The organism is Pseudomonas sp. RIT-PI-AD (assembly GCF_025642785.1).
Classification (GTDB): Bacteria; Pseudomonadota; Gammaproteobacteria; order Pseudomonadales; family Pseudomonadaceae; genus Pseudomonas_T.
Window position 1 is genome coordinate 1 of sequence record NZ_JANZKU010000022.1, and the last position, 55559, is coordinate 55559.

52 protein-coding genes (1 of these 52 running past the window's edge) are annotated in these 55559 nt (G+C 68.2%); 24 read left to right on the top strand and 28 right to left on the bottom strand.

Going from position 1 to position 55559, the window contains the following annotated elements:
- Positions 1 to 193: DUF4124 domain-containing protein (locus tag OGL92_RS17180; protein WP_263145827.1), on the bottom strand; the 193-nt coding region annotated here is incomplete at its 3' end.
- Between the two features lie 379 nt (positions 194 to 572).
- Here OGL92_RS17180 and tauA point away from each other — a divergent pair.
- From tauA to OGL92_RS17205, 5 genes are all read left to right on the top strand, one after another.
- On the top strand, positions 573 to 1553 hold the full coding sequence (gene tauA, locus OGL92_RS17185; RefSeq protein WP_263145830.1) for a taurine ABC transporter substrate-binding protein: 981 nt from the start codon (positions 573 to 575) through the stop codon (positions 1551 to 1553).
- 18 nt (positions 1554 to 1571) lie between these two features.
- The gene (gene tauB, locus OGL92_RS17190; RefSeq protein WP_263145832.1) at positions 1572 to 2357 is read left to right on the top strand and encodes a taurine ABC transporter ATP-binding subunit; all 786 of its coding nucleotides are present in this window, start codon (positions 1572 to 1574) and stop codon (positions 2355 to 2357) included.
- The gene (gene tauC / locus OGL92_RS17195; RefSeq protein WP_263145834.1) at positions 2354 to 3193 is read left to right on the top strand and encodes a taurine ABC transporter permease TauC; all 840 of its coding nucleotides are present in this window, start codon (positions 2354 to 2356) and stop codon (positions 3191 to 3193) included. Before tauB ends, tauC begins: the two co-directional genes overlap by 4 nt.
- Before the next feature lie 74 nt (positions 3194 to 3267).
- Complete coding sequence (gene tauD / locus OGL92_RS17200; RefSeq protein WP_263145837.1) at positions 3268 to 4101, top strand: taurine dioxygenase; 834 nt, start codon at positions 3268 to 3270, stop codon at positions 4099 to 4101.
- Positions 4102 to 4374: 273 nt separating this feature from the next.
- Positions 4375 to 6399 carry an oligopeptide transporter, OPT family gene (locus OGL92_RS17205; protein ID WP_263145838.1) on the top strand — a complete coding sequence of 675 codons (2025 nt, stop codon included), beginning with the start codon at positions 4375 to 4377 and terminating at the stop codon, positions 6397 to 6399.
- 171 nt (positions 6400 to 6570) lie between these two features.
- Here the strand turns inward: OGL92_RS17205 and OGL92_RS17210 are convergent, their stop codons facing one another.
- Together OGL92_RS17210 and OGL92_RS17215 are read right to left on the bottom strand one after the other, a co-directional pair.
- On the bottom strand, positions 6571 to 7761 hold the full coding sequence (locus OGL92_RS17210; protein WP_263145841.1) for a PLP-dependent aspartate aminotransferase family protein: 1191 nt from the start codon (positions 7759 to 7761) through the stop codon (positions 6571 to 6573).
- A 312-nt stretch (positions 7762 to 8073) separates the two neighbouring features.
- On the bottom strand, positions 8074 to 8856 hold the full coding sequence (locus tag OGL92_RS17215) for a MetQ/NlpA family ABC transporter substrate-binding protein (RefSeq protein WP_263145844.1): 783 nt from the start codon (positions 8854 to 8856) through the stop codon (positions 8074 to 8076).
- Positions 8857 to 9284: 428 nt separating this feature from the next.
- Between OGL92_RS17215 and OGL92_RS17220 the strand changes: the two genes are divergently transcribed.
- Positions 9285 to 10472: an MFS transporter gene (locus OGL92_RS17220; RefSeq protein WP_263145847.1), complete on the top strand. Its 1188-nt coding sequence runs from the start codon at positions 9285 to 9287 to the stop codon at positions 10470 to 10472.
- Positions 10473 to 10671: 199 nt separating this feature from the next.
- Here the strand turns inward: OGL92_RS17220 and OGL92_RS17225 are convergent, their stop codons facing one another.
- The 3 genes from OGL92_RS17225 to OGL92_RS17235 form a co-directional block, all read right to left on the bottom strand.
- Positions 10672 to 11595 carry a sigma-54-dependent transcriptional regulator gene (locus OGL92_RS17225; RefSeq protein ID WP_263145851.1) on the bottom strand — a complete coding sequence of 308 codons (924 nt, stop codon included), beginning with the start codon at positions 11593 to 11595 and terminating at the stop codon, positions 10672 to 10674.
- A 104-nt stretch (positions 11596 to 11699) separates the two neighbouring features.
- Positions 11700 to 12281, bottom strand: a complete 582-nt coding sequence (locus OGL92_RS17230; protein WP_263145853.1) for an alpha/beta hydrolase — start codon at positions 12279 to 12281, stop codon at positions 11700 to 11702.
- Positions 12282 to 12422: 141 nt separating this feature from the next.
- Positions 12423 to 13844 carry a sodium:proton antiporter gene (locus OGL92_RS17235; protein WP_263145857.1) on the bottom strand — a complete coding sequence of 474 codons (1422 nt, stop codon included), beginning with the start codon at positions 13842 to 13844 and terminating at the stop codon, positions 12423 to 12425.
- 245 nt (positions 13845 to 14089) lie between these two features.
- Between OGL92_RS17235 and OGL92_RS17240 the strand changes: the two genes are divergently transcribed.
- Positions 14090 to 14920 carry an AraC family transcriptional regulator gene (locus OGL92_RS17240; protein ID WP_263145859.1) on the top strand — a complete coding sequence of 277 codons (831 nt, stop codon included), beginning with the start codon at positions 14090 to 14092 and terminating at the stop codon, positions 14918 to 14920.
- A 6-nt stretch (positions 14921 to 14926) separates the two neighbouring features.
- On the opposite strand, the gene OGL92_RS17245 is transcribed toward OGL92_RS17240, so the two are convergent.
- The 3 genes from OGL92_RS17245 to OGL92_RS17255 all read right to left on the bottom strand — a co-directional run bounded on the left by OGL92_RS17245 (position 14927) and on the right by OGL92_RS17255 (position 17496).
- A complete protein-coding gene (locus tag OGL92_RS17245; protein WP_263145861.1) occupies positions 14927 to 15577 on the bottom strand; it encodes a LysE family translocator in 651 nt (216 codons plus the stop codon).
- Positions 15574 to 16902: a hypothetical protein gene (locus OGL92_RS17250; RefSeq protein ID WP_263145864.1), complete on the bottom strand. Its 1329-nt coding sequence runs from the start codon at positions 16900 to 16902 to the stop codon at positions 15574 to 15576. Before OGL92_RS17250 ends, OGL92_RS17245 begins: the two co-directional genes overlap by 4 nt.
- Positions 16903 to 17034: 132 nt before the next feature.
- Complete coding sequence (locus tag OGL92_RS17255; RefSeq protein WP_263145866.1) at positions 17035 to 17496, bottom strand: hypothetical protein; 462 nt, start codon at positions 17494 to 17496, stop codon at positions 17035 to 17037.
- A gap of 352 nt (positions 17497 to 17848) precedes the next feature.
- Between OGL92_RS17255 and OGL92_RS17260 the strand changes: the two genes are divergently transcribed.
- Complete coding sequence (locus OGL92_RS17260; protein ID WP_263145868.1) at positions 17849 to 19621, top strand: M14 family metallopeptidase; 1773 nt, start codon at positions 17849 to 17851, stop codon at positions 19619 to 19621.
- Positions 19622 to 19771: 150 nt separating this feature from the next.
- On the opposite strand, the gene OGL92_RS17265 is transcribed toward OGL92_RS17260, so the two are convergent.
- From OGL92_RS17265 to OGL92_RS17275, 3 genes are all read right to left on the bottom strand, one after another.
- A complete protein-coding gene (locus tag OGL92_RS17265) occupies positions 19772 to 20740 on the bottom strand; it encodes a sensor domain-containing diguanylate cyclase (RefSeq protein WP_263145872.1) in 969 nt (322 codons plus the stop codon).
- A 63-nt stretch (positions 20741 to 20803) separates the two neighbouring features.
- Positions 20804 to 21835, bottom strand: coding sequence for a DUF2955 domain-containing protein (locus OGL92_RS17270; RefSeq protein WP_263145874.1), 1032 nt, complete (start codon positions 21833 to 21835; stop codon positions 20804 to 20806).
- Positions 21835 to 22896, bottom strand: a complete 1062-nt coding sequence (locus OGL92_RS17275; protein ID WP_263145877.1) for an HlyD family secretion protein — start codon at positions 22894 to 22896, stop codon at positions 21835 to 21837. Before OGL92_RS17275 ends, OGL92_RS17270 begins: the two co-directional genes overlap by 1 nt.
- Positions 22897 to 23054: 158 nt before the next feature.
- Between OGL92_RS17275 and OGL92_RS17280 the strand changes: the two genes are divergently transcribed.
- The gene (locus OGL92_RS17280; protein ID WP_263145879.1) at positions 23055 to 24011 is read left to right on the top strand and encodes a LysR family transcriptional regulator; all 957 of its coding nucleotides are present in this window, start codon (positions 23055 to 23057) and stop codon (positions 24009 to 24011) included.
- 90 nt (positions 24012 to 24101) lie between these two features.
- A complete protein-coding gene (locus OGL92_RS17285) occupies positions 24102 to 24293 on the top strand; it encodes a hypothetical protein (RefSeq protein WP_263145882.1) in 192 nt (63 codons plus the stop codon).
- 346 nt (positions 24294 to 24639) lie between these two features.
- Here OGL92_RS17285 and OGL92_RS17290 read toward each other — a convergent pair whose 3' ends face one another.
- Positions 24640 to 25020: a tautomerase family protein gene (locus OGL92_RS17290; protein WP_263145884.1), complete on the bottom strand. Its 381-nt coding sequence runs from the start codon at positions 25018 to 25020 to the stop codon at positions 24640 to 24642.
- A 253-nt stretch (positions 25021 to 25273) separates the two neighbouring features.
- Between OGL92_RS17290 and OGL92_RS17295 the strand changes: the two genes are divergently transcribed.
- Positions 25274 to 26131, top strand: a complete 858-nt coding sequence (locus OGL92_RS17295; RefSeq protein WP_263145887.1) for a LysR family transcriptional regulator — start codon at positions 25274 to 25276, stop codon at positions 26129 to 26131.
- Between the two features lie 175 nt (positions 26132 to 26306).
- Here OGL92_RS17295 and desA read toward each other — a convergent pair whose 3' ends face one another.
- Positions 26307 to 27494: a delta-9 fatty acid desaturase DesA gene (desA, locus tag OGL92_RS17300; protein ID WP_263145890.1), complete on the bottom strand. Its 1188-nt coding sequence runs from the start codon at positions 27492 to 27494 to the stop codon at positions 26307 to 26309.
- Positions 27495 to 27874: 380 nt separating this feature from the next.
- Here desA and oscA point away from each other — a divergent pair, with 380 nt between their 5' ends.
- From oscA to OGL92_RS17325, 5 genes are all read left to right on the top strand, one after another.
- Positions 27875 to 28057, top strand: a complete 183-nt coding sequence (gene oscA / locus OGL92_RS17305; RefSeq protein WP_263145893.1) for a sulfur starvation response protein OscA — start codon at positions 27875 to 27877, stop codon at positions 28055 to 28057.
- Between the two features lie 90 nt (positions 28058 to 28147).
- Positions 28148 to 29146: a sulfate ABC transporter substrate-binding protein gene (locus OGL92_RS17310; RefSeq protein ID WP_263145895.1), complete on the top strand. Its 999-nt coding sequence runs from the start codon at positions 28148 to 28150 to the stop codon at positions 29144 to 29146.
- 170 nt (positions 29147 to 29316) lie between these two features.
- The gene (gene cysT / locus OGL92_RS17315) at positions 29317 to 30135 is read left to right on the top strand and encodes a sulfate ABC transporter permease subunit CysT (RefSeq protein ID WP_263145898.1); all 819 of its coding nucleotides are present in this window, start codon (positions 29317 to 29319) and stop codon (positions 30133 to 30135) included.
- A gap of 10 nt (positions 30136 to 30145) precedes the next feature.
- On the top strand, positions 30146 to 31018 hold the full coding sequence (gene cysW, locus OGL92_RS17320) for a sulfate ABC transporter permease subunit CysW (RefSeq protein ID WP_263145900.1): 873 nt from the start codon (positions 30146 to 30148) through the stop codon (positions 31016 to 31018).
- Between the two features lie 2 nt (positions 31019 to 31020).
- On the top strand, positions 31021 to 32010 hold the full coding sequence (locus OGL92_RS17325) for a sulfate ABC transporter ATP-binding protein (protein ID WP_263145902.1): 990 nt from the start codon (positions 31021 to 31023) through the stop codon (positions 32008 to 32010).
- Between the two features lie 43 nt (positions 32011 to 32053).
- On the opposite strand, the gene OGL92_RS17330 is transcribed toward OGL92_RS17325, so the two are convergent.
- Positions 32054 to 33925, bottom strand: a complete 1872-nt coding sequence (locus OGL92_RS17330; RefSeq protein ID WP_263145904.1) for a hypothetical protein — start codon at positions 33923 to 33925, stop codon at positions 32054 to 32056.
- Between the two features lie 290 nt (positions 33926 to 34215).
- On the opposite strand from OGL92_RS17330, the gene OGL92_RS17335 reads away from it, so the two are divergent.
- A complete protein-coding gene (locus OGL92_RS17335; RefSeq protein ID WP_263145907.1) occupies positions 34216 to 34977 on the top strand; it encodes a hypothetical protein in 762 nt (253 codons plus the stop codon).
- Position 34978: 1 nt separating this feature from the next.
- On the opposite strand, the gene OGL92_RS17340 is transcribed toward OGL92_RS17335, so the two are convergent.
- From OGL92_RS17340 to OGL92_RS17350, 3 genes are all read right to left on the bottom strand, one after another.
- Complete coding sequence (locus OGL92_RS17340; RefSeq protein ID WP_263145909.1) at positions 34979 to 35500, bottom strand: Mpo1-like protein; 522 nt, start codon at positions 35498 to 35500, stop codon at positions 34979 to 34981.
- Positions 35501 to 35564: 64 nt separating this feature from the next.
- Entirely contained in the window at positions 35565 to 37142 is a 1578-nt protein-coding gene (locus tag OGL92_RS17345) for a methyl-accepting chemotaxis protein (RefSeq protein WP_263145912.1), read from the bottom strand.
- A 63-nt stretch (positions 37143 to 37205) separates the two neighbouring features.
- Positions 37206 to 38216, bottom strand: coding sequence for an AraC family transcriptional regulator (locus OGL92_RS17350; protein ID WP_263145915.1), 1011 nt, complete (start codon positions 38214 to 38216; stop codon positions 37206 to 37208).
- A 106-nt stretch (positions 38217 to 38322) separates the two neighbouring features.
- On the opposite strand from OGL92_RS17350, the gene OGL92_RS17355 reads away from it, so the two are divergent.
- The 4 genes from OGL92_RS17355 (at position 38323) to OGL92_RS17370 (ending at position 42038) form a co-directional block, all read left to right on the top strand.
- Positions 38323 to 39390 (top strand): fatty acid desaturase, encoded by a 1068-nt coding sequence (locus OGL92_RS17355; protein ID WP_263145916.1) that lies wholly within the window; start codon positions 38323 to 38325, stop codon positions 39388 to 39390.
- 121 nt (positions 39391 to 39511) lie between these two features.
- Positions 39512 to 40732: an MFS transporter gene (locus OGL92_RS17360; protein WP_263145919.1), complete on the top strand. Its 1221-nt coding sequence runs from the start codon at positions 39512 to 39514 to the stop codon at positions 40730 to 40732.
- Complete coding sequence (locus OGL92_RS17365; RefSeq protein ID WP_263145922.1) at positions 40726 to 41052, top strand: hypothetical protein; 327 nt, start codon at positions 40726 to 40728, stop codon at positions 41050 to 41052. Before OGL92_RS17360 ends, OGL92_RS17365 begins: the two co-directional genes overlap by 7 nt.
- A gap of 65 nt (positions 41053 to 41117) precedes the next feature.
- The gene (locus tag OGL92_RS17370) at positions 41118 to 42038 is read left to right on the top strand and encodes a LysR substrate-binding domain-containing protein (protein WP_263145924.1); all 921 of its coding nucleotides are present in this window, start codon (positions 41118 to 41120) and stop codon (positions 42036 to 42038) included.
- Between the two features lie 98 nt (positions 42039 to 42136).
- On the opposite strand, the gene OGL92_RS17375 is transcribed toward OGL92_RS17370, so the two are convergent.
- From OGL92_RS17375 to OGL92_RS17420, 10 genes are all read right to left on the bottom strand, one after another.
- Complete coding sequence (locus OGL92_RS17375) at positions 42137 to 43327, bottom strand: response regulator (protein WP_263145926.1); 1191 nt, start codon at positions 43325 to 43327, stop codon at positions 42137 to 42139.
- A 139-nt stretch (positions 43328 to 43466) separates the two neighbouring features.
- Positions 43467 to 45620, bottom strand: a complete 2154-nt coding sequence (locus OGL92_RS17380) for an acetyl-CoA hydrolase/transferase C-terminal domain-containing protein (RefSeq protein ID WP_263145929.1) — start codon at positions 45618 to 45620, stop codon at positions 43467 to 43469.
- A gap of 123 nt (positions 45621 to 45743) precedes the next feature.
- Positions 45744 to 46166, bottom strand: a complete 423-nt coding sequence (locus OGL92_RS17385; protein WP_263146019.1) for a c-type cytochrome — start codon at positions 46164 to 46166, stop codon at positions 45744 to 45746.
- Positions 46167 to 46333: 167 nt separating this feature from the next.
- Positions 46334 to 46882: a cupin domain-containing protein gene (locus OGL92_RS17390; protein ID WP_263145931.1), complete on the bottom strand. Its 549-nt coding sequence runs from the start codon at positions 46880 to 46882 to the stop codon at positions 46334 to 46336.
- A gap of 106 nt (positions 46883 to 46988) precedes the next feature.
- Positions 46989 to 48077, bottom strand: coding sequence for an alanine racemase (alr, locus tag OGL92_RS17395; RefSeq protein WP_263145933.1), 1089 nt, complete (start codon positions 48075 to 48077; stop codon positions 46989 to 46991).
- A 162-nt stretch (positions 48078 to 48239) separates the two neighbouring features.
- A complete protein-coding gene (locus OGL92_RS17400; protein ID WP_263145936.1) occupies positions 48240 to 48593 on the bottom strand; it encodes a RidA family protein in 354 nt (117 codons plus the stop codon).
- Positions 48568 to 49866 (bottom strand): D-amino acid dehydrogenase, encoded by a 1299-nt coding sequence (gene dadA / locus OGL92_RS17405; protein WP_263145938.1) that lies wholly within the window; start codon positions 49864 to 49866, stop codon positions 48568 to 48570. Before dadA ends, OGL92_RS17400 begins: the two co-directional genes overlap by 26 nt.
- Positions 49867 to 50096: 230 nt before the next feature.
- A complete protein-coding gene (locus OGL92_RS17410; protein ID WP_263145941.1) occupies positions 50097 to 50441 on the bottom strand; it encodes a DUF1318 domain-containing protein in 345 nt (114 codons plus the stop codon).
- 19 nt (positions 50442 to 50460) lie between these two features.
- Complete coding sequence (locus tag OGL92_RS17415) at positions 50461 to 50652, bottom strand: YnbE family lipoprotein (RefSeq protein ID WP_263145945.1); 192 nt, start codon at positions 50650 to 50652, stop codon at positions 50461 to 50463.
- Positions 50653 to 50677: 25 nt separating this feature from the next.
- The gene (locus OGL92_RS17420) at positions 50678 to 53272 is read right to left on the bottom strand and encodes a YdbH domain-containing protein (protein WP_263145948.1); all 2595 of its coding nucleotides are present in this window, start codon (positions 53270 to 53272) and stop codon (positions 50678 to 50680) included.
- A gap of 152 nt (positions 53273 to 53424) precedes the next feature.
- On the opposite strand from OGL92_RS17420, the gene dadR reads away from it, so the two are divergent.
- The 3 genes from dadR to OGL92_RS17435 form a co-directional block, all read left to right on the top strand.
- Entirely contained in the window at positions 53425 to 53913 is a 489-nt protein-coding gene (dadR, locus tag OGL92_RS17425) for a transcriptional regulator DadR (protein ID WP_263145951.1), read from the top strand.
- Between the two features lie 93 nt (positions 53914 to 54006).
- Positions 54007 to 55320, top strand: coding sequence for an FAD-binding oxidoreductase (locus OGL92_RS17430; RefSeq protein ID WP_263145952.1), 1314 nt, complete (start codon positions 54007 to 54009; stop codon positions 55318 to 55320).
- A gap of 98 nt (positions 55321 to 55418) precedes the next feature.
- A protein-coding gene (locus tag OGL92_RS17435) for a phospholipase D family protein (RefSeq protein WP_263146020.1) crosses the window boundary here: on the top strand, positions 55419 to 55559 show its 5' portion. It continues 1389 nt past the right edge of the window; the window shows 141 of its 1530 coding nt (coding positions 1–141); it begins with the start codon at positions 55419 to 55421; its stop codon lies beyond the right edge, outside the window.

A 55559-nucleotide genomic window follows, 5' to 3' on the forward strand; every position in this document is an offset into this window, starting at 1 on the left:
TGCGCACCGAGGCCCCGCTGCCGCGTGGCGCCTCGTTGCTGACTTCCAGCTCCCGCTCCAGGTGGAAGCCGTCCGGGCAGACCTTCTGGGTGAAGGTGATGCCACCCGACGCGTCGATGCACTTGAGCACGCTGGCGGCCTGGAGAGGCCCCGCCAGCAGCAGGCCGAGAGACAACAACCAACGGGCGTACATGGAATCGCTCCTGCGAAAAGGTCCGGAAAAGACGCCAGTCTCGACGCCCCGCTCACGCAACGCAATGGGCATAACCTCGACTGCCGCACAGGGATCTCATGCACCTCCGGAAACCCGCGGCCAACCGATGCACCTCCGCCTCACCGTTGCGCGCGCAAGCCGGTGAAACCCTCATGACGAGCGGGCAGGGCGCTTCCTAGACATGTCGGCAAAAGCCAAAGAGACGAGCCTAAGCTAATTCCAATTAAGTATTTATATTAAGTTTTTTAGATCGTTTAGCTTTCTCCCACCGGACCACCGGATTGTTGTCGATCGCTTTCTTTTCCGTGGTCCGGTTGCGCCCGCCGCCGGCACGTTCGTCCGGCGAGGAGCCTGTTCCATGATCCCATTCGCGTTCCCCCGCCGCCTGCTGGCGGCCCTGTCCCTCGGCGCCCTGGCGTTCGCCGCCCAGGCCGCGGACATCACCATCGGCTACCAGACCGGCATCGATCCCACCAAGGTTCCCCAGGCCGATGGCACCTATGAAAAAGTCATCGGCCAGCCTCTCGACTGGCGCCGTTTCAACAGCGGCCCGGAGGTGCTGACGGCAATCGCCTCGGGCGACGTGCAGATCGGCAACATCGGCTCCAGCCCCTTGGCCGCGGCCGCCTCCCGCGGCCTGCCGATCGTCGCCTTCATCGTCTCCGCGCAGATCCATTCCGCCGAGGCGCTGGTGGTACGCGACGGCAGCCATATCGACAAACCCGCGGACCTGGTCGGCAAGACCCTGGCCACGCCGTTCGTGTCGACCTCCCACTACAGCCTGCTCGGCGCCCTCAAGCACTGGGGCATCGCGCCCACCCAGGTGAAGGTGGTCAACCTCAACCCCGCGGAAATCGCCGCGGCCTGGAAACGCGGCGACATCGACGGCGCCTTCGTCTGGTCGCCGGCGCTGGGCGAGATCCAGAAAAGCGGCAAGGTACTGACCGACGCCGCCGAAGTCGGCCGCTGGGGCGCGCCGACCTTCGAGGTCTGGGTGGCGCGCAAGGATTTCGCCGAGAAACATCCCGACGTGGTCGAGCGTTTCGCCCAGGTCAGCCTGCGAGCCTTCGCCGACTACAACGCCCACAAGACCGCCTGGGGCGCCGACTCCCAGCAGGCGGCGAAGATCGCCCGGCTGACCGGTTCGGCGGTCGCCGACGTGCCGGAGCTGCTGGCCGGCTCGGCGTTTCCCGAGGCGGCCGAACAGGCCGCGCTGCTCGACGGCGAGACCGCCAAGGCGATCGCCGAGACGGCGCGTTTCCTCAAGGAGCAGGGCAAGGTCGATGCGGTGAAAGCCGATTACTCGCCCTACGTCAGCAGCCGCTTCATCCCCCACTGAGCGCAGGAAGCCCCGACCATGGCCGTTCTTCGATTGCAGCGCGTGAGCGCGGGCTATGCCGGCAACCCGCGGCCGGTGCTCGCCGACATTTCCTTCGACCTCGGGCCGCAGGAGTTGCTGGTGGCCCTGGGGCCGTCGGGGAGCGGCAAGACCACCCTGCTCAACCTGATTGCCGGGTTCGTCGCCCCCCAGGAAGGGCGCATCAGTCTCGATGGCGAGCCCGTCGACGGGCCGTCCGCCGAGCGCGGCGTGGTGTTCCAGGACGACGCCCTGCTGCCTTGGCAAGACGTGCTCGGCAACGTCGCCTTCGGCCTGCGCCTGGCCGGCGTGCCGCGGGCGGCGCGCGAGGACCGGGCGCGGGAACTGCTGGCCCTGGTGGACCTCGCCGACTTCGCCGAGCGCCAGGTCTGGCAACTCTCCGGCGGGCAGAAGCAGCGCGTCGGCATCGCCCGCGCGCTGGCCGCCGACCCGCGCCTGTTGTTGCTCGACGAGCCCTTCGGCGCGCTGGACGCCTTCACCCGCGAGCAGATGCAGGAGCTGCTCCTGCAAATCTGGCGGCGCACCGCCAAACCGGTGTTCCTGATCACCCACGACATCGAGGAAGCGGTGTTCCTCGCCACCGACCTGGTGCTGCTGGCACCCGATCCGGGGCGCATCGTCGAGCGCCTGTCCCTGGATTTCGGCCGGCGTTACGCGGCCGGCGAAAGCGCCCGGGCGATCAAATCCGACCCCCTCTTCATCGAAGCCCGCGAGCACGTGCTGGCGCGGGTCTTCGCCGAACGCCATCAACGGAGGCAGGCATGAGTGGCAGCGACGCGATCTTGACCCAGGACGACGGCGCCGCCGCATCCGTCCCGCCGCGCGCGCGACGCCCGGCCAGCCTTGGCCTGCTCGGCGGGCTGACCCTCGGCAGCCTGCTGCTGGCCTGGTGGGCGGTCACCGCCCTGGAACTGATCGAACCGCTGTTCCTGCCCTCGCCCGGCGCGGTGCTCGCCAAGTTCTGGCAATTGAGCCGCGAGGGCTACGTCGACGCGACCCTCTGGCAGCACCTCGGCGCCAGTCTCGGCCGGGTCGGCCTGGGTCTGGCCGCCGCGCTGCTGACGGCGATCCCGGTGGGCCTGGCGATCGGCCGCAACCGCATCGCCCAGGGCGTGCTCGACCCGCTGATCGAGTTCTACCGGCCGATCCCGCCGCTGGCCTATCTGCCGCTGATCGTCATCTGGTGCGGCATCGGCGAGTTGTCCAAGGTGCTGCTGATCTACCTGGCGATCTTCGCGCCCATCGCCATCGCCACCGCCAACGGCGTGCGCAACGTCGATCCGACCCGGGTGCGCGCGGCGCAGGCGCTCGGGGCGCGCCGCTGGCAACTGATTCGCCATGTGATCCTGCCCAGCGCCCTGCCGGACATTCTCACCGGCATCCGCATCGGCCTGGGCGTCGGCTGGTCGACCCTGGTGGCCGCCGAACTGGTGGCCGCCACCCGCGGCCTGGGCTTCATGGTGCAGTCCGCCGCGCAGTTCCTGGTCACCGACGTGGTGGTGCTGGGCATCCTGATCATCGCCCTGGTGGCCTTCGCCATGGAACTCGGCCTGCGCGCGCTGCAACGCCGGCTGGTGCCCTGGCACGGCCAGGCCCACTGAACCCCTTCCAAGCAGAGCCGCGTCCAGCGGCCATCGGCGCCTTGCTCGACGCCCACGCACCCGGAGCCCATCCCATGAGTCTGCACATCACCCCGCTGAACCCCGCCATCGGCGCCGTCGTCGAGGGCCTCGACCTGACCCGTCCGCTGGAAGACCGCCCGTACCGGGCCATCGAGCGGGCGCTGCTCGATCACCAAGTCCTGTTCTTCCGCGACCAGCCCGTCACCCCGGCCCAGCAGGCGAGCTTCGCCCAGCGCTTCGGCGACCTGCACATCCATCCGATCTTTCCCCAGGTCGAGGGCCAGCCGGAAATCCTGGTGCTCGACACGGCGGTCACCGACGTGCGCGACAACGCCATCTGGCACACCGACGTGACCTTCCTGGAAACCCCGGCATTGGGCGCCGTGCTCAGTGCGCGGCAGGTCCCGGACTATGGCGGCGACACCCTCTGGGCCAGCAGCAGCGCGGCCTTCGACGCGCTGTCGGAACCGCTGCAGTGCTTCCTCGAAGGTCTCACCGCCACCCACGACCTGACCCGCTCCTTTCCCCTGGAACGTTTCGGCAACACCCCCGAGGCCCTGGCCCGCTACGAGCAGGCCCGCCGCGACAACCCGCCGCGCTCGCACCCGGTGGTGCGCACCCATCCGGTCAGCGGGCGCAAGGGCCTGTTCGTCAACGAGGGCTTCACCACCCGCATCGACCAGTTGCAGCCGGCGGAGAGCGACGCCCTGCTCGGCTACCTGTTCAGCCACGCCAGCCGGCCGGAGTTCACCGTGCGCTGGCGCTGGAAGGCCAACGACCTGGCGTTCTGGGACAACCGCATCACCCAGCACTACGCGGTGGACGATTACCGGCCACAGCGGCGGGTGATGCACCGCGCCACCATCCTCGGCGACCGCCCGCGCTGAGCGCGCGTCCCGACCGTCGCGTCCGATCGCCGCATGACGGACGCGGAACCCCAGACAGGTCGTCGTTTTCGTCCATATCGCGGAAGATCAGGTCGCGTTCGTGGATAGCCACCGCCCCCGCGTCGGCCTATGCTCGCCGGGTCGAAACTCGCGGACCCAGGCCCTAGGCGCCGGATCCCCGCCGCAACCGATCACGCCGACTCCCATCGCCCCTGCCCCGAAAGGATGGCCGCAGCCGCCGAGCTGTGGGCGTTTCACTGCAAGGAGAGCTCCATGCTGCAAGCTGTTCCCGCCGAACGAAACCTGGCCGAACTCACCCTGCGCGGGTTGATCCTCGGCGCGCTGATCACCGTGGTGTTCACCGCATCCAACGTTTACCTGGGGCTCAAGGTCGGCCTGACCTTCGCCTCCTCGATCCCCGCCGCCGTGATCTCCATGGCGGTGCTGCGCTACTTCTCCGGTTCCAACATCCTCGAAAACAACATGGTGCAGACCCAGGCCTCGGCCGCCGGCACCCTGTCGTCGATCATCTTCATCCTGCCGGGCCTGCTGCTGATCGGTTACTGGGCCGGTTTCCCGTTCTGGCAGACCGCCGCGATCTGCGCCATCGGCGGCATCCTCGGGGTGCTCTACACCATTCCGCTGCGCCGGGTGATGGTGGTGCAGAGCGCCCTGCCCTACCCCGAAGGCGTGGCCGCGGCGGAAATCCTCCGCGTCGGCAGCGGCGACGACGGCGCGCCGGCCACCGCGGATACGGGTCCGGGCATGCGCGACATCCTCGCCGGCGGCCTGGTGGCCGCGGCGTTCAGCCTGCTCAGCAGCGGTTTCCGGGTCCTCGGCGAAAGCATCAGCCTGTGGGCCAACGCCGGCCAGGCGGCCTTTCGCTTCAGCACCGGCTTCTCCCTGGCCCTGGTGGGCGCCGGCTACATGATGGGCATCACCGCCGGGGTCGCGATCCTGGTCGGGGTGCTGATCTGCTGGGGCGTCGCGGTGCCGCTGCTGACGGTCAACAGCGTGCTGCAGGAAGGCCAGAGCCTGAGCGCGCTGGCCAGTTCGCTGTGGGGCTCGCAAGTGCGCTTCCTCGGCGCCGGGACCATCGGCGTGGCCGCGCTCTGGACCCTCGCCACCCTGTTCAAACCCATGGTGGAAGGCGTCTGGACCTCGCTGCGCGCGGTACGCGACGGCAATCCGGTGAGCGAACTGCGCACCGAGCGCGACCTGCCGGCGAAAGCGATCCTCGGCATCGCCGGCGTCCTGCTGCTGGCGCTGTTCGGCGTATTCGCCCAGTTCCTCCACAGCGCCGCGCCGGATCTGTCCGGCTTCGCCTTCTGGGGCCTGGTGGGCGGCTGCGTGGTGTTCGCTTTCATCTTCGGTTTCCTGATCGCCGCCGCCTGCGGCTACATGGCCGGCCTGGTGGGCTCGTCGAGTAGCCCGATCTCCGGCATCGGCATCATCGCGGTGATCCTCGTCTCCCTCTTGATCCTCGCCATGGGCAGCGTGGAGGGCGAGTTCCTGCAACGCGCCGAAGGCAAGCTGGCCATCGCCCTGGCGCTGTTCACCACCGCGGTGGTGCTGGCCATCGCGGCCATCTCCAACGACAACCTGCAGGACCTGAAGACCGGCTACCTGGTGGGCGCGACCCCCTGGCGGCAGCAGGTGGCGCTGATCGTCGGCTGCCTGGTGGGCGCCCTGGTGATCCCGCCGGTGCTCGACCTGCTGTACAACGCCTACGGCTTCGTCGGCGCCCTGCCGCGCGCCGGCATGGACCCGCAACAGGCCCTGGCCGCACCCCAGGCGACGCTGATGACCGCCATCGCCAGCGGGATTTTCCGCGACGCGCTGAACTGGAACATGATCCTCATCGGCGTCGTGCTGGGCATCGCGCTGATCCTGGTGGACGTGATGCTGCGTCGCACCGGCAAGGCCAGCCTGCCGGTGATCGCGGTGGGCCTGGGCATCTACCTGCCGCCCACCATAGGCATGACCCTGGTGATCGGCGCGCTGCTGTCCTGGCTGCTGGAGAACCGCCTGAAACGCCGTGCCGCCGCGGCGAGTGTCGAGCTGGACGCCTATGCCGAGGTGCCGCGCCGGCGTGGCGTGCTGCTGGCCTCCGGGTTGATCGTCGGCGAGAGCCTGATGGGCATCCTGCTCGCCGCGCTGATCGGCACCACCGGCAAGGATGCGCCCCTGGCCCTGGTGGGCAGCGACTTCTCGGCTACCGCCGAATGGCTGGGGCTCCTGGTCTTCGGGCTGGTCTGCCTGGCGTTCCACTTCTACGTGCGCGACCGCCGCGCCTGAGACTCGCCGGGGCCTTCGCGAGAAGCGCCCCGGCGACGGGGCGGGCCTGACCGGGTCAGGGGCCGCCCGCCCCCGGGCGGTCTTCCCCGCGCAGCCAGTGGCCGAAGGCGCGCCCTTCGAAGGCCGCGCGCCCACGCCGAATCCATTCCCCTCGCGCGTGGGCCGGGGCCGCTACAGGCCGTCCAGGGCCTGCCGGAATTCCGCCAGAATGTCCTCGGCATCCTCGATGCCCACCGAGACCCGGATGGTGCCGTCGTGGATATCCAGTTGGCTCAGGGTGTCCGCCGACAGGGCGCGATGGGAGGTCTTGCCCGGATGGGTGATGCTGCTGGCGACGCCGGCCAGGGACGGCGCGAAGGCGGTGTGCCGCAGGGCGCGGATCAGCCCGTCCACCTGTTTCAGGCCGCCGTGCAGGGTGAACGCGAGCATGCCCGAGCAGCCCTTGGGGAACAGCCGGCGGGCCAGGGCGTGGTCCGGGTGCGAGGGCAGGCCCGGGTAATGCACCTTGGCCACCCGCGGATGCGCCTCCAGCGCCTCGGCCAACGCCTGGGCGTTGGCCGAATGGGCGCGCATGCGCAGCCCCAGGGTCTTGGCGCCGCGGAAGGTCAGCCAGGCCTCGAAGGGGCTGGCGCTGCCGCCGGCATTGATCTGGAAGCGCCGGGCCTCGGCGATCCACTGGGCATCGCCCACCAGGATGCCGCCAGTAGCATCGCTGTGGCCGTTGAGGTACTTGGTGGTGCTGTGCAGCACCAGATCGGCGCCGTCCGCCAGCGGCTGGTAGAGCGCGGGCGACAGAAAGGTGTTGTCCACCAACAGTTTCACGCCGTGACGATGGGCCAGGTCGGCCAGCGCCGGGACATCGCTGACCCGCACCAGCGGGTTCGACGCGGTCTCGGTGTAGATCAGCCGGGTTCGCGGGGTGATCGCCGCCGCCACCGCGGCGAGATCGCCGATGTCCACCAGGGTCGCCTCGATGCCGAAGCGGCTCAGTTCCTTCTCGATCAGGCTCTGGGTCGTGCCGTACAGCTCGCGGCTCGCCACCAGGTGATCGCCCGCGCTCAGGCGCCCGAGCAGCGCCGCGCTCACCGAGGCCATCCCCGATGCCGAGAACAGCGCCGCTTCGCCGCCCTCGAGGTCGCGGATCAAGGCTTCCAATGCCGCCTGGTTGGGGTTGCCCAGGCGGGTATACATGTAATTGTCCGGATTGCCCGCCAGGAAATCGTCGACCTGCTCCAGGGAGTCGTAGACGAACACCGAGGTTTCGTAGATCGGCAGGCTCTTGGCCCGGGTGACCATGTGTCGGTCGACATCGTTGCCGCTGTGCACGGCACGGGTGGAAACACCGGGTTTGGAATCGGGCATTGGGGTACTCCAGGAAGGCCGTTTCGCCGGGAGGCGCCACTGTAGCAAAGGCAGGGCGCGAGGCCCGACGGACGCATGGGCAAAAAAACGCCGGCTCGGTGTGGCCGAGCCGGCGCAAGCAGAGGCGAGGAAGGTAACGGCTCCCTCACCGCCGTGGGCTTCTAGCGTTGTACGAAAAGTGCCTGCGCTCGGAGATGCCGTGTTGGAAACAGGCTCAGGATGCTCATTTACAGCCAGTAAACCGCGCGTCTTCGCCTGTTTTGCCTTGCCTGACCTTGGCTCGGTGACTTTTCGTACGAACCCTGGGGGCGATCAGAACGCCGGGACCACCGCGCCTTGGTATTTCTCCTCGATGAATTTCTTCACCTCGGGGCTGGTGAGGGCGGCGGCCAGCTTCTGGATGGCCTCGCTGTCCTTGTTGTCCGGGCGGGCGACCAGGTAGTTCACGTAGGGCGAATTACGGTCTTCCAGCACCAGGGCATCGCGGGTCGGGTTCAGCTTGGCTTCCAGGGCATAGTTGGTGTTGATCAGGTCCAGGTCGACCTGGTCCAGCACCCGCGGCAGCAGGGCCGATTCCAGCTCCTTGAACTTCAGGTGTTTCGGGTTCTCGGCGATGTCCTTCGGCGTGGCCAGGGCGTTATCCGGGTCCTTCAGCTTCAGCAGCCCGGCTTTCTGCAACAGGAGCAGCGCGCGGCCGCTGTTGCTGCCTTCGTTGGGAATGGCGACGGTGGCGCCGTCCGGCAATTCGTCGAGGGATTTGTACTTCTTCGAATAGCCGCCGAAGGGTTCGATGTGCACGCCCTTGACGATCACCAGGTGGGTGCCTTTGCCGGTATTGAAGTTGTCCAGGTAGGGCTTGGTCTGGAAGTAGTTGGCGTCGAGGTTCTTCTGGTCCACTTGCAGGTTGGGCTGCACGTAGTCGGTGAATACCTTGATCTCCAGGTCGACCCCTTCCTTGGCCAGTTCCGGCTTGATCAGCTCGAGGATCTCGGCATGGGGCACCGGGGTGGCGGCCACGGTGAGCTTCTCTCCGGCATGGGCAAGGGTGGCGCTCAGCGCGGCGGCCAGTGCGGTCAACAGCAACGTCTTTTTCATGAGGTTTCCTTATGGGCAACTGCCCGGGCCAAAACAACCAAAGAGGTACCAGTTGAGCTAACCGGTTGAGCGCGATAGTAGGGAAACCTTTTATTCCAATAAAATATTTTATTATTAGATTGTTATTCAAATATCGAATAAAAAGTAGCAATTACGCTCCTCTGCACCCTGACCGAGCGCGTCGACTTCGGCACGCCGCGGATCGAGGGGTTCGCCTGCCGCTGATACGCGTGGCTTTCGTCGCGCGGCCCTTGCCGGTGTGTGGCGAGGGCTCTAGAGTGCCGCCCACGCGCCCCGGCGCGTCGCCACAAGAAGCCGTCCGCTGCGTCGCGACGGCCCTCTCTCCAGCTTGATGCCCTCCGCCCGCGATGCCCTCCCTAGGGAGCCCGGCATCGTCGTTCCATTCCCGCTCACCGGAATTGCCGCGCATGCCTCAGCGTTCTTTGCTTTCCCTGCCGCTCCTGGCCCTGGCCCTCGGGGGCTTCGTGGTCGGCAGCAGCGAATTCATCATCATGGGCCTGCTGCCGGAAGTGGCCGCGGACCTGGGCGTCAGCCTGGCCGATGCCGGGCTGCTGGTCAGCGCCTACGCCCTCGGCGTGGTGATCGGCGCGCCGCTGCTGGGCCCGCTGCTCGGGCGCCTGCCGCGACGGCGGGCCCTGCTCGGCTTGATGGCCGTGTATGCCCTGGGGAACCTCGGCTGCGCGCTGGCGCCCAGCTATCACTGGCTGCTGGCGGCGCGGCTGTTCACCGCGATCAGCCACGCGGGCTTTTTCGGCTGCGCCACCCTGATGGCCTCGGAGCTGGCGCCGCCGCACCGGCGCGCCACGGCGATGGCCCTGGTGCTCAGCGGCCTGACCATCGCCAACGTGCTGGGCGTGCCGCTGGGCGCCTGGCTCGGTCAGGCCACCAGTTGGCGGATGACCTTCTTCGCCGTGACGGCCTTCGGGTTGCTGGCCCTCGCCGCGCAGTTCCTCTGGCTGCCGGCGACACCCGCCCAGCCCCGTTCGCAGGTCAGTGCCTGGGGCGGCATCCTGCGCCGCCCGGTGCTGCACGCGCTGCTGGTGTGCTGCCTGTCCTCGGTGGCCCTGTTCAGCGTCTTCACCTACATCAGCCCGCTGCTGCGCGGCGTCGGCGGTTTCAGCGCGGAACAGAACAACGGCGCCCTGCTGATCTTCGGCATCGGCCTGACCCTGGGCAATCTGCTCGGCGGACGCCTGGCCGACCGCGGTGTCCGGCTGGCCGTGCCGCTGGCGCTGGGCTGCGGTGGCCTGACGCTGCTGGGGCTGTTCGGGATGATACAGATGGCGCTGCCGACTCTCGCCCTGCTGCTGATCTGGGGCATCGCCAGCTTCGCCATCTCCACGCCGATGCAACTGCTGCTGGTGGAGCAGGCCGGCGAATCGGCGAGTCTGGCCGCGACCCTCAGCCACGCTGCGTTCAACCTCGGCAACGCCACCGGCGCCTGGTGCGGCGGGCTCTGGCTGGGCTCCCGGTTCGGCCTGCCGAGCCTGCCGCTGCTGGGCGTCGGCCTGCTGCTGCTGACCCTGCTGGTGGCCCTGCCGCTGCCGCGCCTGCGCGCCACCCGCGAACGCCTGGGCCTGGGCGCGCCGCACTGAGGCATTCACCCCCCGCGCACGGCGAGTCGGGAAAAGGCGATGCCGGCCTCGGCCAGCCGCGGAAGCCCGGGCGAATCCGGTCCGGCCCCCGGCTTCGCCGAACGACGTCCCCGGATCGCCTTCATGGGTCCCGGCAGCGGTCCCGAACCATGGGGATCAGGCGTTGAGTACGCCCGTTAGGCCGAGGCCGTGAATGCCATCAGCCGGCGAGCACCTCGTCGAACAGTTGCCGCAGATGGTCGCGCTGGCCGCGATCCGCGGCCAGGCGGCGGAGCTGGTCGGCCAACTGCGTATAGCTGGCGAAGGTCGGCAGGTTAAGGTGCTGCGGGAGGATCTCCTCGCCCTCGCTGACCAACAGGGCGAAGTGGATGCTGTTCTCCAGCTCGCGGGTATTGCCCGGCCAGGCGTAGGCCTCCAGCGCCGCCTGGGCGGCGACGCTGATCAGCGGCAGGGGCAGGTCGAGGCGCTGGGTATAGACGCCGAGGAAATACTCGGCCAACGGCAGGATGTCCGCCGGCCGCTCGCGCAACGGCGGCAGCTCCAGACGGCCTTCGTCCAGGTAGGCGTACAAGCGCTCGTCGAACTTGCCGGCGCGCACCGCCTGGGCCAGGTCGATGCTGGTGGCGGCGACCAGGCGCACGTCCACCGGGGTCGGCTGGGGCGCGCCGACCCGCACCACCTCGCGGCTTTCCAGTGCCGCCAGCAGCTTGGCCTGCAGCGGCAGGGGCAAGTCGCCGATCTCGTCCAAGTAAAGCGTGCCGCCGTTGGCCGAACCGAACCAGCCGGCGCGGCTGCTGGCGGAACCGTGATGGGCGCTGGCGGCGTAGCCGAACAGCTCGGCCTCGGCGTGGGCCTTGCTGATGGCGCTGCAACTCACCGCGACGAACAGCCCCGGCCGCTCGCTGCTGCGATGGATGTGCCGCGCCAGCAACTCCTTGCCGGTGCCGGTCTCGCCCTGGATCAGGATCGGCGCGCCATTGGGCGCCAGGTGTTCCACTTCCTCGCGCAGGCGCCGCGACCGGGTGTCGACGAAGACCAGGGCACGGGCGCGGATGCTCAGCGGGCTGCGATCGGAGTCGGCGAAGGTCAGCAACGGCTGCTGGTGGGGATCGATGGGCGGCATGGCGATTCTCACAAAAAGGTACGGACGAGGCGAAAGGGCCGTCAGGGCGGCTCGCGCTCGAAGTCGACCCGGGCGGGCCGGGTCACGAAAGCGATGCGGAACGGTCAGGCCCGGCGGCGGGCCTGCTGTTCGCTGCGGTTCTGCAGGCGGTAAAGGTAGGCGAAACCCTGTTCCCAGCGGTGGTGCCCGGACTTCACGTTGATGTGCCCGGCTCCGCTGAGGATCGCGGTGTCCGCGCCCCACTGGCGGGCCAGCTCGAGCGCGCGCGCGGCGCTGGCGGCATGGTCGTTGTCGGAGCCGACCAGTTGGCAGGGGAAGGGCAAGGTCTCGCCCGGGATCGGCGCGAAGCCGCGCAGGGCTTCCGGGCAGCCGGGGCGCTCGACGTCCGCCGGTGCCACCAGGAGGGCGGCGCGCACCCGCCGCAGGGAGGCGGGCGAGGCCTGGGCCGCCCAGCGGGCGACGGTGACGCAGCCGAGGCTGTGGGCGATGAGGATCACCGGGCCGGTTCCGGATACGACATGGCGCTCCAGTTCGCGGACCCAGGCCTGCGGATCGGGGTTCTCCCAATCCGCCTGTTCCACCCGGGTGGCGTTCGGCAGGCTGCGCTGCCAGTGGCTTTGCCAGTGGGTATCGGACGAGCCCTGCCAGCCCGGCAGAATCAAGTAGCGGATGGCTTGGCTGCCCATGGCGACCTCTCCGTTGGATGAGCACTGGAGAGAAGTCTAAGCGGGGTTTATATATCTGTTAAGGAATAAGAAATTATTTGTTTATTCCACATATTCTTATTTGCTTTGGTTTTAACCGGCCGCCAAGACGAGCGGCTCCGTTCAAAATCCAAGGTCGCCGATGAAGAACACCAGACTCAGCAGGGCGAACAACGGCATCAGGATGGCCCCGGACCAGAGCATGTAGCCGAAGAAGCTCGGCATCGGCACGCCCCGCTGTTCGGCGATGGCCTTGACCATGAAGTTCGGCGCGTTGCCGATGTAGGTCACCGCGCCCATGAACACCGAGCCCATGGAAATCGCCAGCAGGGTCTGCGGCAGGCGCTCCATCAGCACCTGGGCGTCGCCGGCGGCGAGGTTGAAGAACACCAGGTAGGTCGGCGCGTTGTCGAGGACGCTGGACAACAGACCGGACATCCAGAAATACAGGTTATTCACCGGCGCGCCGTCGGCCCCGGTGACCCAGCCCACCAGGGCGGCCAGATGACCCTCGTGGCCGGCGCGCAGGATGGCGATGGCCGGGGCGATGGTGATGAAGATCCCGGCGAACAACTTGCCCACCTCGAGGATCGGGTCCCAGGCGAACTCGTTGCCGGCCCGCACCTGCTTCGGCGTCAGCGCCAGGGACAGCAAGGCCAGCGCCAGCAGCAGCAGGTCGCGCAGCAGGTTTTGCAACTGGACCTGGGTGCCCAGCACGTCGAAACCGATCTGCGGTTTCCACAGGCCGGACATCAACACCGCGCCGATCACCCCACCGAGCAGCAGGAAATTGCCCTTGCCATACAGCCGCAGCGGCGAATCCGGGGAAGGATCGCGGAGCGTCCACTCGTCCTCGCGACGGTAGAAATAGCCGTCGACGACATAGAACAGCGCCAACAGCGCCAGGGCGAGCAGCGCCACCGGCAAGGCCATGTGTTCGAGGGTCCAGAGGAAATCCACGCCCTTGAGGAAACCGAGGAACAGCGGCGGGTCGCCGAGGGGCGTCAGCCCGCCGCCGACGTTGGCCACCAGGAAGATGAAGAACACCACCACGTGTACCCGGTGCTTGCGGTTGTCGTTGGCGCGCAGCAGCGGGCGGATCAGCAGCATCGCCGCGCCGGTGGTGCCCATCACCGAGGCCAGCAGGGTGCCGATGGCCAGCAGGCCGGTGTTGAGCTTCGCCGACCCGTGCAGGTTGCCCCATACCAGGATGCCGCCGGAAATGGTGTAGAGGGCGAACAGCAGGACGATGAAGGGGATGTATTCGCCCACCAGGGCGTGGACCACCAGGGCCGCGCTGGCCTGGCCCCCGAAAACGGCGGCGAACGGGACCAGGAACGCCAGTGTCCAGAGGCCGACGATCTTGCCGAAGTGGTGGTGCCAGAGGCTCGGTGCGAACAGCGGGAACAGCGCGATCGACAGCAGGATGCCGGCGAACGGCAGCGCCCAGCCGAGGCTCAGGGTCGCGCCGTCGACGTCCGCGGCGCAGGCGAGGCCGGGCAATAGCGCGAGGATCGGCAGCAGGCAAGGGCGAAGGGCGTTCATCGGTTCTCCTCATCGGACGGCCGAGGCCGCGGCGGCCGGATCCGGCCCAGGCGAAAAAGGGCACGATTTAACCAGACTCGGCCCCGCGACGACAGGAGGCATGGCCCGGACGGCGTCCGGCAAAGGTTTCCGCGCGTGTCGCGCGGCGCCGGCGGATCGATGGCGGCCACCGGGCGCCCCTTGGCCGCGGGAATCTGGCACACTGGCCGCCGTTCGTATTCCTCCTATTCGCAGGGAGAGGCGCCATGCCGAAGCTGATAGGGCTGTATCGCGGTTCGGAGCTCGAGATCGTGCGCATCCGCGCCGGCGACTCGGACGCCTTCCCCAAGCACACCCACGACGAATACGTGATCAGCGCCAACCTGTCCGGGTGCGAGTCGGTCTGGCTGGATGGCCGGCAATTCGAGGTGCGTCCCGGCGAGGTGACCGCCTACAACCCGCATGCCTTGCAGGCGTCCTCCTACACCTGCGCGCGGGCGCCGGTGGAATTCATCTCCCTCTACCTGAGCGAGGCCCTGGTGCGCGGCGTGGCCGAGGAGGAAGGCCTGCTGCACGGCGCCCACGCGCTCGAAATGCAACAGCCGCTGCAACGCGACGCACGCCTCTGCCAATTGATCGTCGAAATGGAACAACTCGGCAGGCAGGGCCACGACGACGCCCTCCACGCGCTGCTGCACGAACTCGTCGGCCGCCTGCTGGGCGGTTCCCGCCACGAGGCGGCGGCCTTGCCGACACTGCCCGGCGGACGCGGCTTGCTGCTCACCGATTACCTGCGCGAACACCTGAGCCGCCCGGTCTCCCTCGACGAGCTGGCCAGCGTCGGCGGCATCAGCAAGTTCCACCTGCTGCGCGCCTTCCGCGCGCAGACCGGCCTCACCCCGGGCAAGTACCACATGCAGTTGCGCCTGCTGGAAGCCAAGCGCCGCCTGCGCGCCGGCCAGGACATCCAGGACGTGGTGTTCGACCTCGGTTTCTACGACCAGAGCCACTTCAGCAACGCCTTCCGCAAATGCGTCGGCGCCAGCCCCAAGCGCTTCGCCCGGCCCACCTGGCCCGCCGTGGGCCTCGGCGGCTGAGCCGGCTCAGACCGGCGGCGGCGCGACGATCAGGCTCTGGTAACCGGAGGTGATCACCTGCCAGGAGAACCAGGCGAACAGCAGCGCCGAGGCGGCATAGCTGTATTGCAGCAGACGGTCGCCGATCAGCGTGCCGCCCCGGTTCGCCAGCAGGCAGAGGGCGACGGTCCAAACCAGCCCGGCGCTGAAGAAGCCGGTGAGGAACAGCGCGGTGACCTGCCAGTTGCCGGCGCCGGACTTGGCGATCAGCGCGCCGCCCACCACGGCGAACCAGATGATCGCCGAGGGCGAGGACAACGCCAGCAACAGGCCGCGGAAGAACTGCCGGTGATGATCGCGGCTCTCGGCCGGCGCCTCGGCCAGTTCGAGGCGGGCGGCGGTCCGCGCGGCCTGGAACATCCGCCAGGTGAACCAGAGCATCACCAGGCTGCCGCCGAGCCACATCACCCAGCGCACCGGTTCGAATTGCAGCAGCAGGAGCATGCCGCCCAGGGCCAGCAATGCGTAGATCAGGTCGCCCACGCAGGAACCGAAACCCAGCCAGAAGCCGTTCCAGAAACCGCGCTGCAGGGCCAGGGTGATCATCGCGATATTGACGATGCCGATGTCCATGCACAGCGACAGGGACAGCAGGAAGCCGTTGGACGCCGGGTTCATGGCAGCATCCCCGCCTGGCTGGCGCAGTGGAAGATCGGCTGCACGTAGTCGAGGGTGTGGCTGGAGTGGCCGAGCAACTGCATCAACTCGTCCAGCGCCTCTTCGTTGCGGTGCGGTGCGTACCGCTCGATGAACGCCAGGGTCGCCGGCAGGTCGTTGGCCAGCACACTGTCGCTCAGGGCATCCACCAAGGCGGCGATGCCGGCCATCAGCCGCTCGCTGCTGGTGCTGATCTTGCGGGTCGGGCGGTCGATGTCCGCGTAGCCGTTCTGGATCAGGAACTGCAGCTCGATGAAGGCGGCGCCCGCATCGGGAAAGGAACAGGGGTCGCGCCGCAGGTAACGCAGCATTTCCAGGACGAACACCATGCTCAGCATGCCGCTGCGGATACCCAGGCGCTCGCGCCAGGCGGCGGTGTTGCAGAGCAGCAGGCCGAAGCTGTCGGCCAAGGCTTCCTGCAATTGCATCGAGCCCCAGCGATCCACCTTGTTCAGCTCGCGGAAGTCGGTCTGCTCGCGGAGGATCGAATGCCCCAGGTCGTGCCCGCGGAACCAGGCGACCAGGTAGGTGGGGATTTCCGCCATGCACAGCTCGGCGTCGTGCAGGTAGAGGTGGTTGGTCGATTCTTCCTGGGTGATCAGGTTGAACAGCGCCTGGTAGGTGTTGATGAACACCAGCGACCGCTTGTTCGGCGAATACTTGGCGCCCTCGTCCTCGGGCAGGAAATAGGCGAAGTGTTTCGGGTAGAGATTGGCCTCGCCGGCCGCGGCGATCAATTTGGCCCATTGCAGCGGATAGCAGCGGCGCAACTCCAGGGGCTGGCGGAACAGCGCCTGGACCTGCTCGAACGCCGCCGGCAGCACCGCGTCGACGCTGTCGCTGATGCGCTGGGAGGCCCGGTCCGGCACGGCGAACAGGGCCGAGCTGTAATAACTGGAGGACTTCCCCAGCCAGGTGCACAGGCGCCCGCAGACCACGATCAGCTCCTGCTCCTGCGCCAGCATGATTTCCTGGGACAGCGCCTTGTGGTCGCTGCCGCGGAGGATCTCGGCGCGCAGGCGCAGGTTCTTCACCGACGCCGGGTCTTGGAGGGAATCGGCGATGCGCTCCAGGGCGGTGGCGGCGCGCTTGCGCAAGGCGTCCAGCTCGTTGACCAGGGCGAACGGCAGGGATTCGAGGTCGCGCATGGCGTCGACGATCTTCAACAGAAGGGGGATCAGCGCCAGCGTCTGCTGGGACAGGCCGGACTCCTTCACTTCGAGTCTCAGGCTACTGATGTAATGCCGATGGCTGCTGGGCCAAAAGATCGATGCTTCGTTCTGCATGAGGATTCCCGCCTGAAGATGAGGGCCCAGTGTGGGCAAACGGCGGGAGACCGAACTTGTAAAAAATTGCTCAATGGGCATCCGCGCGCCTGCTTGTCCGCATGGCGCAAAGGCCGATGCCAGAGCGGTCGCTCACTCGCCGGCGTAGAGCCAGCCGGAGGCCCGCAGGCGCCCCTCCTCGAAGGCGAACAACAGGCGGTCGTGACGCCCGCGCCACTGGTAGGCCCAGAGTTCGCCGGCCGGCGTCCCCTGCCAGTCGGTGGCGCGCACCAGCTCGGCGTATTCCGCCGAGTCCGCTGTCCAGGCCTGGTCCGGCGCCCCGAGCAACGCGCGCACCCGACCGGCGTCGAGGCCGCCCTGGCGGATCCGCGCCAGCAGGTCCTGCATCAACCGGTGCTTGCGACCCTGCCAGGCGTCCAGCTCGGCGTTCCAGGCGCCGCCGTCGAAATACCCGCGCGCCTGGCGCAGGCTGGCGAATGCCCGGGCATCCGCCGCCAGGTCGGCGGACTCCGCCGCCTCGCCCGGCAGGGCAGTCACCAACAACGCGCCCATCAGCAGGGCGCGCAGCAGGACCAGGAACGAATGAGCGGGCACGGTAACCTCGCATCTCGAAGGCGAAGACCCCGGCGGGACCTCTCGCGTCGCAGATGACCTTAGCAGGGCGCCCGAAAAATGCCCGCGGGCTCTGCGCCGGCCCTCGCGGGAAAAGCCGGGATTCCCGCGCGCCCGGCGCATTTGACAGGCTTTCGGCGCGCTTCTACGTTCAACCCGACTCGCGCCGCGCTCCCCCGCGACGTCCGCACACGGCAGTCGGCGTCCGGGAGAAGGGAAACCGTGCGGCGGAGCCATCGTCCCCTCCTCTCAACCCCTGGGCCCGCGGGCCCGCCTCCTGGTGGTCGATCCCCGTGCGGGATCGTCGGGAAGATGACTTTCGAAGGATCCGAACGTGAAACGTACCCCGTCCCTCCTACCGGTGGCTGCCCTGGCCGTGTCCCTGCTCAGCCCCGGCCTGCACGCGCAGGACGATTCCCAGGAAAACGTCCTGCTGCTGGAACAGGAAAAAGCCGACATCGGCATCTACAAGACCCATTTCCCCACGCTCGAGCTGGCGCGCAAGGCGGCCATCAGCTTCCACGCGCAATTGCTGGAGTCCCATTATCCGGAGGGCTACCTGGTGATGGAGCTGAGCCCGGAGGACATGGAAAAACTCAGGACCTTCGGCTTCACCTTCGAGCGCGACAACGCCTTCATCGAGAAGCGCAACAAGGCCCTCAGCGCCGCCCAGGACCGCGCCCTCGGTGGCCAGAAGCCGAAGGCCTCGCGCCTGGTGGAGAACGTCGCGGTCGCCGGCATCCCGGGCTACAGCTGCTACCCCACCGTGGAAGAGACCTTCGCCATCGCCCAGAGCCTGGCCACCCAAAAGCCCAACCTGGCCGAATGGATCGACGTGGGCGACTCGTGGCAGAAGACCCAGGGGCTGGGCGGCTACGACATGCGCGTGCTGAAGCTGACCAACAAGGCCATCGGCGGCAACAAGCCCAAACTCTTCGTCAACAGCGCCATCCACGCCCGCGAGTACGCCACCGCGCCGCTGACCCTGGACTTCGCCCGCTGGCTGGTGGACGGCTACGGCACCGATGCCGACGCCACCTGGATCCTCGACCACCACGAGGTCCACCTGATGCTGCAGACCAACCCGGATGGCCGCAAGAAAGCCGAAACCGGGCTGTCCTGGCGCAAGAACACCAACCAGGCGTACTGCGGCGCCAACAGCAACAGCCGGGGCGCGGACCTGAACCGCAACTTCACCTTCGGCTGGAACGTCACCAACGGCCAGGGCTCCAGCGGCAATACCTGCAACGAGACCTACCGCGGCCGCAGCGCCGGCTCCGAGCCGGAAGTGCAGGCGGTGGAACGGTACGCGCGGAGCCTCTGGCCGGATCGCCGCGGGCCCAATCGCGGCGACGCCGCGCCGACCGACACCAGTGGCATCCACCTGGACATCCACAGCTACAGCCAACTGGTGCTCTGGCCCTGGGGCGATACCAGCCAGCCGGCGCCCAACGCCGCCGCGCTGCAGACCCTCGGACGCAAGTTCGCCTTCTTCAACGGCTACACCCCGCAGCAATCGGTCGGTCTCTATCCCACCGACGGCACCAGCGACGGCGTCAGCTATGGCGAACTGGGCGTGGCGGCCTACACCATCGAGCTGGGCACCCAGTTCTTCCAGAGCTGCTCCAGCTACGACAGCGCGGTGAAGCAGGGCAACCTGCCGGCGCTGATCTACGCGGCGAAGGTGGTGCGCACGCCCTACGTCACCCCCGGCGGGCCGGACATCACCAGCCTGGGCCTGGCCGGCAGGGCCGCCACCACCGGGGTCGCGCCGGGCACCGCGGTCACCCTCAAGGCCAATGCCACGGACAGCCGCTACAACAACAGCAACGGCACCGAGGCCACCCAGAACATCGCCGCCGCCGAGTACTACATCGACAAGGCGCCCTGGGAATCCGGCGCCACGCCTATCGCCCTGCTGGCCAGCGACGGCAGCTTCAACGCCAAGACCGAAAGCCTGACCGGCACCCTCGCCACCGCCGGCCTGGCCAACGGCAAGCACCTGGTCTACGTGCGCAGCCGCGACGCCAAGGGCACCTGGGGCGCGGTCAGCGCGACCTTCCTGGTGATCGACAGCGCCGCGGGCAGCCGCCCGAGCAGCCTCTGAGTACCCGGCTACCGGCGGCTTCGGCCGCCGGCAGCCGGTCCGCTTCGAAAACCCTAAAAACGCCGTCGCGCCCGCCTGCCGCGCCGTTCAGGCCGGTGCGGGAGCGCCCACGCGTCGGGTCAGGGAACAGGCGTCGCCGCAGCGGGCGACTCAGGCATCGACCACTTGGTTCTTGCCCTGTCGCTTGGCCGTGTACATGCCGGCGTCGGCGCGGCTGTAGAGGGCATCCAGGTCCTTGTCGCCCGGCCGCATGCCGGTCAGGCCCTGGCTGATGGTCACGCTGAATTGCTTGCCCTCGACGCTGAAGGCCTGGCGCTGCACCTCCCGTTGCAGGCGCTCGGCGATCTGCCGGGCCTGTTGCGCGTCGCAACCGGGCAGCACCGCCGCGAATTCCTCGCCGCCGATACGCCCGAACTGGTCGGCGCGGCGCAGCGCGGAGGCGCCGCACTGGGCGATGCGTTGCAACACCTGGTCGCCGACCTGGTGGCCGAAGGTGTCGTTGATCTTCTTGAAGTCATCCACGTCCAGCAGCAGGAACGCCAGCGGCGTGCCGTTCTGCCGGGCGAGGTCGAACTCGCGCTCGGCGCATTCGAAGAAATGCCGGCGGTTGCTGCTCTGGGTCAGCACGTCGACGGTCGCCAAGCGGTGCAGCTCGCCTTCCAGGCGCTTCTTCTCGGTGATGTCCTCGGCGATGCCGACCACGATCAGCGGGCGGTCGGCCTCGCCGTACTGGCTGACGAAGCACTTGTCGCTGAGCCAGCGGATCTGCCCGTCGGCGCGAATGATGCGGTACTCGCGGGTTTCCATCGCGCCCTTGGCGAACACATCGGCGAGGCTCTGGGCGGCGTACTCCATGTCGTCCGGGTAGATGCTGTTGCGCCACTCGTTGTAATCGGCCAGCAGCAGGGCGGCGGAGCGGCCGAACACCTGCTCGTAGGCCGGGCTGACGTAGATGATCTGCTGGCTGTCCCAGTCGAAGGCCCAAAGCACCGCGTTGACGCTGCCCAGCAGCGTGCTGATCAGCTGTTCGCGCTCGCGCAGGCGCTCCACTTCGCCGCGGCTGTGCAGCAGCGCGAGGGTCAGTTGCTCCAGCTCGCTCGGCGCCTGATCGGATTCCATCGAAAAACAACTCTGCGGGGGATGAAGCCACAGCTTATGCGGGCGCGCCGACGCTGACGACGATCAGCTGTGGCTGATGTGACGGGTGGCAGAAAAACGATTGAGCGTGCGGTGAATGAGGAACACCGCGAGCAATGTGATGTATACGGCCGCGCACACCGAGGCGAGGCGGTAGGCGATGCTGAAGAACAGGTCGTGGCGCGGAGTCAGGTACTGGCCGAAGAGGATCGCCAGGGTGGTCAGGGCGCCGAAGCCGATCCCCGGCACGCCGCGCTCCAGCACGTGCACCCGCGCGCAGTAGAACGCCGCGATCCAGTACGCCAGGGTCACCAGCGGCAACAGGTCGTAGTGGTCGTAGAGCACCAGCTGCAGGGTCAGACCCACCAGGCAACCGAGCAGCGTGCCGAGGGCGCGGATGCGCCCGGCGAAACGGATGCCGTGCCAGTGCATGGGGAACAGCACCAGGATCGAGGCCACCTGCGCCGACAACGAATCGCGCAGGTCGAAACTCTGGAACACGGCGAACGACAGGGTGGCGACGATCGCCCCCAGCCAGGCCTCGTGGCGCCGGCTCGGCGCGTCCTTCGGCGTCGGGACCCGCGGGGGCCGGGGCGCGACGTCGGGAAACAGGTAGAACATCAACCAGGCGATCAGCACCGTCAGGGCGGCCGCCACCAGGTTGCTGGCGATCAGGTCATAGAGCGGCGTATCGGGGTAGCTGGCGAAATGCAGCTGCATGGACAGGAACACGCTGCCCAATGCGCCATAGAGGAACAGCGGCCCCCGGGCCATCAGCGCGAAGCGGTGGTAGAACAGGCCGAACACCAGGGGCAGCATCAGCAGCGGCCGATCGCCGAACAGCCCCTGGAGGACCAGCACCTCCAGGCTGACCACCACCGCCTGGGCGAGGAACTGCCGCACCGCGTGGGCATCCAGGCGCGGCGTCAGGCCCAGCAGCAACATGGGGTAGACGCAGAAGAACGCGCCATTGTCCCAGGCCATCAGCTTGCAGACGAACAGGCCCAGGGTGCCGCCGCCGGCGAGGCGCAGGCACTGGCGCAGGTCATTGCCGTCCATCGCCGCCTGGCGGGCCATCAGTAGATGTAGTGCAGCAGGCTGATGAAGCCGATCTGCAAGCGACCGCAGAAGGCTGCCAGGGACGAGTCCCGCGGATACAGCTGGACGGTCGCCTTGGCGCCGCTGGGCAGCGCCTGGGGCAGCGGGTCGAGCAGGCGCACGTGCAGCCGCTGGCGCTGCGCATCGCGGACCCAGCGGTCGGAAACCGCCGGGGCGGCGAGGTCGCCGTTGGCCTCGAGCTGGCCCTCCTTCACCCCGGCGTCGAGGGCGCTCACGCGGGCGGCGAAGACCTGGCCAGGCCAGCCGTCGAAGACCACCGCGGCCTCGTCCCCCAGGCTGACGTAGCGCAGGGTCTTCTCGCGGAAATCGGCGCTGATATCGGCGTCCTCGGCCACCAGGGCCGCCACCGGGGTACCGGCGGAGACGAAGGCGCCGCTGGACAGTTGCAGGTTGCTCAACGTGCCGGCACGCTCGGCACGCACCTCGCTGTAGTACAGGTCGAGGCGGGCGCGCTCCAGGTCGTTGCGCGCGCGGCGCAGGTGCAGGTTGGCCTCGCCGGGGGCGCCGCGCTGCACGCTCAACTCGCGCGCGCGTGCGGCGCTCGCGCGCACCTTGGCGTCGGCAGCCAGGCGCTGCGCCTCGGTCTGCTCGTAGAGCTGGCGGGAGACGTGCTGGCTGGCCATCAGCTGGCGCAGGCGGCTGGCCTCCTGGCCCAGCTCGGTGGCGGAGGCGCGCGCCGCCGCCTGCTCGGCCTGGGCCGCGGCGAGCGCCGCGTCCAGCCCGGCGTTGTCCTGCACCGCCTGCTCCAGGGCCAGCTCCGCCGCCTCGACGGCCAGGCGAAAGGGTTGCGGGTCGAGCCGGAACACCACTTGGCCGGCCTGGACTGCGTGGTTGTTGGCCACCGCCACCTCGACCACCTGGCCGCTGACCCGCGGGGCGAGGCGCAGCACCGGTCGGGTCAACTGGGCTTGTGGGGTGATCGGCATCCGCAGGTCGGCGACGAGAAAATAGGCGAACAACAGGATGAAGGCCGCGATAGCGATTTGAACCCGGCGGGCAAATCGTTGATCCGGAGTCATGACTACCTCGGTGACGGATACGGAAAGGGCCGACGCGGGGCCCGAACGACGGCCACGCAGACGCGCAGCCGCCGACAGCTCAGGGCGGCCAGTATATTCAGGGCGATTCGAGGGATAATCCGCCCAGACCGAGAATCAGCTTTACGCGAGAGGCAACAATGGACACTTTGCAAGGCATGCGGGTCTGGGTACGGGTGATCGAGACGGGCAGTTTCACCGCGGCGGCGCAGTCCCTGGACCTCTCCACCGCGCAAGTCTCGCGGCTGGTCTCCGAGCTGGAACAGCAGTTGCAGGCGCGCCTGATGCACCGCACCACTCGCCGCCTGGCGCTGACCGAAGCGGGCGAGCGCTACCTGCAACGCTGCCGGCAGATCCTCACCCAGGTCGACGAGGCCAGCGCGGAAGCCCGCGGCGCTCACCTGACCCCCAGCGGCCGGCTGCGCCTGCACAGCCTGACCGGGCTGGGCCTGCACATCACGCCGCTGATCGCGCGCTATTGCGAGCGCTACCCGCAGGTAGTGATCGAGCTGACCCTGTCGCAGCGCAATCCGGACCCGCTGGAGGAAGGCCAGGACGTGGTGATCACCTTCGCCCGCGAACTGCCGGACTCGCAACTGGTGGCGCAACCCCTGGGACAGTTGTACAGCGTGGTCTGCGCCTCTGCCGACTACCTGCGGCGGCACGGGGTGCCCCAGCGTCCGGACGACCTGCACCGGCATCGCTGCCTGCGCCTGCTCGACCCCATCTACGCGGACACCTGGGTATTCCGCGACGCCGACGGCGAACACAGCATCCTGCCCGGGCAGACCTTTCAGGTGAACGTCGCCGAGTCCCTGGCCAAGGCCGCCCAGGCCGGGATGGGCATCTGCCTGCTGCCGTTCTTTGTCGCCGCGCAGCCCCTGCGGGAGGGCCGGTTGCTGCGCGTGCTGCCCCAGCATCGCCTGCAGGAGCGCGGCATCTATGCCCTCTATCCGTCCCGGCTGTTCCTCGACGCGAAGATCAAGACCTGGGTGGACTTCCTGCGCGCCGAGCTGCCTCTGGCGTTCGCCGAGGACGAGCGCGTGCTGGAAGCGCCGGAACACTGGGCTAACCCGCAATTGTTGCACAACGAGTAACAGTCATTCCCGGAAATGGGCGTTTTTCCTCGGACGGCAGCGGAATACGATGGACTCCTGTTCCAAAAACGTTCCGTCAGAGGATCGATCATGAAAACCTCATTGCTTGCCACTGCCCTGCTAACCGCTTCCACCCTGCTGTTCGCCTCCCTGAGCCAGGCTGAAGAATCGCCGTCCTTCGTCGAACATACCCTCGCCATGCAGAACAGCCCCGCGCAGGTCGCCCAGGCCGAAACGCTCGCCACCCATAGCGTCCACGAGCAGACCCACCAGGACAGCTGAGTCCCGGCGCTTTCCTCCTGACGTTGATACCCGATTGCTCCTTATCGACGTCTTTTCAGGCCGCTACCCCGCGGCCTTTTTTATTTCGTCCGGCCCCCGACCCGCTTCCGCGGATCGCCCCAAGCCCCGAACCGCGCGCGCCAGGGCCCTCGGGACGCCGCCGCCAGCCCGCGTAGGACGACCGAGCGCGGCGGCAGAGGATCGAAGCGGCGGCGGGCTTCATCCGTCGCACAGCGTCACCGTCACTGCGCGGGCCGAATCCGCTTCGCGGCGGGGTCGCCTTCGGCCTTCGACCCAGACCCGGACCGACTTCGACGGCGGCCCTGCCAGGGTGCGCATCGGCAGCTCAGGCGTATTGCGCGAGGCCATGGCCGAGCGACCAGTTTTCCTTCGCGACCTCGATGAGGCTCACGAATACATCTTCCGGCCGCACGCCGGGACGTTCGCCCAACCCTTCTGCAATCCGCCGGAACAGGGCTTTTTTCTGCGCCGGGGTACGGGTGTCGCTCGCGGTGATCTGGATGAATACCAGGTCGTCGCTACGGGCGACGTCGAGATAAGCCGCGCCGTAACGGAAGTTCGCCGCGTCATGCTCGGTGATGGCCATGAACTGGTCGTCTTCGGGCACGTTGAAGGTCTCGCGCAGGGCCTGATAGACGCCGTCGAAAATCGCTTGGCGGTGAGAGTCCGGCTTTCCGGCACGCAGTGAGATGTGAACGAGTGGCATGGTGATGCTCCTCCAGAGGTCTGAGGGTCTGCCGCCGCTTCGCGCGCGCCTGCCCGCTCGATTGCGCGGGCGGAGCGGCGGCGAAACGCGGCCATTCGGATCGAATCGGGCCCGCTCACAGCATGTGCGTCCGCGCCTGCGAAGTCGGCGCACCCACCGCCGCCAGGCAAACGGTGGCCGTGCCGATGACCCTGACTGGAGGTTATTTATTTTGCTATTTTATGGACACTTATATCAGCGATAACTATCGATAATGACTGGACGCCCCCTGGATCTGGACGCGGTGCTGACGTTCGTGCGTACCGCCGAGCTGGGAAGCTTCACCCTCGCCGCTGAAACCATGGGCACGACGCAAGCGGCGGTCAGCCTGAAGCTGAAACGGCTCGAGGAACGGCTTGGCTTTCGCCTGCTCGAGCGGACACCCCGGCACGTGCAACTCTCCGGGAGAGGCGCGGCCTTTCTCGAGCATGCCCGCGAGCTTCTGGACGTCCATGATCGCGCCCTCCATGCGCTCGCCGGGGTAAGGCAGCGCCTCACCATCGGCATCAGCGATCACGTCGCCGGGCCGGAGCTTCCCACCCTGATCGCGCGCATGAATGCCCAGGATCCCGAGCTGCTGATCGAGATCCGGATCGGGTCCTCGGCCGACCTGCTGCAGTGTTTCGACCGGCGTGAGCTGGATACGGTGATCGTGCGCCTGCACGCCGGCCGCAATGACGGGCAGATGCTGGCCGAAGAAAGGTTCGGCTGGTTCGCCGGGCCAGGCTGGCAACACCGCCCGGATGAACCCCTGCCGCTCGCCACGTTGGCGGAGCCCTGTGGCGTGCGCGTGATGGCCGGGAGGCTCCTCGATGCCGCGGACGTGCCGTGGGAAGAAATCTTCGTCGGCGGCGGTGTGGCGGCGGTTTCCGCGGCCGTCATGGCCGGGCTGGGGGTCGCCGCCCTGGCGCCGCGCATGCTGCCGTTCGGGGCGGTGGACGTGGGTAACCGCCTGGGTCTTCCCGATTTGCCGCGCTTGCCGGTCCTGCTCCACACGAGGGTCAGGGACGGCAGGCCCCGCGACGCGCTTGACGCGCTTTCGGCGGCCTTCCGGAGTGCGGTGAGGGGGTAGCGGATCGCTTCACGGGCTCACCGGATGGCCAAGGCCGCTCCGCAAGCCCCCTGGCCCCGCGAAATACTCGCGGCCTGCACGCTGCGGCGGAAGCGTTGATTGGATGAGCGCCGCGCCCGCTCCCAGGCATGAAAAAGCCGGCATCGCGCCGGCTTTTCGGTCGAACGCGCCTGTCTCAGGCGGCGGCCGCCGGACGCAGCGAGTAGGTCTTGAGCTGTTCGGCGAACTCGCGCAACGACTGGATGCCGCTGGCCTCGGCTTCCTGCACCCACTCCTTGATCGCCGCGAGCATGTCGTGGCCGTTGCTGCTGGTCTTCGCCCAGATCTGCTGCAACGCCAGGCGCTTCTCGTAGATCACCTTGAGCGCCTGGCTCTGGGCCAGGAGGTCCTGGATGCGCGCGTGGTGGCGATCCTCCAGCAGGCTGGTTTCCCGCGACAGCAGGCGCTTGGCCCGATGGTAGAGGTGGCGCACCGAGGCGTCGGCCTTGGACACTTCCTGCTTCACCAGGGGCGCGATCACCAGCTTGCGGTACTGCGCCATGATCTGGAAGCGGTTGTTGAGGATCGCCATGGCGGTGTCCATGTCCAGGCTGCCCTTGCCTTCCACGCGATGGGCGATGGGCGCGACCCGTTGCACCTTGGCCAGGCGGAACAGGCAGAACAGTTTGATCCAGGCCCAGCCCAGGTCGAACTCCCACTTCTTCACCGACAACTTGGCCGAGTTCGGGTAGGTGTGGTGATTGTTGTGCAGCTCTTCCCCGCCGATCAGGATGCCCCAGGGCACCAGGTTGGTGGCGGCGTCGCGGCACTCGAAGTTGCGGTAGCCGATGGCGTGGCCGAGCCCGTTGATGACGCCGGCGGCCCACAGCGGAATCCACATCATCTGGATCGCCCAGACGGTCATGCCCAGGACCCCGAACAGGGCCAGGTCGATGATCGCCATCAACAGGATGCCGCCGGTGGGGTAGCGGCTGTAGAGGTTGCGCTCCAGCCAGTCGGTCGGGCAGTTCTTGCCGTAGATGCGCAGGGTTTCTTCGTTCTCCGCCTCGGCGCGGTACAGCTCCGCGCCCTTGCGCAGCACGGTACCAAGCCCCTTGTACACCGGGCTGTGGGGGTCGTCGGCGGTTTCACACTTGGCGTGGTGCTTGCGATGGATCGCGGTCCACTCGCGGGTGTTCATGGCGGTGGTCAGCCACAGCCAGAAGCGGAAGAAGTGCTGGAGCGCCGGGTGCAGCTCGAGGGCGCGGTGCGCCGAGAAGCGATGCAGGTACACCGTGACGCCGACGATGGTGACGTGGGTGATCACCAGGATGATCGCCACCAGTTGCCAGGCGGACGGATCGAGCAAACCGTTGTACCACATGGAGGGTGTTGCCTCGCTGCGAAGGGGATGACGCGGTGGTCGACACGCGTAAGGGGTCCATTATCACCGAGGGTGGGTGGAAAACCAGACCGTCTTTTAGATAGGAAGCCGGTGGAAATGTGTCTCCTCGTTTCCCTGGGCCGATCGCTTGCCGCCCCGGGCCCAGAGGGCCCGGTCGCCGTGCCGGGACGGGCACGCCTCGGGTGGGTTATCGGCCTCCCGGCGAAAAGCCTTATCGAACGAAGTCGTTTTAGAAGTTCAGTTATATAAAAATTCTTAAATAGTATTTTTAAGAATAATTCGTCCTGCCTAAGATGCGTCCAACGCCACGCGAGCGCCCGCAGGGCGACATGCCGGCAATCCAGACGAGGAGCACCTATATGAGCGCAACACTTCGTAGCGTCGAGGGCCAGGACGAAGCTGGCATCCTGCGTGAAATCCAGAGCGCCCTGCAGGGCCTGCGCTTCGGCGCGGTCGAAATCACCGTGCACAACGGTCAGGTGGTACAGATCGAACGCAAAGAGAAATTCCGCCTGCAAGCGCCCGCCAACAAGAGCGCCTGATCGAGATCCCGGCCGCGCCCTCCACGAGGCGCCGGCCCCTTGCCTACACGCCGGTACACCGGCAACCGGAATGCCCAGGAGCAGTAATCCATGTCCATTCGCCGTTTCGCTCTGACCGCCCTGGTCGGAGCCTTGTTCGCCGGCCAGGCCTTCGCCGCCACGGAGATCCTCAACGTCTCCTACGATCCCACCCGCGAGCTGTACCAGGAATACAACGCCGCGTTCATCAAGCACTGGAAGGCCGAAGGCGGCGACGACCTCAAGGTCCAGCAGTCCCACGGCGGCTCCGGCAAGCAGGCCCGCGCGGTGATCGACGGGCTCAAGGCGGACGTGGTGACCTTGGCCCTGGCCGGCGACATCGACGAATTGCAGAAGCTCGGCAAGCTGATCCCGGAGAACTGGCAGGCCCGCCTGCCGGACAACAGCACTCCCTACACCTCGACCATCGTGTTCCTGGTGCGCAAGGGCAACCCCAAGGGCATCAAGGACTGGAACGACCTGACCCGCGACGGCGTCGAGGTGATCACCCCGAACCCGAAAACCTCGGGCGGCGCGCGCTGGAACTTCCTCGCCGCCTGGGCCTGGGCGAAGAAGACTTACGGCAGCGACGCCAAGGCGCAGGACTACGTACAGGCGCTGTACAAGCACGTGCCGGTGCTGGATACCGGTGCCCGCGGCTCGACCATCACCTTCGTCAACAACAACATCGGCGACGTGCTGGTGGCCTGGGAGAACGAAGCTTTCCTGGCACTCAAGGAACAGGGCGGCGAGAACTTCGAGATCGTCGCGCCGTCGTTGTCGATCCTCGCCGAGCCGCCGGTGTCGGTGGTGGACAAGAACGTCGACAAGAAGGGCACCCGCAAGGTCGCCGAAGCCTACCTGCAGTACCTGTACAGCGAGGAAGGCCAGCGCATCGCCGCGAAGAACTTCTACCGGCCGCGTAACGAAAAAGTCGCCGCCGAGTTCGCCCAGCAGTTCCCCAAACTGGAGCTGGTCACCGTGGACAAGGACTTCAACGGCTGGAAGGAGGCCCAACCGAAGTTCTTCAACGACGGCGGCATTTTCGACCAGATCTACCAGGCACAATAAGCTTCACCGTCATGCCCTCGCCCACCCCTCTCCCCGGGGGCGAGGGACCAGGCCCGGCCAGCGCCGGGCCTCGCCGTATCGGGCGCTCCCCGACGGCGGTCGGCGCGGGCGTGTCCCAGCCCGCAGGAGAGGGACACCCAGCGTTCCAACGCACGCATTAAGGACGGACGATGTCTCGACGTATCTCCCCGGTCATACCCGGCTTCGGGCTGACTCTGGGTTACACCCTGGTGTATCTCAGCCTGTTGGTTCTGATTCCCCTGGGTGCCATGTTCCTCAAGACCACCTTGCTCACCTGGGACCAGTTCTGGGCCATCATCAGCGCACCCCGGGTGCTCGCCGCGCTCAAGCTGAGCTTCGGCACCGCCTTCGCCGCCGCCGTGCTCAACGGGATCATCGGCACGCTGCTGGCCTGGGTGCTGGTGCGCTACGAATTCCCCGGGCGCAAGGTCATCGACGCCATGGTCGACCTGCCCTTCGCCCTGCCCACCGCCGTCGCCGGCATCGCCCTCACCGCGCTCTACGCGCCGGCCGGACTGGTCGGCCAGTTCGCCACCGCGCTCGGCCTGAAGATCGCCTACACGCCGTTCGGCATCACCCTGGCGCTGACCTTCGTCACCCTGCCGTTCGTCGCCCGCACCGTGCAACCGGTGCTGGCGGACATCCCGCGCGAAGTGGAAGAGGCCGCCGCCTGCCTGGGCGCCAAGCCCCTGCAGGTGTTCCGCTACATTCTCCTACCGGCGCTGCTGCCCGCCTGGCTGACCGGTTTCGCGCTGGCCTTCGCCCGCGGCGTCGGCGAATACGGCTCGGTGATCTTCATCGCCGGCAACATGCCGATGAAGACCGAGATCCTGCCGCTGCTGATCATGGTCAAGCTGGACCAATACGACTACACCGGCGCCACCGCCATCGGCGTGCTGATGCTGGTGGTTTCCTTCGTCCTGCTGCTGCTGATCAACCTGCTGCAGCGGCGCATCGAAACCCCCTGAGGAGCGCGCCATGTCATCCGCCACGCTAACCGCCGCCGCTTCCGCCAACGCCGCCCGGCGCGGCAGCCCCTGGGCCCGTCGCGCACTGATCCTGGCCGCCTGGCTGGCCTTCGCGCTGTTCCTCCTGCTGCCGCTCTACATCGTCCTCAGCGAGGCGTTGAAACAGGGCCTGGGTACCTTCTTCGCCGCCATCTTCGAGGCGGATGCCCTCTCCGCCCTGAAGCTGACGGTGTTCGCCGTGCTCATCTCGGTGCCGCTGAACCTGGTGTTCGGCGTCGCCGCCGCCTGGTGCGTGAGCAAGTTCGAGTTCCGCGGCAAGAGCATCCTGGTCACCCTGATCGACCTGCCCTTCTCGGTCTCGCCGGTGATCGCCGGCCTGATCTACGTGCTGCTGTTCGGCGCCCAGGGCTACTTCGGCGAATGGTTGCAGGACCGCGACATCCAGATCGTCTTCGCCGTGCCCGGCATCGTCCTGGCGACGATCTTCGTCACCGTGCCCTTCGTAGCCCGCGAGCTGATCCCGCTGATGCAGGAACAGGGCACCCAGGAAGAGGAAGCCGCGCGGCTGCTGGGCGCCAACGGCTGGCAGATGTTCTGGCACGTGACCCTGCCGAACATCAAATGGGGCCTGATCTACGGCGTGGTGCTCTGCACCGCCCGCGCCATGGGCGAGTTCGGCGCGGTGTCGGTGGTCTCCGGGCACATCCGCGGCGTCACCAACACCCTGCCGCTGCACGTCGAGATCCTCTACAACGAATACAACCACGTCGCCGCGTTCAGCGTCGCCAGCCTGCTGCTGGTGCTGGCGCTGGTCATCCTGCTGCTCAAGCAGTGGAGCGAATCCCGTCTTTCCCGCCTACGTCACAACGACGCGGAGGAATAGCCATGTCCATCGAAATCCGTAACGTCAGCAAGAACTTCAATGCCTTCAAGGCGCTGAACCAGATCAACCTGGACATCCAGAGTGGCGAACTGGTCGCCCTGCTCGGCCCCTCGGGCTGCGGCAAGACCACCCTGTTGCGGATCATCGCCGGTCTGGAGACCCCCGACCAGGGCAACATCGTGTTCCACGGCGAGGACGTGTCCGGCCACGACGTGCGCGACCGCAACGTCGGCTTCGTCTTCCAGCACTACGCGCTGTTCCGCCACATGACGGTGTTCGACAACGTCGCCTTCGGCCTGCGCATGAAGCCCAAGGGCGAGCGTCCCGACGAGGGGCGGATCGCCGAGAAGGTCCACGAGCTGCTGAACATGGTGCAGCTCGACTGGCTCTCCGACCGCTACCCGGAGCAACTGTCCGGCGGCCAGCGCCAGCGCATCGCCCTGGCCCGCGCCCTGGCGGTGGAGCCCAAGGTGCTGCTGCTCGACGAACCCTTCGGCGCCCTCGACGCCAAGGTCCGCAAGGAGCTGCGCCGCTGGCTGGCACGTCTGCACGAGGACATCAACCTGACCTCGGTGTTCGTCACCCACGACCAGGAGGAGGCCATGGAAGTGGCGGACCGCATCGTGGTGATGAACAAGGGGGTGATCGAGCAGATCGGTTCGCCGGGCGAGGTCTACGAGAACCCGGCCAGCGACTTCGTCTACCACTTCCTCGGCGACTCCAACCGCCTGCACCTCGGCGGCGAAGAACACGTGCTGTTCCGTCCCCACGAGGTCTCGCTGTCCCGCGAGGCGGTGGAAGGCCACCGGGCGGCGGAAGTCCGCGACATCCGTCCGCTCGGCGCCATCACCCGGGTGACCCTGAAGGTCGACAGCCAGGACGAGCTGATCGAGGCCGAAGTGGTGAAGGACCACGACAGCCTGGCGGGCCTGGCCCGTGGCGAAGTGCTCTACTTCAAGCCCAAGGCCCTGCAGCCGGTGCTCCACGGCTGAGGCGACGCCCGGCCCGCCGCGCCACGACGGGCCGGGTGCCGGATCACTGCACCTCGGTGAGGTGCACGACCTTGCCGTCCTGGCTGTCGATGCGGAACACCCCCGACTCGCGGCCGCGCACTCCGGGGTCGAACAAGTGCCCGTTGTCCTCCCAGAAGCGCGCATCGGCGTGGAAAATCGCCACGTAGGCATAGCCCGCCAACAGCTTTTCCAGCGGGTCGGTGCAGGTCCAGACGTCCTTCTCGTCGTAGAGCGCGCCCACCGACCAGCACCACCACATCGAGTGGAACGGCTGGATCGCGTAGTTGAACGCGTACTTCTCGTAGCCCGTCGACTGCTGGGAGATGAAGTACGCCATGTCGTAGCCGCTCATGTGCTTCTTCAGCACCGCGACCAACTCGTCGACCTTCTGCCGCTTTTGCAGCAGGACCGGGTCCGCGTGCATGCCGCGCAGGTTGTCGTAGAAGTTCGCCGGTACGAAGTAGAAGGTCACGCAGGACGCCAGCGCCACCGCCACGGCGAGGGAGCGCTTGGCGCTGGCGTCGACGCGGCCGCAGAGCAGGCCATAGAGCACCAGCAGCCAGGCCAGGTAGTAGCTGGCCGCATAGCGTTCGAAGGACGCCAGTTGCAGCCCCTCGTACTCGGTGAAGAACAGCAGGTAGCTGAGCAACAGGAACGCCACGTAACCCAGGGCACAGAGGAACAGGAAGGCCAGCACGGCGGCGGTCTTCGCCCGTTGTCCGCGCCGTTGAATCGCGATCAGCACCAGGCTGGCGGCCAGCAGGCCCAGGGTCATCCCGTAGAGCGACAGCGACCCGGACACGGGGTTTTTCGCGAACACCATGAAGTTCGGGATGTGCAGCCGCACCAGGAACTCGAGCAGGGTCGCCCCCAGGCGTTTCAGCATCGGCTCCTGGAAGAACGTCTCCAGGGGCGGAATGGCGAGGTTCTGCGCCACGTTGATCGAAGCCACGTAGCTCGTCCACGACCGGTAGGCCGCGAACAGCGCGACGAGCCCGACCACAGCCGTCAGCAGCCAGGGCAGTTGGGCCCTGGCCCGCGTCCGCCAGTCGCCGGTAACGGCGAGCCCCTCGAAGCCCCGCGCCAGCACATAGCACCCGAGCACCACCAGCGCCAACAGCAGGCCCACCTGCTTGGTCAGCACCAGCACGGCCAGCACCGCCGGCAGGAACAACAGATGGCGGTAGCGGTTGGACAACGTCAGGGCGAGGGCCAGGGCCGCGGCGAAATAAACCGAGAGCAACTGGTCGGCGAAGATGTGCCCGAAGTCGTAGTAGAAGAAGTAGATGAAGGCACAGGCGACGTAGAAGGAAAGCACCCCGAACAGCGGGCGTCGCGCGTTGAAGCTGCCGGTCACGCACAGGATGGCCGAGAGCATGAAGACCACCTGGGCGTAGAGCACGCCGCGCTCCGACCAGAGGGTGAGGCTGGTCAGGTAGTACTGGAGCAACTGCTGGGCGGGCGGATAGTTCTTGAAGGTGATCGGCGAGGCGGCCTGGTAGAGCGCATCGGTCTCGAACAGCAGCTTGGCGCTGGGCGCCCAGAAGGAAAACTCATCCCAGCCGGTGAACAGGAAGTCCATGGGAATGGCGCGGTAGAGCAGCAGGAACGGCACCAGGTAGAGCAGGTAACAGGCGTTGCGCGGCACCAGATAGCCCCGCAGCCGCCCGCGTTCGCGGATCAGCGCCAGGATGCCCAGAACGATGCCGGTCGCCAGGGCGAACACGGCGCCCGGGAACAGCCGGCCGAACCAACCGAAGACATAGAGCAGCAGGACGATGAAAGTCATCGCCAGCACCGGCGCCGCCGTGATCCGGACCCGGCCGAAGCTGCAGATTCCCCCCATGTACCCCAGCACCGACAAGAACAGCGTCAGCGTTTTCAACACGATCATGTTTGCCCTCTTCTACCACTCGTTCCGATCGGCCGCTCAGGCGCTGAAAAACGGCCGATGCCCCGCGGCACGTTCTTCTCGATGGGTCGCTGATGTTTTTGACGACGATGCGGGCGGATGGAGGCATGCCTCCGTCGATGCCGCGGCAGCATGGAAGCATATCGGGCAGGTCATTCGAAATCATTCTTTCGGTCGGTGCGCCAGGTGCCGCGCCGTAGTAGCCTCTCTTCGCTCGACCCGTACCGCCCGTCTCATCGATTGCTCAAAAAAACAACAAAGGAGCACGTCGCATGTTTCATCCGCTGATCCGTCACATCCCTATCCTGCTGCTCGGCTGGCTGGCCGCCCTGTCCGCCACCGCCGCCGAACTGACCCCGCTGGAACACGTGCAGCTCCAGGCCTGCCGGGCGACCAGCAGCCTGCTGCTCTACCGCGGCGAAGGCTTCCAGGAAGCCCATGCCGCCCGCCTGCAAGCCGACATCGCCGCGCTCGACCAGGCGCTGGACGCCCTGGCCGCGGACGGAGCCGAGCTGCGGCAAAAGGAACAGACCCTGGTGAGCCAACTGCGCCGCGGCGTTTCCTTTGGCCACAAGGAAGACGACATGCCCTGGCGCTACCCACAGGAGCTCGGCAAGGCGCTGCGCGACACCCTGGTGGCGGCGCGTGCCGCCAGCCATGGCCCGGCGGGAGACGAGTTGCCCGTGCAGGTCGAATACCTGGCGGTGCAGTACCTCAGCCGTGCCTACATCGGCAGCTTCGAGACCGCCCGCGAACAGACCGACAACTACATCGGCCAGGACGAACGCCAGCTGGTGCCGGCCATCGACGCGGAGATGGCCCAGCGCCAGGCGCGCAACGATCCGCTGAGCGCCAAGCTGCAAACGCGCTGGAACTACCTCAGGACGGCCTTCAGCGACATGAACAGCCAGACCACGGCCTTGGTCAGCGCCTCCGGACGCCCCTTCGCGCCGACCACGGTCGATCGCCACGCCCGCTCGCTGAGCACCCAGTGGCTGAGCCAGGGCGCCGAGCTGGCCACCACCCGGCGCTGACTCAGGCGGTGCGCCCACCGGCTCCGCGCACGGGGCCGGCCAGGGCTTCAACGGCGCGCGCCAGGTCCTTGCGCAGGCCGAGCAGGAACGCCAGCTCGGCCACCACGAACAGCGGACCGACCGCCAGCCCGACCAGATCGTCGACGAAGGCCGGCTTGCGGCCCTCGTGGTAATGGCCGACGAACTGGACGATCCAGCCCACCACGAACATCCCCGCCGCCACCCCGAGCCACGACGCCGTGTCCCAGGCCGCCAGGCGCGCGCCGCCCCACAGGGCCAGGGCGAGCAGCGCCGCCATGACGGCGCCGAAGCGCAGGTCCAGGCGGAAATAGAACACCGCCAGCGCCAGCCCCGCGATCAGGGCCGGCGACCAGGCGATCCCGAAGCCCTCCAGTTGAGGCCGCGAGAGCAGCGCCGCCACCGCGTAGAGGATCAGCGGCACCCCGACGAAATGGCTGGCGATGTTGCGGCGGTCGCGGTGGTAGGCGGCGTACTGCGCCAGGTGCTCGGTGAGGGTCTTCATGTCGGCCTCGCGTGGCTGGGGGATGGCTCTGCCGGCGCATCGGGCGATCCCGGCCCGGCGCGCCTCATTCGTCGCTCGTCGCGTCCGGCCGGTAGCCCAGGCGCAGGCCGCCCCAATGCCGGCCCTTGACGAAGATCGGCACCGAGAGATCGTGCATCAGCTCGCCGGTGTCGCGCATGTAGGTCTGCAGCAGCAGGGGCTGCTGGTGGCTGCCGCAGCGGATGCCGGTGCGGTCGTCGAACAGGCGCTTGCTGCGGCTCTTCAGCATGTCCACCGCCGGATCGCCGCTGGGCGGCCGGGCGAAGGCGTTGTTATGGGTCGGCACGTAGCCTTCCGGGGTGCTGGCGATGGCGAACACCAGGCCTTCGTGGCGGCTCAGCAGGGGCTCCTGGATCGCCGGCAGCACCTGGTCGGTGTAGCCGTCGAACTGCGTGCGGTACTTGCAGGGCGAGGTGTTCGGGATCGGCTGGTAGCGCCGGTCGAACAGGGCGTCGAGGCCGATGCGCCCGGCCTCCACGTCCGCCTCGAAGCGGGCGGCGATGGCCGCCGCGCCCTCCCGCGCCAGGTCGTAGATGCGCTGGTGATAATCCTCCAGGCCGACCGAGGCGAGCTGCTCGCTGACCCGCTCGGCCTGGCCCACCAGGTGCGCCGCGGTTTCGTCCAGGCGGTGGGTCTGGGTTTCGCTGGCGTGCACCGCGTCGCGCAGGCGCGCCAGCGCCTCGAACAGGCTGGCCAGGCGCTGATGGTTGCTCTCGGTGCCTGCGGCGATCTGCGCCACCTCGTGCTCCACTTCGCCGGCGAGGCCGGCGATACCCTGCAAATACTGGCCGGTCTGCTCGATCTGCTGCGCCGCCTCGCCCAGCTCGCGGCTCTGCTGCTGGATATGGCTGACCACCGCGACGCTCTGGGTACGGATGTCGGCGATCATCTGGCCGACTTCCCCGGTGGCGCTGGCGGTGCGCCCGGCCAGGCTGCGCACCTCGTCGGCGACCACCGCGAAGCCGCGTCCCTGCTCGCCGGCGCGGGCCGCCTCGATGGCGGCGTTCAAGGCCAGCAGGTTGGTCTGGCTGGCGATCGACTGGATCACCCCGGTGACCTGCTCGATCTGCTCGGTGCGCGCGCTGAGGCCGTCGATCAGCGCGCGGCTGTCATCGCTCTGGGCGCTCAGGCGCTGCATCAGCTCGATGGCGCGCTGCAACTCGCCCTGGCCGTCGAGGCTGCGGCTGCGTACCCCATGGGCGGCGTTCAGGGTCTGCTCGGCGCGCTGGGCACTGTCCTCCTCGGTGTGGGTCATCGCCTCGGCGTCGCTGCTCAGTTGCACCACCGCCTGGGTCTGCGCCTGCAATTCGCCGGTCAGCCGGCGCACGGCGAAGGCCACTTGGGCGGCGGACAACGCGGTCGCGCTGGTGGAGCGCGACAGGCGCGCGGTCAGCGCCTGGCTGGTCGGAACGGCCGCGGACGCATGCGCCGCCGGCTCGGCGCCGCGCGCGGGCACGAACCAGGGCCACAACGCCAGCAGCAGGTAAATCGGCGCCAGCCAGGGCAATGGCAGCGCCCAGTACCAAGTGGCGCCCAGCAGCGCGATCAGGCCGAGCGCCTGGAGGCAGGGAGCGACGGCGGAACGGGTGAAGGAAAGGCGCATTCGGGGTCTCGCGCGTATCGAAAGATAGCCCTGAGTGTGGCCGCTACCCACCGACCTGGCCAGTCAGTGGGACAGACAGTCGCGATACTGGCTCGGGCTCTGCCCGGTCCAGCGCTTGAAGGCGCGGCTGAAGCTGTTGGTGTCGGCGAAACCGAGCAGGTAGGCGATCTCGCCGATGGAGCGGCGCGGGTCGCGCATGTGCACCAAGGCCAGTCCCTGGCGCGTATCGCCGAGCACCTGTTCGTAGTGGCTGCCTTCGTCGGCCAGGTGGCGTTGCAGGCTGCGCAGGCTCAGGTGCAGCGCCTGGGCGATGCGCTCGGCGGAAGGCTCGCCATCCGGCAGCCGCGCCTCCAGGCACTCGCGCACCCGGCGGGTCCAGGTGGGCGGGTGCAGCTGCTCCAGGGTGCGCTGCAGCACCGTCTCGTTGTGCTCGGCGAGTTCGCGGTTGCCATCCTCCAGCGGCCGTTCGAAATCGACCCGGGCGAAGCGCAGCAGGTTGTCCGCCGCGCCGAAGCTCAGCGGCGCGCGGAATGCCGCGTGCCAGGGAGCCGGATCGGCCGGCGGCGGACGCCGCAGGAAGACCGCCAGCGGCGCGTAGTCGCGGCCGAGGCGGCTGCGGCAGGTGCGCACGTAGATCGCGGCGAAGGCATCGACCGCCTCGGCAGCCGGTTCCGGGCTGCCCGGCGGCACGCGCAGGTGGAACTCGTAGGCCTCGCCGACCCGGGTCAATTCCAGCTCCAAGGCATCGCTGACCACCCGGTGATAGCGGGCGATGCGCTCGAACACATCGCACAGCCGCTCGCTGGCGATCAATGCATAGCCCAGGGCGTGGAAGGTGGTGGGGCCGACGAAGGCGGAGACCTTGAGGCCCAGGGCCGGGTCGTCGCTGGCCGCCACCGCCAGGTGCCAGAGGCGGGTCGTGGCCGACAGCGGGTAGCGTGCGTTGGGATCGTCCATCAGGGCCGGGGCCAGCCCCGCCGCACGGCACAGCGCGGCGCTGTCCAGGCCGAGCGCATCCAGTTGCTTGCGCAGGGCGCGGGTCCAGCTGGCCAGGGTGGTGGGCTCGGGAATCATGCAGGTTGGCGCGTCCGGTCAACAGGTTGGCGTGCTCGGCCGGGCGCGCAGGCGCGTCGGCTCGCAGACTGGGTGCAGGAACCCCATACAAGAAGAGGATGCGAGCATGACCCCTACTCCCGCAAGCCATTCGCCGCAGAATGACCGGCAGCGATCGGAGCGCATTCGCCAGGTGGTAGCCGCCCGCGGCGACGAACTGCGCCGACGTTATCCGCTGCTGCGTCACCAGGACGCCCTCGGCGCCGGCATCCTGACCTTCACCCTGTTGGGGATGCTCGGCAGCGCCTGGCTCTACCTGGAAGGCGCGCTCGCCTGGTGGGCGTCCCTGGCACTCAACGCCTTCCTCGCCTCGCTGACCCACGAGCTGGAACACGACCTGATCCACTCCATGTACTTCCGCAAGCGTCGCGTGCCGCACAACCTGATGCTGGCGTTGGTCTGGCTGGCGCGGCCGAGCACCCTCAACCCCTGGATCCGCCGCCACCTGCACCTCAACCACCACAAAGTCTCGGGCACCGAGGCGGACATGGAGGAGCGCGCCATCACCAATGGCGAACCCTGGGGGCCGGCGCGCCTGCTGATGGTCGGCGACAACCTGATGTCGGCGCTGATCCGCCTGCTGCGGGCGAAGCGCTGGTCCCACAAGAAGAGCATCCTGCTGCGCACGCTGAAGGTCTACGCGCCCCTGGCGCTGCTCAACTGGGGCACCTGGTACCTGTTCCTCGGCTTCCACGGGATCGACGCGGCGAATGCCGCACTGGGCGCGCCGGTGGCCTGGTCGACGACCACCCTGGAGGTCATGCGCATCGTCGATATCGCCGTGGTGGTGCTGGTCGGGCCCAACGTGCTGCGTACCTTCTGCCTGCATTTCATCAGTTCCAACATGCATTACTACGGCGACCTGGAGGCCGGCAACCTGATCCAGCAGACCCAGGTGCTCAACCCCTGGTGGCTGTGGCCGTTGCAGGCGTTCTGCTGCAACTTCGGCAGCACCCACGGCATCCACCACTTCGTGGTCAAGGAACCCTTCTACATCCGCCAGATGACCGCCCCGGTGGCCCATCGAGTGATGCGCGAGATGGGCGTGCGCTTCAACGATTTCGGCACCTTCGCCCGCGCCAACCGCTGGCGCCGCCAGGAACGGCCGGCCACCGGCCAGGCCCATGCCAGCTGAGGCCGGCCGAGGGCGCGCGCCACCGCAATGGAAATTCTCGGCGCATGCCCGGACTTTTTGAGTTGCCCGCCGAGGCCGCGGCGGGCGCAAATGCACGGGTTTCTTCCCGTTGGAGTTTCCCGTGCCCTGCTTTTTCCCCCGCCACGAGGCGATCTGGCTGATCGCCGCCGCGATCCTCACCGGTCTCAACCTGCGTCCATCGATGGCCGCCATCGGCCCCCTGCTGGGCCCGATCCGCCGCGAACTCGGTTTCGACTACAGCACCGCGGCCCTGCTCACCCTGCTGCCGGTGACCACCATCGGCCTGGCGATGTTCGTTGGCCTGGGCATCGCCCGCCGCGTCGGCGAGCGGCGCAGCCTGCTGGCCGCCCTGTTGGCGATCGGCCTGGCCAGCGCGCTGCGCCTGTTCACCCAGGGCATCCTCGACCTGCTGCTCAGCGCCGCCCTCGCGGGCCTCGGCATCGCCCTGGCCCAGGCCCTGCTGCCGGCCTTGCTGAAAGCCCGCTGCGGCGAGCGGGTGGCCCTGGCGATGGGCCTCTACGTCACCGCGATCATGGCCGGCGCGGCCCTGGCCGCCAGCCTGGCGCCGAGCCTCGCGGAGCTCGCCGGCGGCTGGCGCGGCGCCCTCGGCTGCGCGGCCCTGTTGGTGCTGCCGGCCCTGGCGGGCTGGCTGATGCTGCCGCGACAGGCCCTGCACCTGCCAGCGGTCGACGCCGGCCTGGGACAACTGCGCTACTGGCGCCACGGGCGCAGCTGGCTGCTGGCGCTGTACTTCGGCCTGGGCACCGCCAGCTACACCTGCGTGCTCGCCTGGCTCGCGCCCTTCTACGTGGAACTGGGCTGGGCACCGCAGCGCGCGGGGCTGTTGCTGGGCTTCCTGACCACCATGGAAGTGGTTTCCGGGCTGGTCGCCCCGACCATCGCCAACCGCAGCCGTGATCGCCGCCCGGTGCTGGTTGGCTTGCTGCTGCTGTTGTGCGGCGGGCTGGTCGGGCTGGTCTGGGCTCCGCTGCAAAGCCCCTGGATCTGGGCGGCGCTGCTCGGGCTGGGGATCGGCGGGCTGTTCCCGCTGAGCCTGATCGTCTGCCTGGATCACCGCGATGATCCGCGCCAGGCGGGCGGCCTGGCCGCCTGGGTGCAGGGCGTCGGTTACCTCATCGCCGGCCTGTCGCCCTGGCTCGCCGGCTTGCTGCGCGACGCCCTGGGCCACTTCTCCAGCGCCTGGCTGGCCCTGGCCGGGCTGATGTTGTTGCTGATCGGCCTGAGCCTGTGCTTCGACCCGGTGCGCTACCCGCGCCTGTTCCGGGAAGCGGCACCGCGCGAGCGTCCACGCCCGTGCTGAGGGCGCACCTGTGCATGCTGCTCTGGGCATTGCTGGTGGCGCTGTCGTTCTTCGCCGCCGCGCAGGTCGATCCCGGCCTGGACGCGCTGCCGCTGAGCGCGACCCTGGCGACCTTCTGGTTGCTGCACCGCGCCATCGAACGCCTGCCGCCGGCCACGGTCATCGCCTACAGCTACCTGAGCGGGCTGTTCGCCCTGCTGTTGCAGGCACTCGGGTTCGGCCGCACAGCCTCGCCCCTGGCCGGCAGCGGCGCGGGGCTGATCCTGGTGGGCATGGCCTGGCTGATCCGGCGTAGCGGGAGAACGAGCCCGACGGGCTGAACGCGGGCCTTGCCGGCCCCGCCGCGGCGCGCTTTGATGGCGCACCCTTTCCGCGGAACCGCCCCATGCTCGCGAACAGCCTGCGCAAGATCGATCTCCAGGACCTGCAGGTATTCCTCGAAGTGTTCGAACGGCCGAACCTCAGCGAGGTGGCCGAAACCCTCAGCCTGAGCAGTTCGACGGTCAGCTATTGCCTGAAGAAACTGCGCGCCAGCTTCGCCGACGACCTCTTCGTCGCCACCCGCGGCGGCATGCAGCCGACCCGCAAGGCGCAAGCGATGCGGCCCCACGTCAAGGACATGCTCGCCCGCGCGCAGCTCTGCCACGGCGCCGCCGGCGACTTCGACCCGGCACACGGCGCGCGGCATTTCCGCCTGTGCGCGCCGGAGTACTTCGAGCTGGTGATCCTGCCACGCCTGTTGCAGCGGTTGAACGCCTTCGGCTACCCGGTCAGCCTGGACATCCAGCGGCTCGGCCGGGACATTCCCGCCGACCTCCTGCTCGACGGCGACCTGGAACTGGCCCTTGGCTTCGGCCCGTACCAGCATCGGGTGCATCCGGAACTGATCGCCGTGGCCCTGCTGAAGGACAACCTGCTCTGCGTACAGGATCGCCACGCGCCGCCGGTCAACGACCTCGACAGGTTCTGCGCGCGGCCCCAGGTGTTCCCCACGCCCTGGGATTCCGAACGCAACATGATCGACGGCTGGCTCCAGCAGAGCGGCCGCAGCCGACACATCGCCGCCCACGCCAACAGCTACCTGGCCGCGCTGCAGCTGATCCCCGCCAGCGAGAGGCTGCTGGTGCTGCCCGCGCGCATCTATCAATTGCTCGGCGATTCGGCGACCCGGGCCAGCCCGATCCAGCTGGACTTGCCGGCTTTCTCCCTGGAGATGTACTGGGCGCGCCCGTTCGACCATGACCCGGCGAACATCTGGCTGCGCGAGCAGGTGTTCAACGTCTGCGCCGAGGCCGGGTTTCTCTGAACCTCCCTGCCTGGCTCGGCGAGGCCTCATGGCGAAGCGTCGCGTCCCCCGGCGGCTCCCGTCACACCCAACCCGCGCGCGCCGTCCTTGCGTAGCCCCTAGGCGGCCACGCTCGGCTCGGGCATCCGCTTCAGCACCGCGGGCTCCAGCCGCAGCAGGCGCGCGGCCTTGTGCGCGGCCAGCGCGTCGAAGGGTCGCTCCGCGCCCCACTGCGCGGCCTGGGCCGCCAGGTGCATGACCAGCGCCTCGCGGGAATACACCCCGCCGCCCAGTTGATAGGCCGCGCCGATCAGTTGGCGCAACTCCAGCGGTAGCCGCCAGCGGGTGCGCAGGGCGCCGCCATAGGCGGCGGCGAATTCGTCCAGGCAGGCCTGGACTTGCCTGCCGTGCAGGACGCCGCCGCTGCGCTGCCAGTCCTGCAGGGTACGCAACAGGCTGAGATCGCCCAGCCGGTGCAACAGCCCGGCGGTGTAGCACCGCTCGGCGTCCGCCTCCACCTGCAGCGCCAGCCAGTGGGCCAGCTCGGCGGTGCGCAGGGACAGCCGCCACAAGCGCGAACCGGCCGGTACCAGCAGCGGGTCGTCGAGGCGCACGCCGCGCTCCAGGGCCAGGCCCAGGGCGAGGTTGAGGCTGGTCCGGGTGCCCAGCCGGGCCAGCGCCTGGGCCAGGGTCTGGCAGGGACTGCCACGCTGTTGGGCGGCGCTGTTGGCGCCGACGATCAGCCGCGCGGTGAGTTGCGGATCGTCGCGCATCGAGCGTTCCAGCTCGGCCAGGTCGGTCTGCGCGGTCGACAGGCAGAGCCGCAGGCGCGCCTGCACCGGCGCCAGCAAGGGCGCACCGGCCGCCGACCCGCGCTGCGCCGCCAGGTACCCGGCCAGGTCGCACGGGGCTGCCACCGTCGGCGCGACCGGCAGCACCCGGCGCAGGCGCTTGAGCAGGTCCTCGACATCGAAGGGCTTGGCCAGATAGGCGGTGGGCCCCAGCGACACGGCGGCGCGCACGCTGGAGGCGTCCACCTTGTCGGAGAGCAGGAAGAACGGCAGGTCCCCGCGGTGCCGCTGGCGGACTTCGCGCAGCAGGTCGAGCCCACCCACGCCGGGCAGCTCGCAGGCGGCGATCAACAGGTCGGGCGGGTCCTGCCGGTAGTGGTCGAGCACCTGGCGGCCGTCCGCAACGGCGAGGACCTGGGCATCGTGGCGTACGTCACGCACCAGGCGGGAAAGGAGTTCGGCGAGGGTGGGGTCCGGCTCGGCGATCAGAACCGTCGGGGTCCGGGCAAACGCAGTCATGGAAGGGTTCCGCAGGCAGGAAAACGGGCCGTCCTGGCGACGGACCGGGGCGATAGCCACCCACCCGCAGCCTAACCGAGCGCCCGCAACGCGACCATGCGACCAATAGCCTGATGGCGGGTCGGCCGCGAATGTGGCCTCAGCGCGGCGCCGCGCCCGTCGGCGCCGGCCCGGTCTCCCTCAGGCCGGTCAGCAGCAGCTTGCGGTAGAGCTGCTCGCGCACACCCTCGGCCTGCTCCAGGCCCATGCGTTGCAGGTGCTCGGCGAAAGGCGCCGGGTCCGTCGATTCGAACAGCGTGGCCATGCCCAGCTCGACGATTTCGCTGAGCTTGAGTTTGCTCTTCAGCCACTTCAGCGCCCGCAGCAAGGCTTGCTCGACCGGCGTGAAGTCGCAGCCCAGCGGGTATTCGGGAAACAGCGCGGGATGCTCCGCCTGCAAGGCCAGCAGGCGCCAGGGCGTGTTCTGCCGGTAGGCCTCGTCGAGGCGGAAATCAGCGGCGAGCTTGCCGGCCTTGCGCGCCTGTTCGATGAGTTCGTCCTGGAAACGCGAATCGGCGATCTGCAGCAGCGCCTCGATCACCTCGGCGTCGTTCTTGCCGCGCAGGTCGGCGATGCCGTACTCGGTCACCACGATGTCGCGCAGGTGCCGCGGGACGGTGGTGTGGGCGTATTGCCAGACGATGTTGGACGTTACCTCGCCGCCGGACTCGCGCCAGCTGCGCAGCATCAGGATCGAGCGCGCGCCCTCCAGTTCGTGGGCCTGGGCGACGAAATCGTACTGCCCGCCCACGCCGCTGATGACCTGCCCGTTCTCCAATTGATCGGCGGCGCTGGCGCCGAGCAGGGTGACCTTGAAGCAGCTGTTGACGAAGCGTGCGTGTCGCCGCTGCGCGCGTTTCAGCGCTTCGTCGCCGTAGAGACGGTTGATGTAGCTGATGGCGCCCATGCCGATGCGCGCGCGCTGCGCTTCCGGCAACTCGTGTAGCCGCCGGTAGAAGTCCCGCGGACCGAGGAAGAAACCGCCGTGTACGCACTGGCCACGGACCGCGCCCCGATGGGCGTCGAGACCGGCGCGGGTGGCCGGGTCCTCGAGGTCCGCCGCCAGGGAGCGGCCGTCCGGCAGGCGCAGTCGCCCGTCCTGGAGCGCCACGCCGGGGTCCAGCAGGCCATGGCGTTGCAGCCCCTCCAGCGCCGCGACATCCAGGTTCGTGGGGAAACCCGCCTCGGCCAGGGCGTCCCAGTCCTGCAGCCGCCCCTCGGCGCTCAGGCCGCCGGCCTCGGCCAGGCGTTGCAGGCGCAGGTCGTCGTAGACCGCGCGGCTCACCACGCCGGCCTCCATCAGCGCCAGCATGCCGAGCACGAACATTTCGCTGCACCCGTAGAGGCCCTGGCTGAAAGAGTCGCAGCCGCCTTCGTCGGCCAGCAGCGCGCCCCAGCGCTGCGGCACCTGCAAGCCGTCGAGCGCGGCGCGGTAAGCGGCGTTGTCGGTCTGGCGGGCCAGCAATGCGGCGGCCAGGGCATCGCCCATGGCGCCGATGCCGATCTGCAAGGTGCCGCCGTCGCGGACCAGGGCGCTGGCGTACAGCCCGATGGCGTGGTCCTGGGGGTCGACCGGCATGTTCGGCGTGGAAAACAGCCGGCGCCGCTCGGCCGGCTCGATCAGCAGGTCGAAGCGCTCGACGGCCACCTCGGCGCCTCCGAGCATGTAGGGCAGCTCACCGTGCGCCTGGGCGATGCAGAGCAGGGACTCGCCGGCGGCGCGGCGGGCATCCAGCAACGGCAGCAGGTCGAGGGTGATGTCCGGGTTGCAGCTCAGGCTCAGTCGCCCGGGCGAAGCCTCGCGGCGGGCCACCAGCTGGGCGATCACGTTGATGCCCTTGCGGTCGAGGTCCCGGGCCACCTTGCTGTAGTTGAGGCTGACGTAATGCTGCTGGGCGAGCGGATTGCCCATCTGGCTGCCGGGTTGCAGGTAGAACTCTTCCACCTGCACGTTGGCCGGCAACTCGCCGCAACGCAGATCGGTGAGGTAGTCGAGTTCCGGCGCGTCGGCGAACACCCGGCGGAAGAAGGGTCCGCTGAAGCGCTGCTCGAGTTCGCTGCCGGGCTGCGGGCGGGACAGCGACAGGGCGGTGTAGATGACCAGCCGACGCTGCGGCTGCGCCTTGATCCGTTGGTACAGGGCATTGACGAAGGCGCAGGGTTTGCCCAGGCCGAGTGGCAGGCCCAGGCGGATGGGCCCCTGGATGCGATTCAGGACCTGATCGACGGCCTCTTCCAGCGAACATGCGGACACGGGTGCTTCTCCTCGGCGACAGCGTGCCGGTTTGGACCCGGCGAAGTCGCGCATTGCTCACCCTGTCTGCGCGCCAGAAACGACGAAGCCGCCCGGAGGCGGCTTCGAGGCACAGCGCCGGACTCAGAGCCCGGACATTTTCTTGATGGTGGCTTTCAGCTCATCATCGCTGCAATCGGCGCAGGTGCCTTTCGGCGGCATGCTGTTGATGCCGGTGATCGCCTTGGCGAGGATGCCGTCCAGACCGCCCTGGTGATCAGCGCGCTCCTTCCAGGCAGCGGCGTCGCCGATTTTCGGCGCGCCCAGCACACCCGCGGAGTGGCAGGCGCCACAATGCTTGGCGATGATGTCGTCGGGGGTGCGCGCACCGCCGCCGGCACTGGCTGCGACCGCCTCGATACCCTTGCACTCTTCGCCCATCACGCAGACTTCACCCACCGGCTTGATGCGCTCGGCGATGTCGTCGTTGGTCGCGGCCTGAGCGCTTACCGCCCACAGGGCCAAGACGGCAGCCTGCGCCGCCAGCATTTTCTTGATTAGGTTCACCCTTACACCCTCATCGTGGCTAGTCACGCCCGCGGCCACGGTTTCGCGGGCGGGCGCCAGTATACCGGTAAGACCGCTACATCGAAACAACCCTGCGCCTCGCAAGGGCTTGCGGCATGGGGTCGCAGCGGCCGCTGCGCTGCCGGACGGGATGCGTCGCGGGTAGGTCAGAAGTTCGCCGGAGTGGTGGCGCTGATCAGGCGCGCCGGCACGTCGTAGGGATTGCGGAAACGGTGCGGCTTGTTGCTCTCGAAATAGTAGCTGTCGCCGCTTTCGAGGACATAGACCTCACGCCCGACGGTGAGCTCGAGGCGGCCGTCGACCAGCATGCCGGCCTCTTCGCCGTCGTGGTTGAGCATCTCGTCGCCGGTGTCCGAACCTGGCGGATAGGTCTCGTCGAGGAAGGCGATGGTGCGGGACGGATGGGCCTTGCCGATCAGCTTCATGGTGACCGCGCCGCTGGAGATGTCGACCAGTTCGTCCGCCCGGTAGACCACCTGGATCGGGTTGTCCTGCTCGAAGTCGATGGAAAAGAACTCCACCAGCGACATCGGGATACCGCTCAGCACCTTCTTCAGCGAGCTGATGGAAGGACTGACGCTGTTCTTCTCGATCATGGAAATGGTGCTGTTGGTGACGCCCGCCCGCTTGGCGAGTTCGCGCTGGGAAAGGCCTTTGAGCTTGCGGATGGCTTGCAGTCGAACACCGACGTCCAAGGGTGGAGTCCTCCTTATGGGCAGAGGGAGTCGAAGGTCGCGGTATCATGGCAACAGTGTTCAGTATTTACAACACACCGCCCGTAAATTCTGCCCAGCCGGACTCTCAGCCTGCGGAATAGAGCGTCTGCACCCGGCGCAGGTTGCAGAACAACTGGTAGGGGATGGTCCCGGCCGCGGCGGCCACCTCGCCGGCGCCGACTTCCCGCCCCCAGAGCTCGACCCGGCTGCCGAGGCCGGCCGCGGGCAGGTCGCTGAGGTCGACGGTGAGCATGTCCATGGAAACCCGGCCGATCAGCCGGCTGCGCCGGCCGTCGATGCTCACCGGCGTGCCGCTCGGCGCGTGCCGCGGATAACCGTCGGCGTAGCCCATGGCGACCACCCCGACACGGGTCGGACGCTCGGTGACGAAGCGGGCGCCGTAGCCGATGGGTTCGCCGGCCGCCAGTTCGCGCACGCAGATGATCTTCGATTCCAGGGTCATCACCGGACGCAGACGGGCGGCCTGCTCCTGGGGGCCCTCGAAAGGGCTGGCGCCGTAGATCATCAGCCCGGCGCGGACCCAGTCGTCCGGGCGCTGGCGCGGGGTCAACTGCGGCCAGCGCAGCAGGCCGGGCGAGTTGCATAGGCTGATCTCGGCCTGCAGCCCGGCGCTGGCGTGGGCGAAGGTCGCCAGTTGTTCGGCGCTGCGCGGGCTCTCGGGTTCGTCGGCGCTGGAAAAGTGGCTCATCAGCACGATCTTGGCGACCTTGCCGCTGGCCATCAGCCGGTGGTAGGCCTCGCGGTACTCGGCCGGGTGCAGGCCGACACGGTGCATGCCGGTGTCCAGCTTGAGCCAGACGTTCAGCGGCCGGTTCAGGCGGGTGCGCTCGATGGCCTCGATCTGCCAGGTGGAATGCACCACGCACCAGAGGTCGTGCTGGTCGATCAGCTTCAGTTCGTCGGCCTCGAAAAAGCCTTCGAGCAGCAGGATCGGGTTGCGCAGGGTCGCGTAGCGCAGCTCCAGGGCTTCCTCGATGCAGGCCACCGCGAAGCCGTCCGCACTACCCTGCAGGGCCTGAGCGCAACGCACCGCGCCGTGCCCATAGGCGTCGGCCTTGATCACCGCCAGGGCGCGCGCGCCGCTGATTTCACGCGCCAGTTGATAGTTGTGGCGAAGGGCCTGGAGGTCGATGAGGGCACGGGCGGGACGCATGGCGATGGATTCTGGTCTTTTCAACGATGAGGTAGGACCCCGGCGGGATGCGCCAGGCATGGGTGCCGCGAGAGCGGCGCTAAAGTGGCGATGAGACGTCGGCCGCGCATGACACGCGGCCGGGTTTTCAAGGCGCTCGCCGGGACCGGCGAGCGCCGGGGATCACGGCAGGGCGGCGATCACCGAGAGTTCGACGAGGATGTCCGGCTCGCACAACTTGGCCTGGACCGTCGCCCGGGCCGGCGCGACGCCCTGGGGCAGCCAGGCGTCCCAGACCGCGTTCATGCCGGCGAAATGCGCGTCGATGTCCTTCAGGTAGATGGTCACCGAGAGGATGCGCGTGCTATCGGTGCCGGCCTCGCCGAGCAGACGCTCGATGTGCGTCAGGGTCTCGCGGGTCTGTTGCTCGATGCCCGCGCTCAGGTCGTCGGCCACTTGGCCCGCCAGGTAGACGGTGCTGTTGTGGATCACGATCTGGCTCATGCGGGCATTAGTGTGCTGTCGCTGGATTGACATGTTTGCGGCTCTCCTTGGAATGGCTGTAGCGGAAGATATCCAGACCCTCGGCGCTGATCTGGGGACGTTTCTTCGCCATCAGGTCGGCGAGGAAACGGCCAGAACCGCAGGCCATGGTCCAGCCCAGGGTGCCGTGACCGGTGTTGAGGAACAAGTTCGCGTAGGGGGTCGCGCCCACGATCGGCGTGCCGTCAGGGGTGGCGGGACGCAAACCGGTCCAGAATTCCGCCTGGCCGAGGTCGCCTCCACGGGGATAGAGGTCGTTGACGATCATGTCCAGGGTCGCGCGGCGACGCGGATCGAGGTTGAGATCGAAGCCGGAGATCTCCGCCATGCCGCCGACGCGGATGCGCTGGTCGAAACGGGTGATGGCGACCTTGTAAGTCTCGTCGAGGATGGTCGAGGCCGGCGCCATGGCCGGGTCGGTGATCGGCACGGTCAGGGAGTAACCCTTGAGTGGGTACACCGGCGCCTTGATGCCGAGCGGCTTGAGCAACTGCGGCGAATAGCTGCCGAGGGCCAGGACATAGCGGTCGGCGGTTTCCAGCTTGCCATCGACCCAGACCCCGTTGATGCGATCGCCGGCGAAGTCGAGGCGCTCGATGGTGCGGCCGAAGCGGAACTCGACGCCCAGGCCGCGGGCCATTTCGGCCAGCTTGGCAGTGAATATCTGGCAGTCGCCGGTCTGGTCGTTGGGCAGGCGCAGGGCCCCGGCGAGCTTCTCGGTGACCCCGTCCAGGGCGGGCTCGACGCGGGCGATGCCGGCGCGGTCGAGGACCTCGTAAGGCACGCCGGACTGTTCCAGCACGGAGATGTCCTTGGCCGCGTTGTCCAGCTGCGCCTGGGTGCGGAACAGCTGGGTGGTCCCGAGCTGGCGCCCCTCATAGGCGATGCCGGTTTCGGCGCGCAGCTCGTCGAGGCAGTCGCGGCTGTATTCCGACAGGCGCACCATGCGTTCCTTGTTCACCGCGTAGCGGCTCGCGGTGCAGTTTCGCAGCATCTGCGCCATCCACAGGTACTGGTCGATGTCGCCGGTCATCTTGATCGCCAGGGGCGCGTGTTTCTGCAGCAACCACTTGATCGCCTTGAAGGGCACGCCGGGCGCGGCCCAGGGCGAGGCGTAGCCGGGCGAGACCTGGCCGGCGTTGGCGAAGCTGGTTTCCAGGGCGGGAGCCGGCTGGCGATCGATGACCACCACCTCGAAACCGGCACGGGCCAGATAATAAGCACTGGCGGTCCCGATGACCCCGCTGCCGAGCACCATTACACGCATGTTCGCCTCCTCGCCACGGGACTGCCGCGACCGTCATTATTTTTGGAACACAGATGCGCGCAGTATAGGAAGCCGACACCAGGGCTTTTCACCATTTACACCGGGATATTTGGCGTTAATTCAGGGCGAAAGGCCTTTCGACGGAGGCGCATCCACCGGCTTCCCTGCCCTTTCGCGCGAAGTTCAGCGGTTACGCGCGCATCCGTCGCCGACCGCGCGCGGCTACCGGCTCACTTGCGCACCCACTTGCCGTTGACCTGGATGTACTGGCCCGCGGGGGTCTTTTCCAGCGCCTTCTGCCCGGCCAGGGCCTCGACGTCGCCCAGTTGCAGGCCGTTGTCCTTGGCCAGGCGCTGGTATTCGCCGCGCCGGGCCTCGTTGATCAGGCGGGCGATCTCCGCCCCCTGGGTGTCACCGGCGACCACCCCAAGGTAGCCGTCGGGCTGCTCGCCGACCTGGCCGCTCTGCTTGGCCTGGCCCAGGCCGGACATGGCTTCGTTGAGGCTCATCGCCAGGGCCGGCAGGCTGATGCAGATCGCCAGCAGGCCGCCGATCCATTTGCTACGCAGTGTCATGAAACCTCCTCGGGGCGGCTCAGAAGAGGCCGCTGGATTCGTTGATGATGCCGTCCAGGGCCTTGTCGACCTTGATGTAGATTTCGTGCTCGATCTTCACGTTCAGGTTGATGTTGATCGGCTCGTTGGGCACGGCGAGCTGCACGGTGGGCGTACAGCCCAGGTTCAGGCCGCCCAGCAGCAGGAAGACGAGGAACGCGCGCAGGCGCATAGGCAGGGTTCTCCAGGCGAGGGGGTCAGGGACTCGGGGCGTTGCGCTGGCGCAGACGCTCCTGGACCCGCTGGCGGATGGTTTCGCTCACCCGGTCGGTGAGTTGCAGGCTGGTCAGCAAGGCGGGCAAGTCCTCTTCCAGGTTGACGTTGAGGTTGATCGGCCGGCCCTTTTCCACATCGGGGTTGCGCCCTTGCAGCGTGAGGCCGAGCAGCAGCTTGCCGCGTTCATCATAGCTAAGGGCGCTGCTCAGCCGGTCGTAATGGAAATCGTCGAGGGCATCCGCCACCAGTTGCATGCCGGGATTGCTGCGGCCCAGGGCGCGGATCTTCTCCGAGCGGAACTGCAGGTAGCCGGGGGCGCGCGCGCTCAGCCGGCCCTTTTCCACCCGCGGGACGCCCTTCTCCAGCAAAATCGGCACCTCGCCGTCCAGGGTGCCGGCGCCGGCCAGGCCCTCAGCGGGATAGACGCGCAGAATCTCCTTCAGTTGCACGCCGTCGAGATGCAGGGCGAGCCGCTGCGAGGATTCGCCCAGGGATGCCGTGCCCGGCTCCAGCCACGCGCGGCCGCCGAACAGGCCGCTCTCGGCCTGCTGCCAGTCCAGCCGGCCGGCCAGCGGCGCGCCCAGGCCGGCGCGGTAGCGGCCCCGGGCTTGTAGCGGGCCGAGGGGAAAGCCGGGGTTGGCCTGCTCCAGGCGCAGCTCCGGGGCGTCCAGCTCGAGCGTCTCGCCGTTCAGTCGCAGCGCCAGGCGCCCTTGCAGGCCACGCAGCTCGCTGCGGTCGTAGAGGCCTTCCAGGCCGCGAAAGCTCAGGTCCATGCCCATCTCCACGGGCGCCGGTCCGGCGTTCAGGGACAGATTCGCCTGGCCTTGCAGGCGCCCGCTGGCGAACTCCAGCGTGGTCGGCCAGTCGCCGAAGGTCTTCGCCAGGGGGTTGCCGGCCCGGAAGAACAGCTCGGCCAGGCCGAGCTTCAAGCGCAGCGCCCCGGTGTCCTCGCGCCCGCCGCTCAGGGCCAGGGCCAGCCCGCTGTCGTTGGTCAGCGCGCCCTTCAGGGCCTGGCGCCGCCCTTCGGCGTCGAGCCGTCCGCGGAAACGCCAGCCCTGGGGCAGCAGGTGCGGCTGGGCGACTTCCGCGGCCTCGACCTCGACCGGCCCGCGGACGCCGAACGCCAGGGGCCGGTCGCCGGGGTAATCCACCTGCACGGCCAACCCGGCCGGTTTGCCGCGCAGGTCGCGCATCCGCACCTCGCCGGGCAGGTCGAGGCGGGCCGCGCGCAGGGTCGAGGCGGGCAGCAGCTCCAGGCGCAGGCCATCGGGCTGGATCTGGCCACGGGCACGCAGGTCGAGGTTCAACCCGCGCGCCGACAGCCCGTCGCGCTGGACGGAGGCATCGGCCAGGCGCAGGCGCGTCTCTTCCAGTTCGATGGGCCAGTAGGCGTCGGCGGGAATCTGCACCCAGCTTTGCAGCTCCAGCCGACCCGCGCCCTCGCCGCTCAAGGCCACCTGCACGCCACGCGCCCCGCTGTCCGCCGCATCGGAAACGGCCAGTGGCTGGATGCGCAGGCCGAGGCTTCGCGGGCGGAATTCGACCGGCAGCGCGAGCAGCCAGTCGCCCTGGAGCGCATCCAGATGCAGGTCGCTCTCCAGCCGCCGCGGCCACCAGCGCCCGTCCTCGCCCAGGGCGTCGGCGCTCAGCTTGCCGCGCAGCGCGCCGAGCCCCGGCACCGGCCAGGCCTGCGGCAAGTCGAGGTCCAGCTGGACTTGGCCGCTGCCCTCGAGGATGCGCGCGGGGTCCAGCGTGTTCTTTGCTTCGCCCAGGCGCAGCTGCCAGCGGGCGTCCAGATGCAGTTCGGCGGGGCCGTCCGGCAGGCGCTGGGCGGGCGGCATCCAGTCGGCCAGCCACGCCGCCAGGCCGGCGGTGGAGGTTCCGGGCAGGTTCAAGCGGCCTCGCCAGACCAGCCCGGCCGCGCCGGACTCGAAGTCGCTGTCGCCGCTCAGCAGCGCCTGCCCGTCCAGATGCGCCTGCACGTCGGCGGTCCAGCCGGTGGGGCGTTTTCGTCCCTGGCCGAGCAGCTCCAGCGTTTGCGTGCCGCGGTAGAGCACCAGGCGCAGCGCCAGCGCCTCCTCGGCGCCGGCGGGATGCGACAGTTCGGCGGCGCCGCGCTGGACGCAGCGCCCGGCGGCGCAGGGCAGGTCGAGGGTGAAGGCCGCGATGCGCAGGGCCGGGGGCAAGCGGGCGAGGACGCTTTCCAGCGCCGCGGGATCGAAGGGCGCGGCGGCCGGCGCGGGGGCTTGCCCCGGCTGCCCGCTCAGGCTCAACTGTCGGACCTCCACCTCGCGCGGGGTCCAGCCGCCCTCGGCGCGACGCGGCCACCCGACGCGCAGGCCTTCGCCGTGGACACGCCACTGGCCGCCATCGCCGGTCAGGCGCTGCAATTCGAGGTCGTCCAGCTCGAGGCCGGCGCGGGAAAGCGACAGGCCGTGCCAGTCGAGGCGCTGGATGCCTTGCTCGCGCAACAGGTCCTGCACGGCCCGCCAGGCGAGGCCCCACAGGGCGATCAGGATCAGGAACAGCAGCACCGGGACCAGCACCCGCTTGGTCCGGAGGCGAGTGAAGGGCATGCCGGCCTCGATTCGCGCGCAAGGGCCTGGAAGGGTGGCGGCCGGCGGGCGCAAGATCAAGGCGTTTTCCGGACACAGGGATTTCCCCCAGGTTTTCCGCCGATTTACTGGACGAATCCTGATATAAGGCGTTTTTCGGAGAGAGATTCACCATGCGGACCCAACACCAAAGCCGCCGGGAGCTGGACAAGATCGACCGCAACATCCTGCGTATCCTGCAGCAGGACGGGCGCATTTCCTTCACCGAACTGGGCGAGCGCGTCGGCCTGTCCACCACCCCCTGTACCGAGCGGGTCCGCCGCCTGGAACGCGAGGGGATCATCATGGGCTACTCGGCGCGGCTCAACCCGCAGCAGTTGAAGGCCAGCCTGCTGGTGTTCGTCGAGATCAGCCTGGACTACAAGTCCGGCGATACCTTCGAGGAGTTCCGCCGCGCGGTGCTCAAGCTGCCCCACGTCCTCGAGTGCCATCTGGTGTCCGGCCATTTCGACTACCTGGTGAAGGCGCGGATCTCGGAAATGGCCTCCTACCGCAAGTTGCTCGGCGACATCCTGCTCAAGCTGCCCCACGTGCGCGAATCGAAGAGCTACATCGTGATGGAAGAAGTCAAGGAATCCCTCGACCTGCCCATCCCGGACTGATCGCCCGCGCGCTCATCCCGCCTCTTGGCGGTGCGGGAGGCTTGCGTTTATCCTCTGTCAAATTTTCCAAACACAATAATCAGGATTCCGCACATGAACGCCCGCGTTCGCCTTCCGGTGCATACCGACCAGCACGCCCCCTCCTATTACGCCGCCAGCGCCAACCGCTCGCTCGCCTTTCCCGAGTTGGCCGGCGACGAGCGCGCCGACGTCTGCATCGTCGGCGGCGGCTTTTCCGGGCTGAACAGCGCCATCGAACTGGTCCGCCGCGGCTTCTCGGTGGTGCTGCTGGAGGCCCGGCAGATCGGCTGGGGCGCCAGCGGGCGCAACGGTGGGCAATTGATCCGCGGCGTCGGCCACGACGTCGAGCGGTTCGCCCCGGTGATCGGCGACGAGGGCGTGCGCGAGATCAAGCGCCTGGGCCTGGAGGCGGTGGAAATCGTGCGCCGCCGCATCGAGGAGTTCGCCATCGACTGCGACCTCACCTGGGGTTACTGCGACCTGGCCAACAAGCCCGCCGACCTGGCCGGCTTCGCCGAGGACGCCGAGGCATTGCGCGCCCTCGGCTATCGCCACGAACTGCGCCTGCTGCAGCCCGGGCAGATGCACGAGGTGGTCGGCTCCGAGCGCTACGTCGGCGGCCTGATCGACATGGGCTCGGGCCACCTGCACCCGCTCAACCTGGCGCTGGGCGAGGCGGCCGCCGCGGCCGCGCTAGGAGTGCGCCTGTTCGAGCGCTCGCCGGTGCTGCGCATCCAGCACGGCGCCGAGGCGTTGGTGCACACCGCCCGCGGCCGGGTGCGCGCCAAGACCCTGATCCTCGGCTGCAACGCCTACCTGAACGACCTCGAGCCCGGCCTCGGCGGCAAGGTGCTGCCGGCCGGCAGCTACCTGATCGCCACCGAGCCGCTCTCCGAAGAGCAGGCCCAGGCACTGATCCCGCAGAACATGGCGCTGTGCGACCAGCGCGTGGCCCTCGACTACTACCGGTTGTCCGCGGACCGCCGCCTGCTGTTCGGCGGTGCTTGCCACTATTCCGGGCGCGACCCGGCGGACATCGCCGCCTACATGCGGCCGAAGATGCTCCAGGTGTTCCCGCAACTGGCCGACGTGCGCATCGACTACCAATGGGGTGGGATGATCGGCATCGGCGCTAACCGCCTGCCGCAGATCGGCCGTCTCGCCGAGCACCCCAACGTTTACTATGCCCAGGCCTATTCCGGCCACGGGGTAAACGCCACGCACCTTGCCGGCCGGCTGCTCGCCGAAGCCATCGCCGGCGAACAGAGCCGCGGCTTCGACGTCTTCGCCCGGGTGCCGCACATGACCTTCCCCGGCGGCCGCCACCTGCGCTCGCCGCTGCTCGCCCTGGGCATGCTCTGGTACCGTTTGAAGGAACTGCTCTGAGCCCTGATCGGGCCTGAATCTTTTCCGGCCGTCCGCCGTCAGAGAGAAGCTGCGTCCGAACCCCGCTGGAGGCCCGCGTGCCCGTCCGTTTGCTGTTGATGGTACTGCTCTGCCTGGCGGGGTGCGCCGGCCCGATGCCGCGCGTTCCGTCCGAGGTCATGCCCGCCGGCGATTCGCCGTTCGGCGCGGCGATCATGGCGCGCGCCGAGGTCCATCCGGGCCGCTCCGGCTTTCGCCTG

What these genes read in the sequence shown, in the direction of transcription:
- OGL92_RS17330 (WP_263145904.1), bottom strand. Translation starts at nt 33,925, where the DNA reads ATGATCGTGTTGAAAACGCTGACGCTGTTCTTGTCGGTGCTGGGGTAC.
- desA (WP_263145890.1), bottom strand. Translation starts at nt 27,494, where the DNA reads ATGTGGTACAACGGTTTGCTCGATCCGTCCGCCTGGCAACTGGTGGCG.
- OGL92_RS17240 (WP_263145859.1), top strand. Translation starts at nt 14,090, where the DNA reads ATGCCGAAGCTGATAGGGCTGTATCGCGGTTCGGAGCTCGAGATCGTG.
- OGL92_RS17345 (WP_263145912.1), bottom strand. Translation starts at nt 37,142, where the DNA reads ATGCGCCTTTCCTTCACCCGTTCCGCCGTCGCTCCCTGCCTCCAGGCG.
- OGL92_RS17250 (WP_263145864.1), bottom strand. Translation starts at nt 16,902, where the DNA reads ATGCAGAACGAAGCATCGATCTTTTGGCCCAGCAGCCATCGGCATTAC.
- OGL92_RS17280 (WP_263145879.1), top strand. Translation starts at nt 23,055, where the DNA reads ATGGACACTTTGCAAGGCATGCGGGTCTGGGTACGGGTGATCGAGACG.
- OGL92_RS17205 (WP_263145838.1), top strand. Translation starts at nt 4,375, where the DNA reads ATGCTGCAAGCTGTTCCCGCCGAACGAAACCTGGCCGAACTCACCCTG.
- OGL92_RS17215 (WP_263145844.1), bottom strand. Translation starts at nt 8,856, where the DNA reads ATGAAAAAGACGTTGCTGTTGACCGCACTGGCCGCCGCGCTGAGCGCC.
- OGL92_RS17335 (WP_263145907.1), top strand. Translation starts at nt 34,216, where the DNA reads ATGTTTCATCCGCTGATCCGTCACATCCCTATCCTGCTGCTCGGCTGG.
- cysT (WP_263145898.1), top strand. Translation starts at nt 29,317, where the DNA reads ATGTCTCGACGTATCTCCCCGGTCATACCCGGCTTCGGGCTGACTCTG.
- OGL92_RS17420 (WP_263145948.1), bottom strand. Translation starts at nt 53,272, where the DNA reads ATGCCCTTCACTCGCCTCCGGACCAAGCGGGTGCTGGTCCCGGTGCTG.
- OGL92_RS17295 (WP_263145887.1), top strand. Translation starts at nt 25,274, where the DNA reads ATGACTGGACGCCCCCTGGATCTGGACGCGGTGCTGACGTTCGTGCGT.
- OGL92_RS17370 (WP_263145924.1), top strand. Translation starts at nt 41,118, where the DNA reads ATGCTCGCGAACAGCCTGCGCAAGATCGATCTCCAGGACCTGCAGGTA.
- OGL92_RS17265 (WP_263145872.1), bottom strand. Translation starts at nt 20,740, where the DNA reads ATGGAATCCGATCAGGCGCCGAGCGAGCTGGAGCAACTGACCCTCGCG.
- OGL92_RS17410 (WP_263145941.1), bottom strand. Translation starts at nt 50,441, where the DNA reads ATGACACTGCGTAGCAAATGGATCGGCGGCCTGCTGGCGATCTGCATC.
- tauD (WP_263145837.1), top strand. Translation starts at nt 3,268, where the DNA reads ATGAGTCTGCACATCACCCCGCTGAACCCCGCCATCGGCGCCGTCGTC.
- oscA (WP_263145893.1), top strand. Translation starts at nt 27,875, where the DNA reads ATGAGCGCAACACTTCGTAGCGTCGAGGGCCAGGACGAAGCTGGCATC.
- OGL92_RS17325 (WP_263145902.1), top strand. Translation starts at nt 31,021, where the DNA reads ATGTCCATCGAAATCCGTAACGTCAGCAAGAACTTCAATGCCTTCAAG.
- OGL92_RS17430 (WP_263145952.1), top strand. Translation starts at nt 54,007, where the DNA reads ATGAACGCCCGCGTTCGCCTTCCGGTGCATACCGACCAGCACGCCCCC.
- OGL92_RS17220 (WP_263145847.1), top strand. Translation starts at nt 9,285, where the DNA reads ATGCCTCAGCGTTCTTTGCTTTCCCTGCCGCTCCTGGCCCTGGCCCTC.
- OGL92_RS17230 (WP_263145853.1), bottom strand. Translation starts at nt 12,281, where the DNA reads ATGGGCAGCCAAGCCATCCGCTACTTGATTCTGCCGGGCTGGCAGGGC.
- OGL92_RS17210 (WP_263145841.1), bottom strand. Translation starts at nt 7,761, where the DNA reads ATGCCCGATTCCAAACCCGGTGTTTCCACCCGTGCCGTGCACAGCGGC.
- OGL92_RS17235 (WP_263145857.1), bottom strand. Translation starts at nt 13,844, where the DNA reads ATGAACGCCCTTCGCCCTTGCCTGCTGCCGATCCTCGCGCTATTGCCC.
- OGL92_RS17245 (WP_263145861.1), bottom strand. Translation starts at nt 15,577, where the DNA reads ATGAACCCGGCGTCCAACGGCTTCCTGCTGTCCCTGTCGCTGTGCATG.
- tauA (WP_263145830.1), top strand. Translation starts at nt 573, where the DNA reads ATGATCCCATTCGCGTTCCCCCGCCGCCTGCTGGCGGCCCTGTCCCTC.
- OGL92_RS17270 (WP_263145874.1), bottom strand. Translation starts at nt 21,835, where the DNA reads ATGGCCCGCCAGGCGGCGATGGACGGCAATGACCTGCGCCAGTGCCTG.
- tauB (WP_263145832.1), top strand. Translation starts at nt 1,572, where the DNA reads ATGGCCGTTCTTCGATTGCAGCGCGTGAGCGCGGGCTATGCCGGCAAC.
- OGL92_RS17415 (WP_263145945.1), bottom strand. Translation starts at nt 50,652, where the DNA reads ATGCGCCTGCGCGCGTTCCTCGTCTTCCTGCTGCTGGGCGGCCTGAAC.
- cysW (WP_263145900.1), top strand. Translation starts at nt 30,146, where the DNA reads ATGTCATCCGCCACGCTAACCGCCGCCGCTTCCGCCAACGCCGCCCGG.
- OGL92_RS17275 (WP_263145877.1), bottom strand. Translation starts at nt 22,896, where the DNA reads ATGACTCCGGATCAACGATTTGCCCGCCGGGTTCAAATCGCTATCGCG.
- OGL92_RS17375 (WP_263145926.1), bottom strand. Translation starts at nt 43,327, where the DNA reads ATGACTGCGTTTGCCCGGACCCCGACGGTTCTGATCGCCGAGCCGGAC.
- OGL92_RS17310 (WP_263145895.1), top strand. Translation starts at nt 28,148, where the DNA reads ATGTCCATTCGCCGTTTCGCTCTGACCGCCCTGGTCGGAGCCTTGTTC.
- OGL92_RS17285 (WP_263145882.1), top strand. Translation starts at nt 24,102, where the DNA reads ATGAAAACCTCATTGCTTGCCACTGCCCTGCTAACCGCTTCCACCCTG.
- alr (WP_263145933.1), bottom strand. Translation starts at nt 48,077, where the DNA reads ATGCGTCCCGCCCGTGCCCTCATCGACCTCCAGGCCCTTCGCCACAAC.
- OGL92_RS17355 (WP_263145916.1), top strand. Translation starts at nt 38,323, where the DNA reads ATGACCCCTACTCCCGCAAGCCATTCGCCGCAGAATGACCGGCAGCGA.
- OGL92_RS17290 (WP_263145884.1), bottom strand. Translation starts at nt 25,020, where the DNA reads ATGCCACTCGTTCACATCTCACTGCGTGCCGGAAAGCCGGACTCTCAC.
- dadR (WP_263145951.1), top strand. Translation starts at nt 53,425, where the DNA reads ATGCGGACCCAACACCAAAGCCGCCGGGAGCTGGACAAGATCGACCGC.
- OGL92_RS17350 (WP_263145915.1), bottom strand. Translation starts at nt 38,216, where the DNA reads ATGATTCCCGAGCCCACCACCCTGGCCAGCTGGACCCGCGCCCTGCGC.
- OGL92_RS17400 (WP_263145936.1), bottom strand. Translation starts at nt 48,593, where the DNA reads ATGTCAATCCAGCGACAGCACACTAATGCCCGCATGAGCCAGATCGTG.
- OGL92_RS17225 (WP_263145851.1), bottom strand. Translation starts at nt 11,595, where the DNA reads ATGCCGCCCATCGATCCCCACCAGCAGCCGTTGCTGACCTTCGCCGAC.
- dadA (WP_263145938.1), bottom strand. Translation starts at nt 49,866, where the DNA reads ATGCGTGTAATGGTGCTCGGCAGCGGGGTCATCGGGACCGCCAGTGCT.
- tauC (WP_263145834.1), top strand. Translation starts at nt 2,354, where the DNA reads ATGAGTGGCAGCGACGCGATCTTGACCCAGGACGACGGCGCCGCCGCA.
- OGL92_RS17340 (WP_263145909.1), bottom strand. Translation starts at nt 35,500, where the DNA reads ATGAAGACCCTCACCGAGCACCTGGCGCAGTACGCCGCCTACCACCGC.